Source organism: Nocardia arthritidis NBRC 100137 (assembly GCF_001612765.1).
GTDB classification, from domain to species: domain Bacteria; phylum Actinomycetota; class Actinomycetes; order Mycobacteriales; family Mycobacteriaceae; genus Nocardia; species Nocardia arthritidis.
In genome coordinates this window covers 1-57007 of the sequence record NZ_BDBB01000032.1, presented here as the reverse complement: position 1 = coordinate 57007, position 57007 = coordinate 1, and the positions used below count along the sequence as shown (strand labels likewise).

The window sequence follows — 57007 nt, the reverse complement described above, 5'->3', positions numbered from 1 at the left end:
GCAAGCCTGGGAACGTCGACTTCGAGGACGTCACCGTCGCAGGCCGTCCGGGGCGGCAATTCAGAGTGGAGGGCGCGTCCAAGGATCTCGATTGCGATGTTTTGTTCCCGGCATCCCAGGGGGTCGTGCAATTGAGGGTTCAGGGCCGGGCAAGTCGAGACGATCTCGAGAATCCGTGCACGGTCTTGCATCGCGTCGGCGAGTCGATTGTGCCCACACTACCGCGTTGATCAGGGAGGGAACGCATGAGTGAGGACAATGCATCGGTTTGGAGTCGGCTTGCTGGCCAAGCCAAAGCCGGAGAATTGTACCTAGACGACGAGAACGCCGCATTTCTCTGTGCAAAAGCGTGTGATTCGCGGATCGCTGAACTCGAATCGTTACGTAGCTTGGCTGGTAATGCTCAAAACGTTTCCGGCTTCGGGGATTTCGAGATGGCTTCCAACCTGGTCAAGAAGTTCCTGAAGCAGGCGGTGGGTGACCCCAACTCGATCGACCAGATCGTCCTCGAACACATCGAGACTGTGAAGAACATGCGCGAAGTCATGGCGATGTCGTTCAAGCGCATCACCGGGCAGGACATCGAGAACGCGGCGCAGATCGCGAGTACAACTGAGCAGGTGCGCTGATGGGTAATCCGTACAGTGGTATGCCGCAATTTCAGCTCGATCAAGGGCTGGGCTCGGCTATGTGGCGCAGCGTCACCGATTGGATTGCGGGTGAGGAGTTACAGCCCAAGGTCGACGCGGCCGGGGTGCAAGGCAGGTACAACCAGCAGCGCGATGGCGTCCGCAGCAAGGCCGCCGATGTCGGGTTCCAGGGCGAATTCCGGCCGAGGGAAGTTCTGGACGCGGACGAGTTCGAGCGGCACGACGTCGCCACGCTTCGTCAGAAGGTCGATCAGATCGATTTGAAGGCGGTCAGTGATCTGGTAACCGCTTGGAACACCATCGCCGACCGGCACGAGGCCTCGTTGAAGACCTTCACGACGGCGATGGAGCGGGCCACCGACGACAGTGTGTGGCGTGGGGAGGCGCGCAATGCGGCGGCGAGCGCGGTCGGTGACTATGCCGCCCAGGGGGCGCAGGTCTCGAACGCGGCCCGGCTGACCGGCAACAAGCTGGCCGAACTGCAGACCGGGCTGGAGCCGACGAAGCAATTGGTCCCGCACGCGCCGGAACATCGCAGCGGATGGGACAATCTCCGTGGATTCGTGGTCGGGCGAGATTGGCGCAATGACGACGTCGCCGAGCACAACGCGAAAACCGAGGCGTTGCGGGTGCTTCGAACTGTTTACGCGCCGGTCGTCATGGAGTCCGATACGAACGTGCCCGTGATTCCCCGTCCGGCGTCGACTGCGAATCCGAACGGCACCGGCGATGGTAGCAACCCACGGGGCACGAACAATGGCAGCGGAAGCCCCTCGGGGACATCCTCGCCCAGCTCGAATCCTTCCGATACGAACTCCACCGATGATCCGTCGACTCCATCGAGCGCCGAGCCATCGGACACCACCTCTGAAACACCGGAGTCGACCAGCACCGACCCCGCCTCCACGACGGAGAATTCGACCACACCGGCTTCCACAACACCGACGACGACACCTGCCTCGACGACGCCCGCGCCGAGCACTTCGCCCACCACTCCTGGCACTCCGCACCCGAGTACGCCGGGCAGTCCGGGAAGTCCTTCCCATCCGGGTAAGCCGGGTGTCTCCGTGCCATCCAAAGGCGCACCGAACAACCCCAACGCGGTCCCGGCCGCCGCGCGGACCGGTGCGTCGCCAGGTCGCGCCGGTACGAGCGGTATGGGTGGAATGGCCCCCGGTGCGCGGGGTGGCAAATCCGATGAGGAGTCGACTAAGGGCATTCCGGACTACCTGATCACTCAGGAACACGGCAATGAGCTGATGGGGCTCGACGAGCTGCCCAGGACGGTGCCGCCGGTTATCGGTGACAACCCACGGTAAGGACGTCATCGATGCCTGAGGTGCCGAGCTGGCGGTTCACCGCGCTCGAATTCCGGACGCTGTGGGAGTCCACCGGCCGGGACGTGCTGCCGTATCCCTTGCAGCACCAGTACACGACGGAATTCCGGTCGGAGAGTTTGCGATTGCGGCAGGCGGCGGCGCAGTCGCTGCGCCCGCGCATCGATGACGACCTGCTGCGCGCGATCGAAGTGCTGCTGGCGCCGGAGGCCCGGGTGGAAGTGGCCGGATTCGCCGGCAAGCGCAAGGACCGCAGGCTGCGGGCGCATGCGGGAGTGCACTACGAGCACGGCGCGATCGCGGTGCAGGAACCGGGGCCGGACGTCGAGCACGGCGGCGATGTGGTGTTGACGTTGCTGTCCGCCGGTGCGGTGGCGCGGGCCGTGGTCGACGTGTTCCCCGCCTGCGGGCCGGGGCAGGGTAAGCAGTTGCAGGCTTCCGCGGAGGAACTGGCGCGGCCGCGTCCGCCGGTGCGCGACGCGTGGCGACCGACGCCGCGGGAGGAGTTCGAGCGGTTCTTCACCCGGGCGATGACCTTGATCGGTCATGTCGGCGTCTACGCGATGGGAAGTGTGGACAATCGGCACGTCGACGGGCGCAAGGATTTCCAGCTCAACGATGTCGAGAAGGACGGCCGGTACGTCACTTTCGGCGACGACCTGGTGACGATCAAACCCACCACTTCCGAACGCATCGCCGCCACCCTGCAACAGATGATTGCCAGAACCGTCAAGGACGTGCGCGACGGGGTGCACTTACCGTACTGACCTCGCGAGCGGCGAGGCGTTCCGCCGCCGTCGGCAGTAGCCGCCACCACGTTCGCCCCTACCCGCCGCGCGTCACCGCAGGCCCGGCTCAGGGTGTGCCCCTGCCTCCGGCAGGTCACGACACTCGCGATACACGCCACCGGCCCCGACTCAGCAGAAGCAGTGCGGCCGACATGTCGAGAACGCCACGGCGGCTCCGTCCCAGGAGTAGACGGCCAACCCGTCCGCATGGGCACGCACCGCCAGGCCCATGCCCAACGACAATGAGACCTCTAGAGCACACGTGCCTACCTGTCGAGATCGGCGCGACAGCTCCGTTCCAGCCCGAAACATAAGGAGTAGACGTCATGCCCATCAAGTTGGAGAATGTCGCCATCGCGGTCCGCGACCTCGAAGCGACGATCGCCTTTTTCACCGACCTCGGTCTGACCGTCATCGGCCGGGACACGGTCAGCGGCGAGTGGACCGACACCGCCGTCGGCCTCGACGGCAACCACGCCAAGATCGCGATGCTTCAGACACCGGACGGCAACGGTCGGCTCGAGCTCTTCGAGTACATTCACCCCAACGCGATCGAGACGAGCCCGACCCGGCCCAACGAGATCGGGATGCACCGCGTCGCGTTCTCGGTGGACGACATCGACGAGGCCCTCGAAATCGCGGCGAGGCACGGCTGCCACCCGCTGCGTGGCGTGGCGACCTACCGGGACGTCTACAAGCTCACCTATGTCCGCGGCCCTAGCGGCATCATCGTGATGCTTGCCGAAGAGCTGAACAAGAGCTGACCGCGCCCCGGCGCACACCTCGCGATACCGGCGCGCATCAGCGCTGCGAGCTGGAGCGAGCAAAGCGCCGATCAGGCACGTTCTCTCGGAACGGCGAAACCGAACGCCCGCTCATCGTCCCGGTGCAGACCGGAACCCGTTGCGGACCCGGGGTTCACCCGGGTGATGAGCGGACGTCCGGTTGGGCGGCTCCGCCGGAGGGGAACGGCGGTGGCGACGCCCGTGTCCCGCGGTGTCCGGGCCGCGGGACCGGCTGGGGCGGTCAGACGTTCGCGTAGGCCAGCGAGGGAACGCGCTGGATGGCGAACGAGGACCGCAGGTAGAACCACCAGGTGACGGCGGCCATCACCAGGAAGGCCCCGGCGTAGGCCCAGAACGCGGGAGCCATGCTGTGCAGGTGGGTGTTGGACAGCCGCAGGGCCTGCTGCAACAGCCAGCCGCCGGAGGCGCCGACCGCGCCGATGACGCCGATCGCCGCGCCCGCCTGGCGTTTCGCCGAAGCGGCGGCCTCGGCCGCGTCGAGGCCGTGCTCGGAGGCGTACTTCTTGGACTCCGCGCTGAAGATGGTCGGGATCATCCGGTAGGTCGAGCCGTTGCCGATGCCGGTGAGCACGAACAACAGCAGGAACGCGATGAGGTAGATCGGGAAGCTCTTCAGTTCCAGCCCCGCCATGATCAGCGCGACCGCGATCGCCATGCTGCCGAAGACGTACAGGGTGATCTTCGCGCCGCCGACCTTGTCGGACACCCAGCCGCCGAACGGCCTGCTGAACGACCCGACGAGTGCGCCGAGGAACGCGAGGTTACCGAGCGTGGTGATCCAGCCGATCTTCGCCAGGTCCGGGAAATTGGCCTTGATCAGCGTCGGGAAGGCGAAGGAGAAGCCGATGAACGAGCCGAAGGTGCCGATGTAGAGGATCGCCATCACCCAGGTGTGCCGGTTGGTGAGCGCGAGCCGGTAGGACTTGCCGTCGGACTTGGCGGTGCTGATGCTGTCCATGTAGCGCAGCGCGCCGAACGCGGCGGCCAGGATGAACGGCACCCAGACCAGGACCGACAGCGTGATGCCGAAGCGATAGCCGCCCGGGTCCTTGGCCGTGAGGTGCGTGCCGAAGGTGATCAGCAGCGGCAGCACCAGCTGGGTCTGGGCGACGCCCAGGTTGCCGCCCGCGGCGTTGATGCCCAGCGCCGCACCCTTCTTGCCCTCGGGGAAGAAGAAGTTGATGTTGGCCATCGAGGAGGAGAAGTTGCCGCCGCCGACGCCCGCGAGCGCCGCCAGCAGCAGGAATACCCACATCGGCGTGCCCGGCTGGTTGACGAACCAGGCCAGGCCGAGCGTCGGAATCAGCAGCATCCCCGCGCTGAACACGGTGAACGCCCGACCGCCGAACCGGGGGATGGCGAAGGTGTACGGGATGCGCAGCGCGGCGCCGACCAGGGTGGGGGTCGAGGTGAGCAGCAGGGCGTTGCTCACCGCGATGGGGTTGCCCTTGCCCAGACCGGCGAGGAAGTCGAATCCGGCGGCGCCCATGCTGGTCACGACGGTGCCCCAGATGACCCAGATGCTGAAGCCGAGATTCTCGGCGAATACGGAGAACATCAAATTCTTGCGCGCGGTTTTCGCGCCACCGGATTCCCAGAACTTCGCGTTGTCCGGATCCCAGTGATCGAGCCAGCGTCCACGTCTCTGGTATTCGAAAGTCGTTGGGTGCGACTGCTGGCCGGTGGCTGCTACGACGGTCATCGGCTTCCTCTCGATTAGGCTCGACCGGCCCTCATCGCGGCTGTGCCGCCGGCGGCTGTCGAGTGCCTGGCTACGGTCGAGATAAAGGTAGGAGCCGCGTGTTGCGTCCCCGTGGCCCTCGATGACGTTCCCGGCAAATCCGACTCACATCGCGCGGCCCCGAATGGTGACCACTCGGTTACCTGCGCCGTTTATCGCGCGTCCGGATATTCCGCGATGAGCGAGTTGAGGAAGCACCGTGTCTCGGAGGCGGCGCGTTCGGGATCACCGTCGATCACCGCGTGCACCAAGGCGGCGTGCTCCTCGGTGTAGGAGTCGTCGGACTTCGATGTCCGTGCGCGGATGACCTGTTCGATGATGGGCAGCAGCGAATCGTAGAACTCGAGGTACACCGCGTTGTGGCTCGCGACGACGATCGCGCGGTGCAACTGGACGTCCGCCTCGATCGCGGCGGCGGAGTCCTCGTCCCACTTCTTGTCGCGTTCGGCCAGCAGGCGCAGCAGATTCGCGATATCGGTGTCGTCGCGGCGGCGCGCGGCCAGGCCCGCGGCGGTGACGTCCAGCGCGAGGCGCAGTTCCAGGACGTCGCGTTCCTCGGCGTCGGCGAAATACTTGCCCAGGGTTCCGCCGAGGTCCGACGCCGCGATCACGTAGGTGCCGGAACCTTGGCGACGCTCCAGCATGCCGGCGTGCACGAGGGCCTGGACGGCCTCGCGCACCGTGTTGCGGCCGGTGCCGGTGAGCTCGGTGAGCTCCGGCTCGGTCGGGATGCGGGAGCCGATCGGCCAACGGCCGGAACGAATTTCGGCACGCAGCTGGTCGGTCACCTGGGCGATGAGGCTGGTGCGCCGGACGGGTTGCACCTCGACAGAGTACCGCCCATCACAAATCGTTGCCGATCATCATCCGGTCATCCTATGATTTCTCGGTGACTGCGACCCTTCCCGAAACCGAGGCGCGCCAGGAATCCGTCCTGGTCGAGCGCCGTCGACGTGCGCTGACCGAGGGTCGCCTGCTGGTGCTCACCGCCATCGTGATGTCGGCGCTCACGCTGCGGGTCGCCGTCACCGCGTACAGCCCGCTGGCCGAGCGGATCGGCGCCGAGATCGGTTACGGGGCCGCCGTTGTCGGCGTCTTCGGCATGATCCCCACCGCCATGTTCGCGCTGTCCGGGCTGCTCACCCCGGTCCTGGCGGTCCGGCTCGGGCTGGAGCGCACCGCGCTGACCGCCATGCTGATGGCAGGCGCGGGCATGGTGCTGCGGGTGCTGATGTCGGGCACCGCCGAACTGCTGGTCTTCTCGGCCCTCGCCCTTGCGGGCATGGGCATCGGCAACGTGGTGATCCCACCGCTGGTGAAGCGGTACTTCCCGGATCGCCTCGCCGTGATCAGCTCGCTGTACATCGTGATGGTGCAACTCGGCACGGTCGTGCCCGCGATCACCGCGGTCCCGGTCGCGGACGCGCACGGCTGGCGCGTGTCGCTCGGGGTGTGGGGTGTGCTCGGCTTCGCCGCGGCGGTGCCGTGGCTGGCGGTGCTGCGCGGCAGGCGCGGACACGACGGCGCGGACCGGACGGCCGTGCCGGAGCAGCCGCCCGCCGGGCGCGTGTGGCGCTCGCCGATCGCCTGGGGAATGGCGGGCATGTTCGGCATGACCTCGCTCACCACCTACGCGATGTTCACCTGGTTGCCGAAGATCCTGAGCGAGGCGGGCGCGAGCGCCGCGTACGGCGGGGCCATGGTCGGTCTGTTCGCCGTGGTCGGCCTGGTGGCCGCGCTCACCGCGCCGACCGTGGTCGCCCGGTTCCGCAATCCGTTCCCGGTGGTGGTGGGCTGCGCGGTGCTGTTCTTCATCGCGTTCGCCGGGCTGCTCCTCGCGCCGATGGCCGCGCCTATCCTCTGGGTCGTGGTGCTCGGTCTCGGCCCGAGCACCTTCCCGATGGCGCTGACGCTGATCAACCTGCGCACCCGCACCCCTGCCGGGTCGGCCGCGCTGTCCGGGTTCACCCAGGGCGTCGGCTACGCCGTGGCCTGCGTGGGCCCGCTGCTGTTCGGCGTGCTGCACACGGCGACGGGTGGGTGGCTGGTTCCGTTCGCGCTGCTCGGCGCGGCGGTGCTGGTGCTGCTTGCGGGCGCCTGGCAGGCGTGCAAGCCACGGCTGCTCGAAGACACCTGGAATTGAGCCGCGGCGCCATCGGCGCTCGAATCTCACAGCTCCGGTTGCGTGAGTGTGCGAACAGGGTGAGGATGTGCGCATCCGATTTGCGCGACGTAGCGTGCGTCACACCTCACCGCTCGCGGAATTCGAATTCGGTCCTTTTGTGACGCATGGAAACCGTTGTGTCACATGCCTGAAACATTCCCGCGAAACTCACCCCCGATCGCCGGTAATCGTGAGCAACCGTTGATTTGACGGTCATTTCGCGCAGCATTTCGGCAATACCCCTTTCCTACCGTGGAGCCAACCGACATTGGGAGGCCCCGTTGAGCACGCTGACGCGTAACCGTCTGGAAGCGCTGGGACGGACGAAGATCCGCAGGCCGCGCATCGAGCACTGGGATGCGGAGGATGTCGCCGCCTGGGAAGCGGGCGGCAAGGACATCGCCCGGCGCAACCTGATCTGGTCTGTCTTCGCCGAGCACGTCGGCTTCTCCGTGTGGTCGATCTGGTCGGTGATGGTGCTGTTCATGCCGACCGAGAAGTTCGGTATCGACCCGGCGGGCAAGTTCTTCCTGGTCGCCATGCCGACCCTGGTGGGCGCGTTCCTGCGGATTCCCTACACCGTGGCGACCGCGCGATTCGGCGGGCGCAATTGGACCGTGTTCAGCGCGGTGATGCTGCTGATCCCGACGCTGCTCACGCTGTACTTCATCAACCAGCCCGGCACCTCGTACACCACCTTCCTGGTGGTCGCGGGCTTCGCGGGCTTCGGCGGTGGCAACTTCGCCTCCTCGATGACCAACATCAACGCGTTCTACCCCCAGCGGCTCAAGGGTTGGGCGCTCGGCCTGAACGCGGGCGGCGGCAACATCGGCGTTCCGGTGATCCAGCTGATCGGCCTGCTGGTCATCGCGACCATCGGCAACAGTTACGCCTCGCTGATCTGCGCGGTCTACCTCGTCTTCATCGCGATCGCCGGACTGGGCGCGGCGCTGTTCATGGACAACCTGCCCAACCAGAAGGCCGATCTGTCCTACATGCTCACGGCCCTGAAGGTGCCGCAGTCCTGGGCGATCGCGTTCCTCTACATCGGCACCTTCGGCTCGTTCATCGGCTACAGCTTCGCCTTCGGCCAGATCCTGCAGATCAGCTTCCGGGCGGGCGGCGACAGCGTCGCGCAGGCCGCGCTGCACGCCGCGCAGATCGCGTTCCTCGGTCCGCTGCTCGGCTCGCTGGCCCGGCCCTACGGCGGCAAGTGGGCCGACCGCATCGGCGGCAGCCGCGTCACCCTCTACGTCTTCGGCGCCATGATGGTGGCGGCCGTGCTGGTCACCGTGGCCAGCACGATGGCCGACAGTAACGACGGCGTGGCCGGCGGGGCCGTGATGACCGCGCTCGTGGTCGGCTTCATCGCCCTGTTCGTGCTCTCCGGCATCGGCAACGGGTCGGTCACCAAGATCATCCCGTCGGTGTTCGAGGCCAAGTCCAGGAGCCTGGACGCCACGCCCGCCGAACGGTCGGCCTGGTCGCAGAACACCTCCGGCGCGCTGATCGGCTTCGTCGGCGCCATCGGCGCCCTCGGCGGCGTGGGTATCAACCTGGTGCTGCGCTCCTCCTACGCGTCCACCAAGTCGGCCACCACCGCGTTCTGGGTGTTCATGGCCTTCTACGTGCTGTGCGCCCTGGTGGTCTGGGCGGTGTTCCTGCGCCGTCCCAGCTCGCGGGGCCTGCCGGCCGAATCCGATGTCGTGGCCGAGGCGGAGACGTTCGTCCTCGAAGCCGAAGCAGGCCGGTCCCCGTCCCCGTCCCAGTCCCCGTCCGCCGGCTCGTCGGCCCGCGCTTGACACCCGATCCAGTCCAGGAGGACAACAGATGAACCCCACAGTCGCTCGCAAGACCGCGGTGGTCGTCGGCCACGGAATGGTCGGGCACCGGTTCGTCGAGGCGCTGCGCTCGCGCGACACCGAAGGCCGCTGGCAGGTGATCATCCTCAGCGAGGAGAAGCTGCCCGCCTACGACCGAGTCGGCCTCTCCTCCTACGTCGGCGCCTGGGACGCGAGCGCGCTCGCGCTGCCCGGCAACGAGTACGCCGGTGACGAGCTGGTCGAGCTGCGCCTGGGCCAGAGCGCCGAGTCCATCGATCGGGCGGCGCGCAAGGTGACCACCTCCTCGGGCGACATCCTCGCCTACGACGCGCTCGTGCTGGCCACCGGTTCCTACCCGTTCGTGCCGCCGGTGCCCGGCCACGACGACCCCGCCTGCTTCGTCTACCGCACCCTCGACGACCTCGACGGCATCCGCGCGGCCGCCGAAGCCGCCGGTCCCGGCGCGGTGGGCGTGGTGGTCGGCGGCGGCCTGCTCGGCCTGGAGGCCGCGAACGCCCTGCGTCTGCTCGGGCTCACCCCGCACGTGGTCGAGTACAACACCCGGCTGATGCCCGCCCAGGTCGACGAAGGCGGCGGCGCCATCCTGGAGCGCCTGGTCACCGACCTCGGCCTGCACGTGCACACCGGCGTGGGCACCTCCTCGATCGAGGCGGCCGACAAGGGAGTGAAGGTCACCCTGTCCGACGAGACGGTGATCGAAGCCGGGCTCGTGGTGTTTTCCGCCGGTGTCCGCCCGCGCGATCAGATCGCCCGCGACGCGGGAATCGAGGTCGGCCCCCGCGGCGGCATCATCACCGATCTCGGCCTGCAGACCTCCGATCCGAACATCTGGGCCATCGGCGAATGCGCCGCCGTCGAGGGCGTGTGCTACGGCCTGGTCGCGCCGGGCTACAGCACCGCCGAGATCGTGGCCGACCGACTCCTGGGCGGCTCGGGCGAGTTCCCGGGCGCGGACATGTCCACCAAACTCAAGCTGCTGGGTGTGGACGTGGCCAGCTTCGGTGACGCGCACGGCGTCACCGAGGGCGCGCTGTCGGTCGTGCTGCACGACGCGGCCAAGGGCACCTACGCCAAGCTGGTCGTCTCCGACGACGCGAAGACCCTGCTCGGCGGCATCCTGGTCGGCGACGCCACCGCATACTCGGCGCTGCGCCCGCTGGTCGGCCGCCCGCTGCCCGCCGAACCGGCCGCGCTGATCTCGCCCGCGGGCGCCGAGCTGGGCGCCGACGCGCTGCCCGACGACGCGCAGATCTGCTCGTGCAACAACGTGTCGAAGGGCGCGATCTGCGGCGCGATCGCCGACGGCGCCTGCGACGTCCCGGCGATCAAGAGCTGCACCACCGCCGGAACCTCCTGCGGCGGTTGCGTTCCGATGCTCAAGAAGCTGCTCGAGCAGTCCGGCGTGGAGATGTCCAAGGCGCTGTGCGAGCACTTCGAGCAGTCGCGCGCCGAGCTGTTCCAGATCGTCCAGGTCACCGGCATCCGCACCTTCTCCGGCCTGATCAGCAAGTACGGCAAGGGCTCGGGCTGCGACATCTGCAAGCCGACCGTCGCGTCGATCCTCGCCTCCACCTCGAGCGACCACATCCTCGACGGCGAGCAGGCCGCGCTGCAGGACACCAACGACCACTTCCTGGCCAACCTGCAGAAGAACGGCACCTACTCGGTGGTGCCTCGGATGCCCGGCGGCGAGGTCACCGCCGAGCAGCTGATCACCATCGGCGAGGTGGCCAAGGAATTCGGCCTGTACGTGAAGGTCACCGGCGGCCAGCGCATCGACCTGTTCGGCGCGCGCGTCGAACAGTTGCCACTGATCTGGAAGCGGCTGGTCGACGCGGGCATGGAATCCGGTCACGCGTACGGCAAGTCGCTGCGCACCGTGAAGAGCTGCGTCGGCTCCACCTGGTGCCGCTACGGCCAGCAGGACTCGGTCGGCATGGCCGTGCTGCTGGAGAAGCGCTACCGGGGCCTGCGGTCGCCGCACAAGCTGAAGCTGGCGGTCTCCGGCTGCGCCCGCGAATGCGCCGAGGCGCGCGGCAAGGACGTCGGCGTGATCGCCACCGAGAACGGCTGGAACCTCTACGTCGGCGGCAACGGCGGCCTCACCCCGAAGCACGCGGTGCTGCTGGCCGGTGAACTCGACGACGAGACGCTGATCAAGTACATCGACCGGTACCTGATGTTCTACATCCGCACCGCTGATCGTTTGCAGCGCACCGCTCCTTGGCAGGGAGCGCTGGAGGGCGGCATGGATTACCTCAAGCAGGTGATCTGCGAGGACAGCCTCGGCATCGCCGAGGACCTGGAGGCGGCGATGGCCCAGCACGTCGCCGGCTATCGCGACGAGTGGGCCGCGGTGCTGGACGACGAGGAGAAGCTTTCTCGCTTCGTTTCGTTCGTCAACGCCCCGGAGGAAGCCGATCCGACGATTTCCTTCGACGATTCGGGCGAGCGGAAGGTTCCCGTCCTGCTGGGACTGCCCAAAGTTCCGGTCGCCACGCAGGGGAAATGACCGCTTAACCGCTTGGAAACAGAACGTCGGTACCAATGAGTAAGGCGTTTGGAGGATGACACCGATGACCGTGATCGATACCCCCGGCATTGCCACAGCTACCACCACCGGGTGGACACAGGCTTGCCGTCTCGACTACCTGATCCCCGGCCGCGGCGTTGCGGTGTTGCTGAGAGGCGGCCAGCAGGCCGCCCTGTTCCTGCTGGAGAACGGCATGCTGTACGCCGTCGGCAATATCGATCCGATCGGCCGGGCGGCGGTCATGTCGCGCGGGATCGTCGGCGATCGCGGCGGGGCGCCCGTCGTGGCCTCGCCGCTGCTGAAGCAGGCCTTCTCTCTGGTCGACGGGCGTTGCCTGGACGACGAATCGGCGATGCTGCCGGTGTACGCGGTGCGCGTGGACGACGGCATCGTTTCGATTTCCAACGAGCCGGTAACCGCCGCGCTCGCGTCTTCGGATGGATGAAACGCCAATGACAACAGTTGACGTGGGCGAGAGCCTGGCCGGATTCACGGTGGGCATCACGGCGGCCCGGCGGGCGGTGGAATTCGCCACGCTGCTCGAACGCCGGGGCGCGACCATCGTTTCGGCGCCTGCCATCCGGATCATCCCGCTGTCCGACGACAACGAGCTGGAACGGGTGACCCGGCAGCTGGTCGCCGATCCACCGCAGATCACCGTGGCCACCACGGGAATCGGGTTCCGCGGGTGGATGGAGGCGGCCGAAGGCTGGGGCCTGGCCGAGAACCTGCGCGCGACGCTGGGGACCACCCGGATGCTCGCGCGCGGCCCGAAGGCCAAGGGCGCCATCCGCGCCGCGGAATTGCGCGAGGAATGGTCGCCCGCCTCCGAGTCGTCCGCCGAAGTGCTCGATCACCTGCTCGCCGAAGGCGTGGAGGGCGTCCGGATCGCCGTGCAGTTGCACGGCGCCACCACCGAGTGGGAGCCGGTGCCCGACTTCTGCGAGGTCCTGCGGTGCGCGGGCGCGGATGTCGTGCCGGTGCCGGTGTACCGCTGGGTGCCGCCGGACGATCAGGGGCCGATGGATCACCTCATCGAGTCGATCGTCACCTCCGGCATGGACTGCGTCACCTTCACCAGTGCCCCCGCCGTGGCGTCGATGTTGATGCGCGCCAAGGAAACCGGGCTGCTGGAGGGGTTGTTGTACGCGCTGCGCGGCCGGGTGCTGCCCGCCTGCGTCGGCCCGATCACGGCCGCGCCGCTGGAGGAACTGGGGGTGCCGACCTCAATGCCGGGCCGGGCCCGCCTCGGTGCGCTGGCCCGCCACGTCGCCGAGGAACTGCCCCGGCGCGCCAACCGGATTCACGCCGCGGGCCACATCATCAGCGTGCGCGGCGCCTGCGTGGTGGTCGACGGTCAGGTGCGTCAGCTGGCGCCCGCCCCGATGGCCCTGATGCGCTCGCTGGCCCGTCAGCCCGGCCGGGTCGTCTCGCGCGAGGACTTGCTCGCTGCGCTGCCCGGCGGCGGGGACGACACGCACGCGGTGGAGACCGCCATCGCCCGTCTACGCGCCGGACTCGGCACGCCGAAAGCGATTCAAACCGTGGTCAAACGCGGGTACCGGCTCGCGCTGGACCCGGCGGAATGTATCGACAACAACCCACGGCCAACCGCGACAGGAGGCCCGCAGGTGCCCGGCGTCGGAATTCCGACCCGGGCACCTCGGCACATCCAGACTGCGGGGAGCTGGTGACCGCGCCCGCCCTGGTGCTGGTGGCCCACGGGACCCGCAGCACCAAGGGCGTGCAGATGATCGCGGCGCTCGCCGAGGCCGTGACGACCGAACTCGGTGCCGGGATTTCGGGGCCCGGCACCGAGACCGGGGAGCGCCCGTGGGTGCGCACGGCATTCGTGGACGTGCTCGGTCCGTCCCCGTCGGAAGTGCTGCGCGATCTGCTGACCCACACCGGGGAATCCGTGCCCGCCGTGGTGGTTCCGGCGTTCCTGGCCTCGGGTTACCACGTCTACCAGGACGTGCCGCGTGAGGTCGCCGAAAGCGTCCACCCGGCGGTGACGGTCACGCCCGCGATGGGACCCGATCCGGCCCTGGCGCGGATCATGATGATGCGTCTGCGTGCGGCCGGATGGTCCCCTGGCGACGCGGTCGTCTTCGCCGCTGCGGGCTCCTCGGATGCCCGTGCCCGCCAGGATGTCCGGCGTGCGGCCGCACTGCTGGCCGAACACCTCGCCGTTGCTGTCCGCATCGGCTACGTCGCGACCGGCGCGCCGCGCGTGCCGGACGTGGTCGCGGAACTGCGCGCGGCAGGGGCGGGCCGGGTCTTCGTCGCGTCCTACCTGCTCGCGCACGGCCTGTTCCAGCAGCGCCTGCACGAGGCGGGAGCCGACGGCGTCGCCGAGCCCATCGGCGTGCACCCCGCGGTGGTCCGGCTGATCGCCGAGCGCTACCGGGTCGCCGCCGAGGAGCTGGTCCGAGCGCGGGCTCGCTGACCGCGCGGCCGTCGCGCGGCCCCGCCGAATCCCCCGAGCGGATTTCTCGGTGTGGACGGCCCCGGTGACGTGGATTCGAAACCACGCACACGCCCACGCGGTTCCGGCGGCAGCCTGCACCCCGCTCACCGGCGTACGGATCTCTCCTGTGTGCGTATCCATTCCAGGATGCGCACGTCGTGGTCTCGGCGCGCTACGGAACGACCTCACATATCCCGGTCGTTTTCGGCGCAGAATCGGACGACACCACCCGGAGTTCGCCGCCGCACGGTTGAATCGATTGTCGGACAGGGCTTTCGCCGCTGATCTCGTGATGGTTTGATGATGGTCGGTCGAATACCGGAATCTCGACGCTCGGGAGGGGGCGATTCGAATCACGGATGGGGGAGACGCCGGAACGAGGGCCGCCGGACGCCGTACGGCATGGGAACGATACGTCGCGCGAGCGCGTACCGCGCCCGCATCGATCGCCACGACCGGTGGCGTCATCCCGGCCGGGCAGCGCATCAACGCGGTGGGACGCGAGCCCCGGTGATGAGAATGGCCCCATGGCGGCGCACCACGCGTGCGGACACCGGGTACGGCGCTTTCCTGTCCTACAGCGGCGACCGGGACAGGGCGCTCCTCCCGGCGGTGCAGAACGCGATCGAGAAGTTGCCACGACCGTGGTACCGCCCGCCGCGCATGCGTATCTTCCTCGACTACAGCGGCATCTCGATCGGCCCCGAACTGCGGGGCAAAATCGTCGCCGGCCTCTCTCGATCCAAGTGGCTCGTGGTGATCGCCTCGCCCGAGGCGGCCCAGTCGAAATGGGTCGACCGCGAGATCGAGTGGTGGCTGGCGAACCGAAGTCCCGAGACGATACTGCTGGTTCTCAGCGCAGGCTCGTTGGCGTGGGACGAGCGAGCGGGGGATTGGGATCGTGCCCGCTCGACCGCGCTACCACCTCGCCTGTTCGGGGTATACGCGTCCGAGCCGGTGTACAAGACGATCAAGTGGCACACGGACTCCGACGGAGTCGCGCGCCCGGACATCGCCGCCATCGCGGTGGGTATCGCCGCGGTGGTCCGCGGGGTATCGGAGGCGGACCTCAAATCCGAGGGCTATCAGGAGACCAAGCGCAATCTGCGCTGGGCGAAGACGACGATCGCCGCCTTGGTCGTACTACTCGTCTCGGCGTTGATCGCGGCTTTCGTGGCCCGCGTGCAGAGTAGTCGCGCCGAGGAGCAGGCCAGGATCGCCACGGCACGGCTCATGGCTTCCGTCGCCGATACCGAGTCGACCACCGATGTTCGCGCGGCACTCCTCCTGGCCGTCGCGGCTTACCGGCTCGATCCGAGCCCACGCCATCACGCCGCCTTGCTCCGCGCGAATCTGGCGAGTCCCGCGGTCGCTCGTCATGTCGCCGTACCGGCGAGCGTCACCGCCTTGGAGAGCAGCGCCGACGGTGCAACCATCGTCGCCGGACTTGCGGACGGGCAAGTCGTCACGTGGGCGCCCGGCGGTGCGGCGCCGACCTCGGTCGCGCGGTTGCCCGGCGCGATCCGTTCCGTGGCTGTCGCCGCGGACGGCCGGACCGTCCTCGCCACCGATGGCGTCTCGACGACGCTGTGGCGCGACGGTGCGGGCCGACGGGACATCGGCTCGCCCGCCGAGCGCGGCGCCGATGTCGTCGCGGTCTCCGCATCCGGAAAACTCGGTGCTGTTCATCGCCTCCATACCGACGCGGCCGGGACCTCGAGCGGGGCGGTCGACATCATCGATATTTCATCCGGAAACCTCCGCGCATCACATCCGGCCGGCCCGGGGATGAAGAGCATGGTATTCACCGCGGACACGGTCCTGCGTCTGCTCGACCCCATCGGCGGCGTGCGCCAGGTCTCTCTCGGAGATGGTGCAACTGTGGACCTTTCGCCCGTGGATACCGACTATGCCTGCGGGACCAGCCAAAACGTGGGGAACCTGTCGGCCGACGGATCCTCGTTCGTGTGCTCGGTCCTGCCCGGATTGCCGGTACCGGTTTTCCGGCTGCGAAAGGCTCCGGACGATCCTCGCCCGGAGACCCGGTACGTAGGCGTTCCCAAGCCCCGTGGGACGGCGCCCGCGGCGCTCAGCCGTACGGCCCGTGTGGCGGCGGTACCCAGTGAGGACGGCGGGCTGTATGTGGCGCCGGTGACCGATGAGATCACGCCTCGCGAACCGCCCCCACTGATCACCGGTTCCGCTGTCGACTTCGACCGAGCGCTACTGCGGTTCCGTGGAGCCTCGGAAACGCAACTGGTCTCGGCCTCCGGGTCACTGATCACTCTGTGGGACATCGAGCAGCGCGACCGGTTGGCGAAGTCCATCCCGGTGCCGATCGTCAAGGGATGCAATAGTTGTCCCCCCAGCTTGTCCCTGTCGCCGGACGGGCGCACCGCCGTGATCACGGGCAAGTACAAGGATCCGGACGAGTTCCCGTTGAACGGCGACGTCGTGATCATTCAGCAGCTCGGACCGGACTCGTCCCGGCGACATGTCATACCAGGCCTGGACGGCATGCCCGTATGGCGTCCGGACGGCACCCTACTGGCGATCGCCGCGAATCCCGACTCCGGCTACGACCGCCGCGTATCCGCCGACCGGCCCCGGACGGAAATGCCGTTCGAGGTGGCGGTTCTGTCCTCTCCGCCCCCGCAGGTGCAGGTCCGGGCGGCGGCAGTGCCGGAATCCTCGGGCACCGCGGTGTCTTTGGACGGGAGCGGGAGGGCCTACCTGCACAATCTGGCGACGGGCGGCATCGACTCGGAATTCATTCCGCTGGGCGGTGCGGTCGACTCCAGCAAGATTTGGGAAGCGGCGATCGACGCGAACGGTGAGATGCTGGTCATGCGCGATGACGACCACGTCTCGGTTCTGGACCTGTCCGGACAGCAGCACACGCGCGACATGGACGGCAAGGACGTGCGAGCGATGGCGTTCGCCGGGCGGCATCTGCTGATCGGCCGGGAAGAGAACATCGAGATATGGGACCGCACCGGCTCCCGCCGTGAGCGGACCATTCCCTTCCACAGCACGCGGGGAGCGACCGCGCAGGTGACCTCCGCCGAGGACGCGTCAGTGGTCATCGCGAGAGACCAGGCGAACTATATGACTCTCTTCGCGGCCGACGGTACGAATCTCGGAGAACTGAAGCCGGACGCCGTCTGGCATGTGACGCCCGCTGTCGCGTTGTCCGCTGATGGACGGTACCTCGTGACGATGAACCCCGGTCCCGCGTTCTCCGGTGGCGTCGACGGAACGCTGATCGAACGCGACATCTCACCGGCGGGCCTGATTCACGCCGCTTGTGCTCACGCCGGCGCCGATCTCACCGACTCCGAATGGGACGCCCTGATCGGGATCGCGCGTCCCGCGCAAGCCCGCTGCCCCCAGGACGCACCCGAGTATCGCTAGTCATATGCCGGTCACCGGCCCCCGCGGATCGTTTCCCCGTCCGAGTTCGGGTGGGCCGGCGCGCGGGTGAACGACGCGCGGTAGCTGCTCGGTGGCACCCCGACGTGCCGGATCATGTGCTGGCGCAACGATTCCGCGGAGCCGATGCCGCTGTGCCTGGCCACCTGGTCCATCGGCAGCGTGGTGGATTCCAGCAGTTCTCTGGCGCGGTGCAAGCGCTGGTGCAGCAGCCATCTCTGCGGGCTGAGACCGGTCTCCTCGTGGAAGCGGCGAGTCAGCGTGCGAACGCTGGTGCGCGCGTGAGCGGCCAAGTCGTCCAGCGACAGCGGCGAGTCCAGCCGTTGCAGCGCCCAAGCGCGGGTGTCGGCGAGCGTCAGGCCGTTCTCCGCGGGCAGCGGCGCGTCTACGAATTGCGCTTGCCCGCCGGGCCGGACGGGCGTGACGACGGCGGCACGAGCGGCGGCGTTCGCCACCGTCGCCCCGTAGTCGGCGCGGATGAGGTGCAGACACAGATCTATTCCGGCCGCCGCGCCGGCGGCCGTGGTGATCGGCCCGTCCTCGATGAACAGCGCGTCGCTGCGGACCGACACGTCCGGATGGTTCGCCGCCAGTTCCTCGGCCAGGGCCCAGTGCGTGGTGGCGGTGCGGCCGGACAGCAGGCCGGCTTGCGCGAGGACGAAGGCGCCGCTGCAGATCGAGGTGACGCGTGTGCCCGCAGCCACCGCGCGCCGCAAGGCGGCGAGCGTGGCAGCGTCGGCGTCCGCACGGCTGCCCGTGCTCGGCACGATGACGATGTCCGCTTCCTCGATCGCCTCCAACCCCCGGGAGACGACCACGTCGAAGCCGCCCAGTCCCGAGGGGACTATGCCGGGCACGGCGGTGCACACCAGAATTCGGTAACCGGGCTCGCCATCCACCATCGCCGCGCCGAGCACCGTTTCCGGCATGGCCAGATCGAAAGCCTTCACCGGGGGAACCGCGACAACGGCGACAGTCTGCATGGCCTGATCCTTGGGATAAATGGCAATCCGGCCAGTATTGTATCCGCCCGCGCCACGGCAGGCTGAGTAGCACACGATCGGCCAACCGCACGGCGAGTGCACCGGTCGTGCGAAGGATGTTGTCGCAGAGAGGAATACACGTGCCATCGCATGTCATCGTCGGACGTGGCGCCACCGCTTCGGCCACCGCGGCGCTACTGGCCGAGTCCGGCGACCGGGTACATATGGTCAGCCGCAGTGGCGCCGGTCCCGACCACCCGAATATCGAACGAATCGCTCTGGACGCGCTGGATACCGCCGCGCTGACCACGGTCGCGGCGGGCGCCGACACCGTGTTCAACATGGCCATGCCCGCGTATCACACCTGGCCGGAGGCGATTCCGCCGCTGTTCGGATCCATTCGCGCCGTCGCCGAGCGGGTCGGGGCGAACTACGTGATGCTCGGCAATCTGTACGGCTACGGTCCCGTCGACGGCCCGGTCACCGAGCAGTCGCCGCTCGCGGCCACCGGGCCGAAAGGGAAGGTGCGCGCCCGGATGTGGCGCGAAGCCGAAGAGGCGCACCGCGCGGGGCGAGTGCGCGTCACCGAGGTCAGAGCAGGGCAATTCGTCGGCCCTGGTGCGTTCTCGCTGTTCTCGCTGCTCGCCCAGCCGAAGATCCTGGCCGGACAGTTGGCGCTGCTGCCGCAGGAACTCGACCTGCCGCACGCCTACACCGCGGTCGGTGACGCGGCGGCGGCAGCGGTCGCCGTCGCTCGCGACGAGCGCGCGTGGGGCCGTCCGTGGCATGCGCCGGTCATCACCGCGACCGCGCGGGAGCTGGCCGGACGGTTCGCCGCGGCCGCCGGGGCGCCCGAGCCGCGGCTGGCGGTCATGAGTGATCGGGAACTGACGCTGCTCGGTCTGACCGATCCCTTCTGGGCCGAGCTGTTCGAGACCTATCACATGTCGCATGCGGCGTTCGCGGTCGACGACTCGGCCATCCGTCACACCTTCGGCCTGAAGGCATCCGACCTGGACGAGGTCTTGGCGCAGGTGGTGCGCGCGGGCTGAGCGGGGGCGCGGCGGTTCGTCGGCCCCGCCGCGCGGCCACGTAGCAGCGCTTCTTCGTCGGTCCGTCGCGGAATGGTCATCCCAGCGCCGTGGAGCGCTGTGGTGTGGGCCGCATTGCCCGTAATACCCCCGTGGGTATAGTAGGCCGGGACAATACCCCCGGGGGTATAGCGGCAGGGCCCATGGCGCTGCGTTCCCTGCGACAAGGAAAGGAAGCACCGATGCGGCCGACGACTATCAACGGGCGAAAAGGTGTCGACGCTGGTGACCAAGTGCGGTCCGGAGGCATGCTGGCCCGATGGGGCGCGGTAATGGCCGGGCGCGGCCGGGTCGTGTTCGGCGTGTGGCTGGTGGCGCTGCTGGCGCTGGGAGCCGCCGCGCCCAGCGTGTTCACCTCGCTGGCCGGCGCCGGATGGCAGGCCGATGGCTCGGAGTCGGTCCGGGTCCGCGAGCTTGCCCAGCAGCATTTCGGGGGGAATTCGTCGGCGGCGGTGCAGGTGGTGGTGCATTCCGACACCGAGACGGTTGCAGACCCGGCGATGCGGCAGACTGTGGGCCGGGTGTCGGCGATCTTCGCGAGCGACTCCCGCTTCGGGGCGGTCGTCCCGCCGCAGCCGGGCATGACGATCAGCCCCGACGGCCATACCGGCATCGTGATCGCGGGCGCGAACGCCTCCACCGATGACATGGTGAAGGCCGTCGATGAGCACAAGGCGGCGCTGACGGCGCTGTCCGGTGCCGGAATCGAGGTCTATCCCACCGGTGCGTCGGCATTGTGGAGCGATTTCAACAAAGCCAACCACGACGCGATGATCAAGGCCGAGCTGTTCTCCTGGCCGGTCACGCTGGCGATCATGGTCCTCGCGTTCGGGTCGCTGGTCGCGGCCGGGCTTCCGCTGTTGCTGACGGTGGCCGGACTGGTCGCTTCGGCCGGTGGCCTGGTGCTGCTGAACCACCTCACGCCGATCTCGGTGTGGGCGATGAACTTCGCCATGATGTTCGCTCTCGCGTTGGGCATCGACTACGCGCTGTTCCTGGTCGCGCGCTTCCGCGACGCGCTCACCAGATCCGCTGATTCCCGTTCGGCGGTGGCCGAGACCATGGCCACCGCGGGCAAGGCTGTCGTGCTCTCGGGTTCGACGGTGCTGGTCAGCCTGTCGGCGGTGCTGCTGGTCCCGGCTCCCGCGGTGCGCACCATGGCCGTGGGCATCATGCTCGCGGTGGTGTTCGTGCTGGCCGCCACGCTGACGCTACTGCCCGCGGCGCTGGGCGCGCTGGGCGAGCGGATCAATGCCGCGGCTCTGCCTCATGCCACTCGTCAGCAACATCGGTCACCGCGCTTCGCCAGATGGGGACATCTGTTGCACGACCATCCGTGGCCGTTCGCGGTCGCCGCACTCGGTGTACTGGTGGCGCTGGCCTTGCCCGCTACGGGTTTGCAGGTCGCGATGCCCTCGATCCAGGTCGTGCCCGACGACGCGCCCGTGCGACAAGGCTACGAGCTGGTCCAGCGTCAGTTCGGCGATGGCGCGCCCGGCGCGCTGCAAATCATCGTTCCCGCGGCTGATGCCGCCCGCAGTGCCGAGTCGGCCGGTGCGACCGACGGCATCGCCATGGTCACTCCACTCGTGCGGACCGCCGACGACTCCGGGCTGGTCATGATGCAGGCGCTGCCTGCCGTCGACCCCTCCGATCACCGGCTGGGCGGAATCCTGGACGATCTGCGTGAGCGGCTGCCGGCCGATGCCCTGGTCGGTGGCGCACCGGCGGAGAACCTCGACTTGCAGCGGGCGCTCGACGACTACCTGCCGATCGTGGTCGGGGTGATCCTCATCCTGGGTTTCGTTCTGCTGCTGGTGGCGTTGCAGGCGCCCGTCATCGCCGCGCTGGGCACCCTGGTGAGCCTCTTGTCGACCGCGGCCGCGTTCGGTGTGGCGAAGTTGGTCTTCCAGGACGGCCACGGCGCGGGCCTGCTCGGCTTCACTCCGCAGGGATTCCTCGACGGTTGGGGGCCGGTGTTCTTCTTCGCGATGATCTTCGCCATCGCCATGGACTACACCGTTTTCCTCTTGGCCACGGCCAAGGAGCACTACGAACACTCGAAAGACCCCCGTGCGGCGGGCGTCGAAGGTCTGGCCCACTCCGGCCGGGTCATCTTCGCCGCAGCCGCGGTGATGGTCGCGGTGTTCTTCACCTTCGCGCTCGCCGATCCGCTTCCGCCGAAGGAAATGGGCATCATCCTCGGTGTGGCGGTGCTGCTCGACGCGGTGGTCGTGCGCTTGGTGCTGTTGCCGGTCGCGCTGCGCTTGACCGGCCGGGCCGCCTGGTGGTCGCCGGGTTGGCTGCGCCGGGTCCTGCCCCCCATCAGTTTCGCCCACCACTAGATCCGGTGGTCGAGGTCACGCACGAACCGGCATTGCAGGCGGATGGCCGCCGACGCCGCCATCCGCCTGCGCGCGCCCATCGATGCCTTCGGCGGCCGATGGATCATCGGTCGCGCGCGTAAGCCGGGGGTCCACGCCACCAGGTCTCGGCGCTGATCGTTCGGGCTCCGGTGGCCCTGGGTGGCGGTGCGTCCCCGAACTGAGCTTGCCCGCCGGCGCAGCACGGGGTGACGATGTTCGGTACGAACGGGTGCGTGTTAGCTAAAAATTCGCTCTGATGATCATCTCTGGAATGTGGATCCTGGTTTATAGCATTTGAGCAGCAATTCTATTTGCATAGAAGAACGTGCTCAAAGAATGCTATCCGCGTAGGGGTGGCGTGGTAGAGACTCGTCTCATGTACCGGCTCCTGCGATGCCTGGTTCCACTTCTCGCGGTGTGCGCCGCCTTCGTCCCGGCCACGACTGCCGCCGCCGATCCCGGCGCGAGCATTCTCGATGTGCGCCCGCTGGGTGGGCGGGAGTTCGAAGTCGTCGTCCACTCCGCGGCGATGGATCGGCCCATCACGCTGTGGATGTCGCATCCGGGTTCCGGCGCACCCGCGCTGTACCTGCTGAACGCCGTGGACGGGGGTGAGGACGGCGGTCCGTGGACCCGGCGCACCGACGTGGCGGCGTTCTTCGCGGACAAACCGGTCAACGTGATCGTGCCGTTGAGCGGGCGCGCCAGCTACTACACCGATTGGCTGCGCGATGACCCTGTGCTCGGCCGCAACATGTGGACGACGTTCCTGACCAGGGAACTGCCGCCGCTGCTGGGGACCAGGTTCGGGATGAACGGCCGCAACGCCGTCGCGGGACTTTCCATGTCGGCGACTTCCGCGTTGGATCTCGCGATCGGTGCGCCCGGCCTGTATCAGGCGGTCGGCGCCTACAGCGGGTGTCCGCGCACCAGCGATCCGATGGGCCAGGCGATCGTCCGATCGCAACTGGGAGTGTTCGGCGCGGACCCGGCCAATATGTGGGGCCCGCCCGGCGATCCGGCCTGGGCCGAGCACGACCCCATGGTGCAGGCCGAGCGGTTGCGCGGTGTGGCGCTCTACATCTCGGCGAGCACCGGCGCACCGGGATCGCACGAGACGCTCAGCGATCCCGGCATCGACGGCAACCCCTTCCGGCTGGTGGATCGGTTGCTGGTGGGCGGAGGCATGGAGACGGTGATCAACGGTTGCACTCGGGCGTTCGTGGACCGGCTGAACGCTCTCGGCATCCCCTTCACGGCGAATCTCCGCCCCGCGGGCACGCATGCCTGGACATATTGGCAGGACGACCTGCACGAGTCCTGGCTGCTGTTCGCGGGTGCGCTGGGCGTCTGATCGGGACGACCCGGCGGTTGGGCCGGGTTCGACCGGGTCGCCCGCTCGCTACGGATTCCAGGGGTCGAGCCCACCCTCGGGATCCAGGTGGTCGAGGTTGGCGACGCGCCTGGCCGATCGCATCAAGGCTTCCCGGTTGATGTCGTTCGGATTCTCGTAGTAAGTCCGGGCCGCCTGCTGGTGTAAGGTCGCGACTCGGTGCCCGATCGCCCATCGGGTGTCACGCCCCGCGCCGTCCCACTCGTCCGGCGTGATCGCCGCCCGCAGGGCCCGGTCCGAATGCCAATTCTGCTCGACCCGCTGCACGAACCCGTGATCGATGGTGGCCCCGGGGGCCGGTGCGTTGCTGTGCCGGACGAAGCTGTCCGCCGCGATGACCGCCTGAGCGGCGAAGGCGTCGTGCGCTTCGTGGTCGACATGGTTGTCCACCGCCCACGCCGCCGCGATCGCCTTCTGCAACGGTGCGAAGCTGTACGGATTCTGCGAGGCCGTCGATTCCTGGACGGAGTACGCCGTGAACGCGTTGGTCACCCGCTCGTGGGACGCGCCGGAGGAGAGCAGAACGGCATGGATCCGGGAATCGGGAACCTTGTTGTCCCGAAGCACTTTCAAGGCGCGGGAGACGCCCAGCTGGGTGCGCATGCCCCCCATCGGCGCGGCCGCGTCGACCGCCACACCCCGCCAGTTCGTGCGGGACAGTTGGTGCTCGATGTATCCCTCTTCGCGGCTGGCCAGAATTCTCCTGGTGGAGCGTTCGATCCTCCTTCGTGTGCTCGACAGCGGGTTCAACGGATTGACCCTTCCTCCGGCGAGCCATGCCGTCACCGGCGAGGAGTTGATGGCATTGAGCGTGGTGAGGGTGCTCACCAAACCCATTCCGGGCGCGGACTTTCCAGCGCCGCCACCGCCCATCCCGAGGGCGGTGCCGCTGCCGCCGCTCGCGGACTTGCCCTGACCCTGGATCGCGAGGCCGAACCGGTTGGCGATCCAGTCGTTGCCGCGACTGAGGCCGCTGCTGAGGCGTCTGAGCTGGAACACGGCGACGATCTCGACGGTGCCCGCGATGATGATCACCGCCATGACCTGGCCGCGAGCCTGCGCGAAAAGGTTGCCCATGAACAGGATGTAGACCCCGAGAAAGATGGTGTACGCCGTCATGCGCGCCGCCGCGACGAAGCTGTCCACGATATTGCGAACCAGGAACGTCTGCGTCGGGCCGTACACGAATCCGCCTGCGGCGAAGCCGAATATCGACATGAACCCGTGATAGATCGTGTCCAGCGCGGCCTTGATCACCTTGAGTCCGAGGTACATCGCGAAGACCAGCAAGATTCCGCCGCAGGTCAGCAGCATGAGCCCGGTGGCGACCTGCCCCATGGAGGGGTTCTCGGCCTTCGCGTGCGCTGCGGCGTCGCCGCACGACTTCAAGCCGCTGATCACCCGGGCGTCGTCGCCTGCCGCCACCCCGGCCGACCACGCCGACCGGCAGGCGGGCCGCTGGTCGACCGTATGGCCGAAATTCCACACCTGCAGCGGCTGCCGGGCGAAATTGTCGGCGAGATCGCTCTGCATCGTCGCCACCAGCTGGCTCGGATTCGGATCGGCGTCGCCGTTCAAGCCCGCGGCCACCGAGATGCCGAGATCGCGGCCCTGCGCCAGTAACCCGTGCGAGGACAGCACGTCCGCCAAGGGCTCGGCCAGGAACAACGGACCCAGTAGCGCCACGCCCACCATCGTCACCACCTGCATGGTGGCCTTCGCGTGGTAGCCGCGCGCGATGAACCACCCGACGCAGACCGCGCCGATGCTCGCCGCCGTGACCAGCATGATCGGGGTCGCGATCTGTGCCGTCATGGCCTCGGCCACGCCGTGCAGGGCCGCACTGAACATGTCCAGCCACCGGAAGCTCAGTGCGTAGCCGATCAACCAGATCGCCGTCGTGACGATGGCTATGTAACCGATGAACTCGAAACCCAGCACGGCCCACAGAATGGTGGCGCGCGGCTTGAACAGGCTTTCGTCGCCGGTGGCGAACCGGTAGTCCGACAGCGCGATACCCGACGAGTCGTGGATGTTCATCCAGCTGAGGCCGTCGATCTGGGAGGTTCCGGCCGTGCCGCCCGCGGCGTCCTGTGCGGCGGCCAGTGCGCCGACGAAGCCGGGGAAGACGAAGAGCGTGAAGATGATCAGTGCCATCCAGACGGCCCGGCGCCGCCAACGACCTGTTGCGAAACGCGGCCACCGGCTCGGCACACCGCCGCGCGACGCGCGCCCTGCCGTGCGGAATGTGTCCCGGACCGGAATCGAATGCCGCCTGGATGACTTACGGCGGACAGCGCGTGATCGCACCGCTGGGGAGCAGATGTGCACGGAAGAGTCCTTCGTCCCGTCTCTGGGGGCGCAGCCGACTGCGAAAAGTGAAACGGATTGCGCGCTAGAGCCAATGACAATGCGTGGCACCGTCTCACGCCTGTATTACAGAGGGGTACGGAAACATCCGCTTGAACGTCCAATGACATCCAGGCGGCTCGGGAGTGTACGTACGTACTGCGTCCGCATACCTAGGATTGCGATCAAAAACACTGTGGTGCAGTAATTTTCAGTATCGACCACCGCAGCCGGATGCGTGCCGCGTCATCGAGATGTGCGGTGCCGGGCCGCCGAGGACCCGGGAGAGGACACGCGGGCGTTCTCGACCGGTGGAACGCCGAGTTGTCGGATACCGGGTGAACAATGCCGCTATGGCATACGACGAGGAACTGGCCGAGCGGATCCGGGAACTGATCGTGCCCGGCCCCGAACTCACCGAGCAAAAGATGTTCGGCGGACTCGCCTTCTTGATCGGCGGCAATATGGCGGTCGCCGCCAGCGGGCAGGGCGGTCTGCTCGTGCGGGTGGATCCTGAGGAAGGCGAGCGGCTCCTGGGTGACGCCGTGCAGCCCATGGTCATGGGCGGTCGCGAGATGGTCGGCTGGTTGCGGGTCACCGCCACCGACGACGACGAAGTCCTGCGGGAATGGGTCGAGCGCGGCATCGCCTACGCCCGGACCCTTCCGCCGAAGAAGAAATAGAACCCGCCCGGCTCAGGACCGGACCTGCCGCCGGAACAGCACACGGTCGAACTCGCGGCCGTACTCGTCGACCGCGACCACGTCCATCTCGCTGGCGAATACGCCCGGCCGGACGTCGACGCGCAGGAAGGAGTAATTCCGGAAGCGGACCCGTGACCATGGCGCGGCTTCGTCCTGCTTGCCGCCGCCCGGGGTCCACACGTAGCTGTTCGGCACCCCGGTATCGGACAATTCGTTGCCGCGGAAGGTCTCTTGTGAGCCCGGCTGGAATTCGTAGCGCGGGCGTCCACCGCCGCCCACGGTGTAGTACACGGTCCCGTCGGTTTCCGGGTAGACGATCGAATTGTCGCCGGCGACCTTCGTCGCCTGTCCGCCGCGGATCGGGTCGGTGCGCTCGTAGACGTGGTTGTGGCCTTGCAACACCAGATCCACCTGGAATCGGTCGAACAGGCCCACCCACGCGTCCCGCACGCCGCCGTCGCTGGCGTGCGATTCGGTGGTCGAGTACGCGCAGTGGTGGAAGAAGCAGACGATGAAATCGATGTCGGGGTCGGCGCGGTAGGCGGCCAGGGTGCGCTCCACCCAGCTCGTCTGGGCGCCACCGGAGTAGCCGCTGTTCGCGCGGATCTCGTAGGAGACGTCGTTGGCGTCCAGCGATACCACCGCGACGTTGCCGTAGGTGAACGAGTACGCCGACGGGCAGCCCGCCGGACCGTTGCCGGGGAAGTCCAGGCGCGCCAGGTGCCCGCCGTAGCCGTGCTCGCCGTAGGTGCCTTCCATGTCGTGATTGCCGGTGGTGAACATCCACGGAGTCTGGGCGGCGCTGGACTCGATGGCGTTGAAGTAGACGTCCCAGACGTAGGGGTTGTACTTGTCGAACCCGCTCGCCGGTCGCGCTCCGTGCGCGGCGAACTGTCCCGGCTTGCCCGCGCCGGAAGGGTCGGCGTAGGCGATGTCGCCGGCGAGGATGTGGAAATCGGGCCGTGCGGCGGCGATCTGGCGCAGCACGTTGCTCGCGTGCGGCGCGGCGGGATCGTTGTCGGCCTTGTAGTACTTGTCGTCGTAGTCGCCGGGAGCGACGCCTTCGGGCAGCGCCGGGGTCTCGTCGGTGCCCTGGTCGCCCATCATGGTGAAGCGGAACGGAAGGACCGCCGGGCGTGCGCTGGGCATCGCGGGTGCGGCGGTGCGGATGTCGCCGGCGAATCCGTCGGAGGTCCGCCAGCGGTAGAAGTGAGGCACCCGGCCGGGCAGGCCGTCCACCGGGGCGTGGACGTAGAACTGTTCGGCCGCGAGCACGCCGCCGTCGGCGGTGGGCACCTGGGTGAGCAGGTTGCGCACTTCGGCTTCGACCGTAGCGCCCAAAGCCGGCGTCGGTCCGTGGTCGAGGTACACCGTGGCGCCCGCCGGACGCCGTGACAGCTGCGCCGCGAAACGCAACTGGCTTGCCGCGTCCGGGCCGAAAGCGACGTGTCGTCCACCCACCGCCAGCTGGGCCTCCTCGGCGTAGGCACGCCTGCCGAACGGCGCCGTGCCGATCGCGGCCACGGCGGCGGCCGCCGCGGCGCCGCGCAGGATATTGCGCCGCGACACCGGATGACGGCGCAGGTGGGAACGGTGCCATTCGTGCTGCTCGGTCATGGTCATGTGAGCGGCGAGATGGCCGGGGATTCCGGTGTCGGGAACGTCGCCTGCTGGATTCAGCGGTGTGGACGGCATACCGCAGATGCTGTACCGGCCGGGCGCGCCGAGCAACTCGACACCGCACCGCAGGCGGGAATACCCCGTGAACGACCGGGTTCGGCGCGTGCGATATGTGGCATATGCCGGAAATGCGCAAATGGGTGGTACCGGAACGCATTTCATCGATGGAACTGCTCATGCCGCGTCTTCGTGGGGCGTCGCGCGGACGGGTCGAACCGGTCTACGCCGGTGGCTGGTCAGACGGGTTCGGCGACTGCTCTCGGTCGGTGGGGGGATCGGGGTGGAACGGCGAGACGAGCGAATCGCTCCACGCGAAGCTCCGCGCACCCGGTCGCGCGCGCCCGGCGGCAGCTGCCGGTGGTTCGTTGTTCCCGGTCAGCCTCAGGACGGTCCGCTCGAGGGCGGGCAAGATCTGGGTGATGTCGAGATCGGCGTTCGCGAAGCGGCCGATCAGCGCGTAGGTCATATGGGTCAGCACGAGCGCGATGTCCGCGACGTAGTCGGGCTCGGCATCGGCGAAAAGACATGCGATGGCGGGCAGCACGGCGTCGAAGCCTTGGGCGTCCAGTCGCCGGCCGCCGGGCCCGGATCGTGCGCGATAGTAGGCTTCGAGCATCCGGGGATTTCGTTCCCAGGGTTCGAATATGTACCGCAACAACCGGATCAGGCCATCGCGAAGCGTCTCGCCTTCGATCTGCGGTGCCGGGGTGGCGTAGGTATTGGTCGCCATCCATCGCTCGACCGCGGCGAGCATCAGATCGTCACGAGTGGGGTACCGCTTGTAGACCGTGGCGAGGGAGACGTGCGCGTTCCGCGCGACCGCCCGCAGCTGGACCGCGTCGTAACCGTCCGACTCGAGCATCGACAACACGGTGTCGATGATCTTCGCCGCCGAATCCTCTTCGTCTGTCCGGGCCACGTAAGTACGGTAATCCAGTGGTCTTGTCGTGGATACTCGCCACCACAGCGGCGTCGCTCGGCGGGATTCCGATTCTCCCGCATCGTCACCGAACGAGGTTCCGGTGCGACACCCCCGTGACTAGGCTGCGGGGATGACGCTCTTTCTCCGCGTCGCCGTGGTACCGGTGGTACTCGCCGCCGCCCTGGTGAGTGCGGCGCATGCCGACGCGACGCCCGGTAGCGACATCACCGCCGTCACCCTCGGTGAGGCCCGGATCCCCGCGGGGCTCCTACCGTTCGTCGCGGGCACCGATCTGGTCGTCCGCGAGATCACGATCGGCCCCGGCGGCTCCACCGGCTGGCATTACCATGTCGGCCCGGTCTTCGGCTTCGTCCGATCCGGAACGCTCACCCACCCCGGTCCCGAATGTGACGCACCGGTCTATCGCACCGGCGAGTTCATCTACGAGCCCGCGGGCGAATGGAACGTCCACGTCGGTCTGAATCGCGGCAGCGAACCGCTCGTCCTCGACGTCGTCTACGCCCCACCGACAGGCGAGCCGCTGTTCATCGACGCACCCGCCCCGCCCTGCGCATAGCGCCCTCCTATCCCCTGGTCGTGAGGTCTCGGCGCGTGCGAACGATGAAGCATGCTTCGGCTGTGCCGGTCTCCGGTCGGTGTGTGCGAACTCGGACAACGCGGACCGTGTAGCAAGCTGTGCGGTGATCGTCCGCGGCGGGCGATCCGCGGTGCGTCGACTTCCGGATGGAGACCAGACATGTCGATGATTCCTGCTGAATTGAAGTACACCGATGCGCACATGTGGGCGCGGCTGGAGCGTGACGGCACGCTGGCGGTCGGACTCACCGACCATGCGCAACAGAACTTGGGCACGATCGTGTTCGTCACCACGCCCGGCGTTGGCACGTTCGTCGGGACCGGCGAGGCCGTCGGCGCCGTGGAGGCGGCCTCGGCCATCGCGGAGATGTACAGCCCGGCCCGCGGCGTAGTCGTCCAGGTCAACCCGGCGATCGCGGATGCCCCCGAGCAGGTGAACAACGACCCGTACGCGGCCTGGCTGTTCAAGATCAGGCAGGCGGAAGGCGTCTCGGACGACGAGCTGCTCGACGCCGACGCCTACCGCCGGTTGCTCGAGGAACTCGGCGCGTAACCGCGGAACGCCGCCCCGGCCGCAGGCGAGGGCTTCAGTCGTCCGGGTCGCGGTCCGGCACTGTTTCGCGACGTGCGTCCCGACCGCGCCAACTCCGGTAGCCGCGATGTGCGGCGAAAGCTCCGATGATCGCGGTGACGCACCATACCGCGATCGCGGTGTAGGCCAGAGGGGCCGAGAGGTCACCGATCGATGCGCCGAGCGCGGTGTAGACGAAGGCCCGTGGCGCCGATCCGATCAACGCGCCGACGGCCATCTGCCACAACGGAATTCCGAAAGCGCCGAAGACATATGACGCCAGCGCATCCGAGATACCCGGGACGAAGCGCTGACCGACGACGGCCCACATGCCGCGCCGTTCGATCCGGGCGTCGATGCGCTGGGCGCGCTCGGCGCCGAGCAAACCGCACGCGCTCTCGCGGCCGGCCCGCCGCCCGAGAAAGCTCGTGATGGTCGCCGTGCCCACCGCCGAACCCAGCGTCACGAACGTCCCCGCCAGCGGCCCGAACAGCAGACCGCTCCCGGCTGCCAGCAGTGGCCCGGGAACGAAGACGGCGCCGAGCACAGCCGACACCACCAGGTAGGCGAATGGCGCCGCAGCCCCCGTCGCCGCGACCATGCCGCGCACCCCCTCGACATCGATCACCCGCGCGACGGCGACGAGATAGAACATCACCGCCAGGCCCGCGGCGAACAGCGCGAGCCGTGCGAGGTGCAGCCGCCGGCTGCCGGGAGAGAGCTCATCGTCGCCGGTCATGGTGAGCCCAATCCTGCCGCACGCGCGACCACACCTCGACTCGTGGTTTCAGGGTGGGTCGCGGGGGAGGAGGGTGCCTAGGGGGCCGAGGTCGATGTTGAGGTCTTCGGGGGTGAGGCCGAAGTGGTCGCGGAGTTCCTCCATGCGTTGTTCCAGCAGCATGAGGGTGGTGCCGATGCGTTCGATCTGGGTGTCGGTGAGGTCGCCCGCGTCGACTCGGCGGAGTGCTTGGCGCTCCATGAGTTGGCGGAGGAGTTCGACCAGGGTGAGGACGAGGCTGACCAGTCCGCGTTCGACCGATTCGGGTTCGGTGTCGATGCGCGGGGGGATACCGCCGAATTCAGTCATCGGGCGGTTCCAGCGCGCCGTGCGTCGCGGGTCCGAGTGACGTGGACAGCGTGCTGATCGAGGAGATGAGGGCTCGCAGCGAGATCTGGACCAGGTCGACGTCCGCGATGGCGAGCTTGATGTCGCCGGTGATCACCACGCCGCCCGCCAGCACCCGATCCAGCAGGTCGACCAGCGCGACGCGGCGCTCGTCGTCGACCTCGCGGCCGGCCCTGCTCATGCCGGCTCTCGTTCCACGCCGGCGAAGGAATACGGTGGCCACGGGCCGGTGAGTTCGAGCCGGATGCCGGGGAATTCGTCGCCGAGCGCGGTGACGGTGGCGGCGAAGTCGTCGGCGTGATCGTCGTCCACGAGATAGGTCCCGTTGAGCACCATCCAGTCCCGGCGGCCACTGAGTGTCGGATCGGTCACCGCCTGACGCCGGCCCGCCGCGGCGTGGCGGACCAAGCGCGCATGGATTTGCTCGGCTCGCTGCGCCGCATCGCGTTCCACGGTTTCCTGTGCGGACAGTTGCGCGCGCCGCCGGGCCAGATACGCGGCGCCCGCGCCTTTCCCGCTGCCTTCGCTCGCACGGGCCTCGGCCACGGCGGCGGTCAGAGCGGCGCGGTCACCGTACGCCTTCACGCCCCACTCGGTGCGCGCGCTCACCAGCGCGAGCGCCGCGGCGAAGTCCGTTCGCCGCTCGTCGAGCAGGTCGCGCACCCGGTCGTCGTCGAGGAACACGGTGGCCAGCCGGAGCGGGACGGTCGGACCGCGGCGCACCGAGGCCGACACGACGGCGTCATGTGCCCGAGCCGTCCCCTCCAGCCAATCCAGATCCTCCAGATAACGTCGCAGTGGCTCCTCCCCGAACACCTCCAGCGGCACGGAGCCGACGAGGGCCGTCAGATCGCCGGAGACCACCGCGCGCACCGGCTCACCCGCGACGCCGCTCAACTTGCCGAGGTCCGTCGAGTCGCCTCGGCTGGACGTCACCGCGTACAGCCAGACTCCGAGCCCGTCGGTCACGATCGCTCGTCCCTCGGCTCGCGACGGCGCTCGATGGGTTGCCGTCGTTGGCTTCCGGCCTCCAATTCGGCGATCCGGTCGCGCAGTTGCCGATTCTCGAGTTCGAGATCGTGATCCTGCCGCTCCAGCGTGCGGGCTTTGCTGTTGAGCCACGGGTCGGTCTCCCACCAGTCGATGCCCACCGACTTGGCCGTTTCCAAGGACGCGATCACCAATCGCAGCTTGATCGTGAGCAGTTCGATGTCGAGCAGGTTCACCTGGATGTCGCCTGCGATCACCAGGCCCTTGTCGAGCACCCGCTCGAGGATGTCGGCGAGGTTCGTCGACGAATGGCCGCCGCCTCCGTACGGCTGCGGTGCGGACGATCCGCCGCCGACCACCGTCATTGCCGAGCCCTTCCGATGTCGGTGCTGCCGCGGGCGTAGCGTCTGGCTCGGCGGTAGGCCAGCAGGTTCCCGTCCAGATCGATCTCGACCTCGTAGAGCGCGAGAATGTCCGCCGACGAGGGGATGCGGCGGTCCTCGAGCACTTCGATCTCCACCTGCCAGCCGTCCTCGGTCGGTTCCATCGAGGTGACGCCCTGCACCTGTTTCGAGGTCAGTTCCACGAAGAGTTGCACCGCCACCGCGACGGCCTGCGCCGTGGTGAGGGGAGGTGGTTCGTCGGAAGCCGACTGCACGTCCTCGGAGGCTTCGGAGGTGGTCTTGCGTGCCACGCCAGTCACTCCTTCCGGTCGATCGTGATCATGCTTGCCGACCGGTCATGCGATCCAGGACCGCCTGCTGCGCTTGTTTCCGCTCCTCTTCGGACAGCTGACCGGCTGCCGCGGCCGCATCGATCTCCTCGAGTTGCCGCCGCATGGTGGCGGGGTCGTGCATCTTCTGGTCCACCTGGTCCTGGATCACTTCGCCCAACCAGATGACGCCGCGGACCGGTGCGATGGGCAACGACAGGATCGTCGACAGCAGACCCATGCCTCACCCCTCGGGTGTGCGCTTGGTGACGAAATCGTAGGCCGCCATCGGGCCGAGCAGGTTCAACTCCACGCGGCCGTCCCATTCCTCGCCGAGGCGGCGAAGCGTGTCCTCCAGTTCTTTCTGCCGGGCCAGTTCGACCAGCACCGCGATGTGGACGGCGTCCTCCTCGTGGGTGGGTTCGCGCTGGTTGACCAGTGGCTCGAACTCCTCGAGCTCGGCGACCACCTTGCGGGTGTCCTCGGCTCGCTTGGCCTCGATCGCCTGATTGATCAGCTCGCCCAGCGCGATCCGGGAATTGCGGGTGGCGTCCTCCGGTTTGTCGCGGATCTCGTCGCGCAGCCGGGCGGCCTCGGCGTTCTCCTCGAGCAACTCCCGCAGGATGGTGTCCTCGACGTAGCGCCCTTTGACCACGAATTGTGCACGGCCTTCGAGCTGCTCGAGCGCGGAGCGGAATTCGTCCTCGTTCGCGCCGAGCAATTCGTTCTCCACCGCCTCCGCGTCGCTCATAACCGCGCCGAACCGCAGCGGCAGCACCGGGGCGACGGCCGCCGAGCCGTCCAGCAGCTCGGCATGCGCGGTGAGGTCGTCGGGTGTGCCCAGCGGACGCTCCGATTGCATCGTGCTGACCAGCGCGGCGATCTCGCCGTGCCGCACCACCGCGACCTCGCCCGGAGGATCGCCCACTCCGGTGGCGTGTGGCTCGGGCTCCACGTCGGCGGGCACGATGCCGTAGACGTACAGGGCGGCTTGGTCGGTTGCCATCACCCCTCCTTGCGCCTGGGCCGGCTCGCGGTCTGACGCTTGTCCTGTACATCGCCGAGAAAGTCCATGACCTTCTCTCCCGCTGCCTCGAGCGCACCGCTCGTCTTGTGCTTCGCCGCGCCCTGGGTGACATCGCCGACGATGTCGGTCAGACCTTTCGGTTCGCTGGTGGAGATCTCCAGCCGGTTGACGGCCTCGGCGAAACGCAGATACGTGTCGACACTGGCCACCACGATGCGGGCATCGATGGTCACCAGTTCGATGCCGACCAGCGACACGCGTGCGAACGCGTCTATGACCAGTCCTTTGTCGAGAATCGTGTCGATCACGTCGGCCAGGCTGGAGGAGTTCGGGCGCGCCATCGTGCCTGCTCCGCCACCGCCGCCTCCGCCTGCGGGTTCGATGGTCATGTGTGTGCTCCTCGCCTCTCGCGCGACCGGCGGGTCACGGTGGTACGGCGAGCGGCCGGGCGACGGCGGGGCGGCTCGGATTCGTCCTCCTCCTCCTCCTCGTCCTCGCTCTCGTCTCGCTCGTCGGATTCTTGCTCGTCGGTCTCGTCTTCTTCGTCCGGCTCCTCGTCGGGTTCTTCGTCCGGTTCTTCGTCCGCGGACGCCTCGTCTCGGTCTTCCTCGGTGTTCTCTTCCTCCTCCTCGCGTCGTGCGGTCTCGTCGTCCTTGACGACCTCGCTGTCGCGGATCTCGCCGTGCCAGCCGACGATGTCGTCGGGATGCAACACGGCCTCGGTCATGATGTGCCGCTGGAAGTGCTTGAGTTCCAAGCGGCACCGGCGACCGGCCGCGCGCCACATGTTGGCGGTCTTCTCGAAGAAACCTTTGGGGTGGTATTCCAGCACCACGAGGATGCGGGTATAGCTCGGTGTGATCTCGTGGAAGGTGACCGCGCCATCGATGTAGCCCTTGGCGCCCTTGGAACGCCAGACGATCCGCTCGAACGGCACCTGCTCGAGAATCGTGGATTCCCAGGTGCGCCTGGACCAGAACACTTTGCCGGTCCAGCTGAGCTTCTCGTCGGCCATCTGCTCGACTTGCTCGAGCTTCTTGGTGAACTTCGGGAAGTCCGCGAACTGGGTCCACTGGTCGTAGGCCAGGTCGAGGGGAACGCCGACGTCGATGTGCTCGACGATATTGGTCAGCTTGATCTTCTTGCCGCCACCTTTGCCCTTGCCGCCGGTCAGCGACTCCTTCGCAGATTCGAACCCTTGGCGCAGCGTGTGGCCGATCTTGCTCTTGCCCATGCTCATGGCCGCCTGCAACGGCGAGGCGCCGCCGGCGAGCTTCTCCACGCCGGTCACCGCCGACAGCAGATTGCCGCTACCGCCTTCGGCGTACTCGGTCAACCGGCCTGCGGTCTTCGACACCTTGTTCGTCAGCCCGGACACCGCCCGGTCGGCCAGGGTCCCGGCGAGGTTCTGCATCGACTCCTGCAGAAGGCCGGTCGGCTTGGCCGGTGGGGCCTTCTTCCCGGCGCTCGCTCCCGCTTGCTTCTTGGCGGTCGAACCCGCTCGGGTCGCGGTTTTGGTGGCCCGGCCCGCCGTGTCGGTGGCCAGTTTGCCGACTCCGGCAGTCGCGTCGCGCAACGTCTTCGCCATCGGGCTCATCTCCTCGTGCGACGCACGGGCGGCGCGTCGTCGGTATCGGAGCGACTACGGCGTCCACGGGTTCCGGTCGGCTTGCGAGCCGCGGAGCCGGACGTACGGTCCGCGGTCCGGGAGCCCGCTCCGCGCCTGGCGGAGGCGCCCGACCCACGGGCGCGCGGCCGCGCGGCGGGTCGCTCGGCCTCGGCCTCGTCCTCGTCCGCGGGCTGGTCGGTGTCGTCCTCGTCTTCCTCGTACTCGTCCTCGAGATCCTGATCCTCATCGGAGGACGTCTGCTCCTCGTCCTCGGCGGACGCTTGTTCGTCGTCGTACTCGCCCTCGCCGGAATCCGTCTCCCGGGAGCCGCCTCGATCCTCGTCCGCGAGCAGCGTCGAACCCTCCTGCAACCGGGCGTTCAGCGCATCGAGCCGGTTGCTTGCCGCGGCGACCGCGGCGGACCGCGCCGCGCCGAGCAACTCGCCGCGCACGGTGTCGGTGATCTTGGACAACTCGGGCGACGATTTGAGCAGCGACGTCCCGCGCTCGAGCAGGTCTCCGGTCGTTCCTCCGGACCGCTTGGCCATCGCGGCGCCCGCCAGCGACAACGCGAAGCGCATCTTGCGCGTGCGGCCCAGCAGGTATCCGACGCCCACCCCTAGCGCGATTCTTCCTCCACCCTCCATTGCTCACTCCTTGCTCGCCTCGACGGCCACTGCACCGGCGGAGCCGGGGCGCCGAGACTTTGACGTCTTCAGAAGTGGGGTAGACCACACTGCAGCGGCCAAACATCAGCGTATGCCTGGTTACCTGATGGGTCGATGGTTCTGCCTGCGAGAAGCTGGCAAGCGGGGGTTATCGCAGCACTATCAGCGATCGCTCGGCCAGAGCACTGGACGCTGCCGGAAAAGAATTTCGGGAAAGTTCGCGAACTATGTCGAAGACGAACCGGCGACTCCGACCAGTAGGTGACAGCAGGTCATACCACAGCACAGGAGCACATCATGTCCGTCAACACCTTCTTCTGGTTCGACAACGCCGCCGAGGAAGCCGCCGCCTTGTACGTCTCGGTGATTCCGAACTCGCGGGTGGTCGAGGTCTCCCGCAACTCCGATGGCTCGGCGTTCATCGTCTCGCTGGATCTCGACGGTCACCCGGTCACGCTGATGAACGGCGGGCCGGACCACCCGCTCACCGATGCCGCGTCACTGCAGGTGGTCGTGGACACTCAGGACGAGATCGATCGCCTGTGGGACGCCCTCACCGCCGGCGGCGGCGAGCCAGGGCCGTGCGGCTGGTTGACCGACCGCTACGGCCTGTCCTGGCAGGTCGTGCCCGCCGCGCTGCCGAAGCTGATGGGCGGCGAGGATCCCGCCAAGACCATCGCCGTCGGCACCGCCCTGCGGTCGATGTCCAAGCTCGACGTCAAGGTGCTGCAAGACGCCTACGACAACGCCTGATCCTTCGGGATACCGCACCGCCGACCGGTCGAGTGCCGCCGCAACGCCCGCCCGACGCGGAAGACCCCGCCCGGACGCCATTGTCCGGACGGGGTCTTCATGCGCGGCGTCTCTAACGCCAGCGTTCGGGAGTGACGGGCGCGTCCCACGCTCGGGCGTAACGGCGCTTGTCGGGAGCGTCGTATTCCTTGCTGCGGTAGATCACATACGGCCGCATCAAGTAGCCGACGGGCGCACTGAACATGTGCACCAACCGGGTGTAGGGCCACAGCCCGATCAGCGCGAGCACGACCAAACCGTGCAGCTGGAAGGTCCACGGCGTGTCCACCATGAGTTCGGGCTCAGGGGCGAGAGTGAACAGGCTGCGGAACCAGGGCGAGACCGTTTCGCGGTAGTTGTAGGTGCCCCACAGCAGATTGCTGCCCCACGTGTTGAGCAGGCCGGTCACCAGCGCGGCGGCCAGCAGCGCGTACATCAGCTTGTCGTTGCCGGTCGTCGCCTTGCGGACGGCGGGCACCGTGAAACGCCGGTAGAGCAGGATGCCCACGCCCGCCAGCACGGCGAGACCGGCCACCGAGCCCGCCGCGACGGCGATCACGTGGTAGAGGTGCTCGGAGATCCCCACGGCCGAGGTCCACGATTCCGGGATCAGCACGCCGAGCACGTGCCCGCCGAACACCCCGAGCATGCCGAAGTGGAACAGCGGGCTGCCCAGGCGCAGCAGGCGGCTCTCATAGATCTGTGAAGAGCGAGTGGTCCAGCCGAACTGGTCGTTGCGGTAGCGCCACAGATGCCCGAGCACGAACGAGGTGAACGCGACGTACGGCAGGATCAGCCACAGCGCGATCGGCAGGTTCGGCGTTGCGTTCATCGTCGGCCTTCCGATCCGTCGAACAGGGAGGGGTCCATCGCGAAGGGTTCCAATCCGACTTCCTCTTCGGGCGGCCCCTGGGCGGCGAGTTCGGCGATGCGCCTGCGATCCGCGGTGGTCGGCGGCGGCAGCGTCGCCCCGATCGCCGCGAGCACTCCGGCATAGGGGGAGCCGTTGTCCGACAGCGAAAGCCGCAGCAACTCCAGCACCGGAACATGCTCGCCGAGCAGCCGTTCGCCGCCGATCGGATCGACGGTGGCGGCGAACTCCAGCAGCACGGGCAGGTGGTCGGGCAGCTCTTCGTCACCGAGTTCGACACCGGCGTGCCGGTAGGCGTGCTTGAACCGCAGCAGCGCCATCCCGCGCTTGCGGGTGTCGCCGTAGGCGTAGAAGGTCAGGTGCAGGCTGGCGCGGCGGCGCATGTCGAAGGTCGCGACGTAGTCCGCGGCGAGTTCCAGCGGCGGAGTCGTCCGCAGGTAGTCGAGGCATTCGTCCAGGTGGGCGCGCACTTCGTCCGGTAGGGCGGCCGCGGCCGTCGCCAACTGGCCGACCATGGCAAGCGTCTGCTCGCCCGGATAGTCAAGCAGCAGCGCGGCGATCCGCCAGACCAACTGACGGTCGCGCTGGGCCAGTTCGACCGCCGGTTCCGGGCGGCGCCGCAGTTTCAGCAGGCTCATCGCCCTGCTCCGGTCGGAGTCGAGGTCGGATCACCGGCGCGCCCATTGTTCGCGCCGCTGGCGTGCCCGTTGCTCGCGCCGTCGGCGTGCCCATTGCCGGAGCCGTCGCCGTTGGTGTCGCCGTTGGCATGCCCGTTGCCGTTGACAGCGCCATTGCTCGGCAGCAAACCGTCGGTGCTCTTGCCGTCCCAGTTCAGCAGATTGATCCGGGACGACTTCTCCTGCGGCGCGGCGCCATTGGTGTCGGTGAGGTGGAACTTCTCCACCATCTGGTCGAACGCCGTCATGCCCGGTCCGCCGTCGGTGTCCAGGCTGCATCCGGTGGCGAGCGAATCCAGTTCGTGCGCGCGGGCTCCCGCGCCGGTCGGGATGACGTAGCGGTGCTCGTACTTGGCGATGGCCAGCAGCCGGTACATCGCCTCGATCTCTTCCGGCTCCAGCCGCACCGAGGGCGCGATCGAGGGATCGGGCTCCTCCCCGAGGTTCACCGACCGCATGAACGAGCGCATCGCCGCCAAGCGCTGCAACGACGCGCGCACCGGGCCCACGTCACCCGCGGTGAACAGCTCGGCCAGGTACTCCACCGGAATGCGCAGCGCGTCGATGGCGCCGAACAGGTTCGAGGCGTTCTCGCCGTCGTGACCGGTCTCGGTGAGCACGTCCACCACCGGCGACAGCGGCGGCACGTACCAGACCATCGGCATGGTGCGGTACTCCGGATGCAGCGGCAACGCGATCTGGTAGTCCACGATCAGCTTGTAGACCGGCGAATCCTGGGCGGCCTGAATCCATTCCGGCGAGATCCCGGCGCGCTCGGCCTCGGCGATGACGCGCGGATCATGGGGATTGAGGAACACACCGAGCTGGGACGGGTAGAGATCGGCGTCCTCGGTGACCGACGCGGCCTCCAGCACGGCGTCGGCGTCGTAGAGCATCACACCGATGTAGCGCAATCGCCCGACGCAGGTCTCCGAGCACACCGTCGGGATGCCGACCTCCACGCGCGGGTAGCAGAAGGTGCACTTCTCCGCCTTGCCCGTCTTGTGGTTGAAGTAGATCTTCTTGTACGGGCAGCCGGACACGCACTGCCGCCAGCCGCGGCACTTGTCCTGGTCCACCAGCACGATGCCGTCCTCGGCGCGCTTGTAGATCGCGCCGGAGGGGCACGACGCCGCGCACGACGGATTGAGGCAGTGCTCGCAGATCCGCGGCAGGTAGAACATGAAGGTCTCTTCGAACTCCAGTTTCACCTGATCGGACAGCTTCGCCAGCAGCGGGTCCTTGCCGACCTGCTCGGGACCCGAGCCGAGGTCGTCATCCCAGTTGGCGCCCCAGGTGACCTTCGTGTCCTCACCGGTGATCAGCGATTTGGGCCGCGCGACCGGCGTGGTGTCGATCTGCGGCGAGGACAGCAGGTTGTCGTAGTCATAGCTCCACGGCTCGTAGTAGTCCTCGACCGTGGGCAGATCCGGGTTGGCGAAGATGTTCAGCAGCCGCTTGAGCCGGGAGCCGGACTTCAGGGTGAGCTTGCCGCGCTTGTTCAGCGTCCAGCCGCCCTTCCACTTCTCCTGATCCTGGTATTGCCGCGGATAGCCCTGTCCGGGCCGGGTCTCCACGTTGTTGAACCAGACGTACTCGGTGCCGCCGCGATTGGTCCAGGCCTGCTTGCAGGTGACCGAGCAGGTGTGGCAGCCGATGCACTTGTCCAGGTTCATCACCATGGCCAGCTGTGCCATGACTCGCATGTCAGTACCGCTTTCCTGCGTCGGTAGGTGCGTGGTGGGTCCGCGTGTCGCCCTCGCCCATGTCAGTACCGCTTTCCTGCGTCGGTAGGTGCGTGGTGGGTCCGCGTGTCGCCCTCGCCCATGTCAGTACTCCACTTCCTGCGACCGTTTGCGGATCGTCGTGACCTCGTCACGCTGATTCCCGGTGGGGCCGTGGTAGTTCAGTGCGAAGGACTGCTGCGCGTAGCCGCCGATGAGATGGGAGGGCTTGATCATGATGCGGGTGAGCGCGTTGTGGATGCCACCGCGCTTGCCTCGGCCCTTGGTGTCCTCACCGATGCCCTCGATACGCGGCACGTCCACCGCGCGGTCCTGGGCGTGGTACATGAACACGGTGCCCTCGGGCATCCGGTGGCTGACGATGGCGCGGGCCACCACGATGCCGTTGCGGTTGATCGCCTCGATCCAGTCGTTGTCGGCCACACCGATCTTCGCCGCGTCGCGGTCGGACATCCAGATCGTCTGCCCGCCGCGCGAGAGCGTCAGCATGTGCAGGTTGTCCTGGTAGGCGGAGTGGATCGACCACTTCGAATGCGGGGTCAGGTAGCGCACGGTGACGCCCTTGTCGCCGACGTCGCCGATCGAGGGCTCGTGGAACAGCGCGGTCATGTCCAGCGGCGGGCGGAAGATCGGCAGCTGCTCGCCGAGCTCGATCATCCAGTCGTGATCGAGGTAGAAGTGCTGGCGCCCACTGAGCGTGTGCCAGGGCTTGAGCCGCTCGGTGTTGATGGTGAACGGCGAGTAGCGGCGTCCGCCGGTCTCGCTGCCCGACCACTCCGGCGAGGTGATCACCGGCACCGGACGGGCCTGGGTGTCGGCGAAGGTGATCCGCTTGCCCTCGTGCTCGGCGGCCAGGTCGGCCAGCTTGGTGCCGGTGCGGCGTTCCAGCGCGTGGAAACCCTCCACGGCCAGACGGCCGTTCGTGGTGCCCGACAGCGCGAGGATCGCCTCGGCCGCGTGGGTGTCCTTGGCCAGCAACGGGCGGCCCTGCGCCACACCGGACACGACCGTGCCGTTCACCCCGGCGAGGTACTCGACCTCCTGGTCGGGATAGGTGGTGACGCCCTTGGTGGTGACGCCCAGCGTGTCGATCAGCGGCCCGAGCGCGGCCATCTTCTCCGCCAGCTTCGGGTAGTCGCGTTCGACCACGACCAGTTTCGGCATGGTCTTGCCCGGAATCGGTTCGCACTCACCGGCTTTCCAGTCCAGCACGCGACCGCCCGCCTGGGCCGTCGCGTCCGGCGAGTCGTGCTGCAACGGCACCGCGACGATGTCCTTGCGCTTGCCCAGGTGCTTCTCGGCCATCCAGGAGAACCCGCGCGCGATCCGGTGGAAGGCGTCGAAGTCGGTCTTGGCCTCCCAGGGCGGCGAGATGGCCGGGGAGAAGGCGTGCACGAACGGGTGCATGTCGGTGGAGGACAGGTCGTGCTTTTCGTACCAGGTGGCGGCGGGCAGCACGATGTCGGAGAACAGCGTGGTGCTGGTCATCCGGAAGTCCAGCGACAGCAGCAGATCCAGCTTGCCGGTGGCCGCGGTCTCCCGCCAGGTCAGCTCCTGCGGCCGCACGCCGGTGGCGTCGGTGGTCTGCAGATTGGAGTCGGCGCCCAGCAGATGACGCTGGAAGTACTCGTTGCCCTTGCCGGAGGAGCCGAGCAGGTTCGCTCGCCACACGGTCAGGCACCGGGGAAAGTTCTCCGGCGCGTCCGGGTCCTCGCAGGCGAACCGCAGGTCGCCGGACTTCAGCCCGTCCACCACGTGCTCGGGCGCGGTCTTGCCCGCGGCCTCGGCCTCGTCCGCCAGATCGAGCGGATTGCGGTCGAAGGTCGGGTAACTCGGCATCCAGCCCAGCCGGGTGGCCAGAGCGATGTTGTCGGCGGCGGTGCGGCCGGCGAACTTGCCGGTGCCAAGGGGGGAGGCGAACGGCTCGGCGGTGAACGGGTCGTAGCGCCATTGGTCGTTGGTCAGATACCAGAACACCGTGCCTTGCATCTGCCGCGGCGGGCGCTGCCAGTCCAGGCCGAAGGCCAGGGTGGACCAGCCGGTCACCGGGCGGCACTTCTCCTGCCCGACGTAATGCGCCCAGCCGCCGCCGTTCACGCCCTGGCAGCCGGTCAGCAGGGTCAAGGTGAAGAACGCGCGGTAGATCTGGTCGGAGTGGAACCAGTGGTTGGTGCCCGCGCCCATCAGGATCATCGAGCGGCCGCCGGAACGCTCGGCGTTGTCGGCGAACTCGCGCGCGATGCGCTGGGCCTGCACGGCGGGCACGCCGGTGATTGCTTCCTGCCAGGCCGGGGTGTAGGGCTCGGCCGCGTCGTCGTAGCCGCTGGGCCACGTGCCGGGCAGGCCGTCGCGGCCGACGCCGTATTGCGCGAGCAGCAGGTCGAAGACCGTGGTGACGCGCCTGCCCGCGACGGTCGTGGTCGGCACGCCGCGGGTGAGCACGCCGGGAGTGTCGCTGTCGAAGCGGGGAATCTGTACAGCCGCAGCGTCGTCGGTGCGGCCGTACAGACTCAGCAGGGGATCGACGTCCCCGAGATCGAGGTTCCAGCGCCCGGCTCCCTCGTCGCCGAAACGATGGCCGAGCGAGCCGTTCGGCACCACCGGCTGCGCCTGCGCGTCCAGCAGGACCGTCTGGAACTGCACGCCCTCGCCGGTACGGCCCAGGTCGGCGGCGGTGAGGAACTTGCCGGGGACGTAGGCGCCGTCGCGCTCGTCGAGAGTGATGAGGAACGGCAGGTCGGTGAAGCGCTTGATGTAGTCGAGGAAGCGCGGCGTGGTCTTCTCGACGAAGAACTCCTTCAGCACCACGTGGCCCATCGCCATGGCGAGGGCCGCGTCGGTGCCGGGACGCGCGGGCACCCACTCGTCGGCGAACTTGGTGTTGTCGGCGTAGTCGGGGGAGACCACGACGACCTTCTGGCCCCGGTAGCGGGCCTCGGTCATGTAGTGCGCGTCCGGTGTCCGGGTGACCGGCACGTTCGAGCCCCACATGATGAGGTAACCGGCGTCGAACCAGTCCGCCGACTCGGGCACGTCGGTCTGGTCGCCGAACACCTGCGGCGAGGCCACCGGCAGGTCGGCGTACCAGTCGTAGAACGACAGCATGGAGCCGCCGAGCAGCGAGATGAACCGGGCGCCGACGGCATGGCTGACCATGGACATGGCCGGAATCGGCGAGAACCCGGCCACCCGGTCCGGGCCGTACTGCTTGATCGTGTAGACGTGCGCGGCGGCGGCGATCTCGGCCGCCTCCCACCACTCGGCGCGCACGAATCCGCCCTTGCCGCGGGCGGCTTTGTAGCTGCGCGCCTTCTCCGGGTCTTCGACGACATCCGCCCAGGCCAGCACCGGGTCCTTGAGCCGGGACTTGGCTTCCCGGTACAGCTCCAGCAACGTGCCGCGCACGTAGGGGTAGCGCACCCGGGCGGGCGAGTAGGTGTACCAGGAGAACGACGCGCCGCGGGGACAGCCGCGCGGCTCGTACTCCGGCTTGTCGGCGCCCACCGACGGGTAGTCGGTCTGCTGCGACTCCCAGGTGATCACACCATCTTTCACGTAGATCTTCCACGAGCACGAGCCGGTGCAGTTCACGCCGTGCGTGGAGCGCACCACCTTGTCGTGGGACCAGCGATCGCGGTAGAACTCGTCGGCGCTGCGCCCGCCGACCTTGTGCAGCGTCCGGTTATCGGACGACACCTCGCCCCGGTGGAAGTATTTCCCCAGCCGCAGGAGCGCGTCCCCGGCGTCGGTGGCCGGGGCGGAGGGTGCGTGACCCTGGGTGCGGGAATTAACCACGACGTCCCCTTCGAGCTGTGCGATCGGGTGGATGTTCCGACTGTAAAGAGGCGCGCACGGCTGGCCAAACCTCTTTCTCACAGCCCATTCGGAAGCATGGTGAGTTGTGAGATCGGCGCAACCTCCCGGTCACGGTAGTGCGCGCCTCCCCGGCGTGGTCCGGCGGGTCGACCAGGGCGAACCCGCTCTGAACTGGACGGAATCGGAGCGGAGTAGTCCACTCACGCCCGCGTCGGTGATGCTTTGGAAACGGCTGGTTCTCCAGTGCTTTACATTTGTTAACACAATGGAGCGGCTGTCGGGGGTGCCCCGCTTATCCGTTCCGGAGTGTTTCGGCCGAGGTTTCCTGGCAGCGTATTGTAAGCCCAATCACAATTCGCTGAGAATTCGCCCGACACGGCGAGAAATTGTCGTTCCGCGCGTGGTGCGGAATCGCCGTCCACGAATTCGTCTGGCCCCGAGCGGTCCACGCCGCGGACCGTGTCCTGGAGCTCACCGACACCGCGGTGGTCGGTTGCGGCACCGCGGTAGGCCGATTCCTGGCCGTGGGCGCGGGCGGGGCGATCGTGAACATGGGGCGCGTCGCGACCGGTGACGAGATCGCCGCCGCTGTCGCATTCCTGCTCTCCACCGACGGCGGCTTCGTCGACGGAGCCGCCCTGCCCGTCGCCGGCCGCCGCTCTGTCCTGACCGTCGATCCGGAATCTCGCTGGGACGCAGCCGATCACGGTTCGTCGCCACCGGGCTGCGCGGGTGGCCGGTGCCGCGTCACCTGGAAGGCCCGTCGAGGCAGGGATCGAAAGTGGTTGCGGCATCGGCGGATGAACGCGTCTGCCGTCGCCTCAGGCCGGGGCGGCGGGGTCGACATCGGCGAACGTGCCGACCCAGCGGTGCGGCGGCCGAGGCGGATTGGGCTCGCCGGGCCGGGCGAGCCCGACGACTCGCCACCCCGCGGCGACAGCGGCATCGAGTTCGTCCGGATGATCGGACAGGAACAGGATGCGTTCGGCGGGCGCGCCGATCGAGCCCGCGATCTTGTCGTAGGAGGACGACTCGCGCTTGCCGCCCGCCGTCGACAGATCGAAGTACCCGCTGATCAGGTCGGACAGGCTGCCCCCGCGCGCGAAGGCGAACCAATCCCGCTGATTGCGTACCGATCCCGAGGAGTAGACGTACAGCGCCAGGCCCGCGGCGTGCCACGCGGCGAGCGCCGGTGGCACGTCCGGGAAGAACTCGCCGTGCAGTGCGCCGCCGCGGAAGCCCTCCGCGCAGATCAGGCCCTGCGCGGTCTTGAGCGGCTCGGCCTTGACGTCGGTGTCGAGCCACTCGCGCAAGATCGCGGCGACTTCCTCCGGGCCCGCGTCCGGGCGTCCGGCCAGCTCCCTGGTCGCGGCCAGCACGGGAGCCGCGTCCGTGGAGCCGTTCTCGGCCAGCCACTCCGGGAGCCGTTGCCGGGTATAGCCGTACAGGTCTTCGCGGACCGCGGCGGTGGGGCTGGTGGTGCCCTCGATGTCGACGACGACGGCCTCGATCACGGCGCGGTCAGCAGCTCGTCGAGAGTGGGGAAGCCCGCGCTGATCTTGTCGCCGGTGAAGTCGCCGACCCAGCCGTCCGCTTCCTCGAAGAAGCGGATGGCGATGAAATCCGGGCGCTCGCCCATGTCGAACCAGTGCAGCGTGCCCGCGGGTACCGAGAGCAGGTCGCCGCCCTCGCACACCACCGCGAAGACCTCCTCGCCCAGGTGCAGATAGAAGCAGCCGCGTCCGGCGGCGAAGAAGCGTACCTCGTCCTCGCCGTGCCGGTGCTCGTCGAGGAACTTCCCGCGCGCGCCCTCGGCGATCTCCGGCCACTTCGGGTCGGCGTCGTCGGGGTGGATGCGGGCGATGTCGATGTGCTTGTAGCGCCCGGAGTCGTTCAGTTCCGCGACGTTCGTCGCGTAGTGCGCGAGCAGATCCTCGGAAGACACCGACGCGGCGTTCTCGATCACCGGCCAGTGGCCGAAGGTTACGCCGTGCTTCGCCAGTTCGGTGCCGATCACCTCGTCGTCGCTGGTGCGTACGCGCACGTCGGCCGCGTCGCCCGCGGCCATCACCTGCAAGAGGGTCATGTCAGTCCAATCTCGAGAAAGTCGTCGCGCGGGGCGAACGCCGCCGGACTGCCGGTGCGGGACACCAGCTCACACAATGCTTCCAGGCATTCGGCGCGATCGCGCGCCTGGGCGAGATCATCGCCCCAGGCGGTGATTCCGTGACCGGCGATGACCAGGACGGGCAGCGCCCCGGGATGGTCGAGGAGGTAGCGCTCGATGTCCGCGCCGATGCGCGGCACCTCGGGCCAGTTCGGGAAGACCGGGATCTCCGCGACGGCCGGATCGCCGCCGCCGAGCCCCTTGATCAGCTCGTAGTCGGTGATCCGCAGGGTGGCGAGCGTGCCGGGGGACGCAGATCGGGTGGCCAGTGCGGTGGCGAACGGCGGATGGATGTGCACGACCGCCTGGGCCGGGCGGGTCCGGTAGACGGCGGTGTGGATCGTCGTCTCGGCGGAGGGTTTGCGTCCGTGACCTGCCACGGGCGCGGAGTCCGCTACCCGCACGGTGACCATGTCGCGCTCGGTGAGTTCGCCTTTGGACAACCCGCTTCCGGTGACGAGGGCGGTGGCGCCGGTGCGCACCGAGATGTTGCCCGCCGTGCCCGGCATCCAACCGCGCCGGTAGAGCTCGCCTGCGATGTCCGCGATGGCCGCGCCGTGCGATTGTTCGGATCGGTGCACCACGCCGTGCTCGGTGACCACCGCCGTCACCAATTCGGCCGGCGTCACGTCGAAGGCCGGGTTGAAGACCTCGGTGTGCTCGGGAGCCGTTGCCGTGCCGCCGAATCCGGTCACCTCGGTTGCCGCGCGTTCCTCCACGACGATCTCCCGGCCGGTGGCCATCGACAGGTCGCGGGTCGACTCCGGGGCGACCACGACGAACGGGATGCCGTGGTGGCGAGCCGCGAGCGCGAGACCGTAGGTGCCGATCTTGTTGGCGACGTCGCCGTTGGCGGTGACCCGATCGGCGCCGACCAGCACGCAGTCGACCTGTCCGGTCGCCATCGCCCAAGCCGCGGCGGAATCGATGGTGAGCCGGTGCGGGATGCCCGCTTCGGCGAGCTCCCAGGTGGTCAGCCGGGCGCCCTGCAGCAGCGGACGGGTCTCGTCCACCAGCACCTGTTCGATCGCGCCGCGTTCGGACAGCACCCGCAGCGTGCCGATGGCGGTGCCGAACGCGCTGGTCGCCAGCCGCCCGGTGTTGCAGTGGGTGAGCACACGCAGCGGCCGGTCCGCACACAGGCGCTGCACCAGGTCGGCGGCGTGTGTGGCGGCGGCCCGGTTGACCCGGCCGTCCTCGGCGAGCATGTCGAGCGTCTCGGCGAGCACCGCGCCTGCGCCCTGCCCCACCTTCGCGCTGACCCGCCGCACCGCCCAGGCCAGGTTCACCGCGGTCGGCCGTGCGGCGGCGATCCGGTCCGCCTCGGCCTGCACCGCAGCCTCGTCGATCACGCCGTCCACGGTGTGCGCGGCGGTGGCGATGACGACGCCGAACGCGCCCGCGATGCCGATGGCGGGCGCGCCGCGGATGGCCAGCGTCTTGATCGCGTCGATGACCTGGTCGACGGTGCTCAGCCGCAGTTCACGCACCTCGTGCGGCAGGCCGCGCTGGTCGATGGTGACGAGCACGCCGTCGTCCCAGACCAGAGAGCTGTCGTCCATCAGGCGCATCCTTCTCGCGTCGAACCGTGTCGTGCCTGGTCAACGGTATCGGACGGGGGACGGCGCGCCGAAATCGCGTCAGGCGGCCGGGGTGCGCAGTTTCGCGGCGCGTTCGCGTGGGTCGTAGTCCGGGCCGACGCCCTCGATCAGCAGCAGGTCGCCGTCGATGTGATCGGCGCGCAGCGGCAGGATTTCCTGATAGGCGGGCGAGTGGTACCACTCCCGCGCCTCGGTCATCCCGGGGAACTCGATCAGCACCATGCTGCCGGGCCAGTTGCCTTCCACGACCTCGGCCGGGGGCCCGTGGATGACGAAGCGGCCGCCGAACGGGTCCAAGGTGGCCTGGATGCGCTCCAGGTATTCGAGGATGTCGGGATGGGCCCTGCGACTGCGGAGGTGGGCGAAGCCATAGGCGGACATGGCGTTTGGCCTTCCTTCGTTCGATCACGCCGGAGATGGCGTCGCACCGACGGTAGGTCCGCCGCGTGCGGTGCGGCAATTACCTGCGGGGTAAGCGCACGGGTCTCGAACGACCGCGGCCGCCGGTCCCGGGAGGAGTTGGGGCCGGCGGCGCGGGTGGCGCAGATCAACTAGCGGCGGCGCTCCTGCTCGCCGCGCCGGTCGGGCATCTCGCTCCTGGTGCCCCGACGGCCTTCCATGTCCGCGCCCTCGCGCATGTCCTGCTCTTGGCGCTGTTGCTGCTGCTGCCTCGGCATCTGCTTCGGCATTTTCTTAGGCGTTTTCTTCGACTTTTCAGTCATCTCCACACGGTCCTTTCCGGGGGATTGATATTCGCCTAACGAACACACGATAGCGAGCGGATATGGCGTCCGGAAGGGGAAATGAAAAATATGCCCCTTAGCGGCAGATTCGTCATGTTTGTGCAGGTAGAAGCATTATTCACGTTGATTTAGATAACAAATTCGGCCGAGGTGTGCCTCTGGTTGACTTTCCCCTGCTCAGCGCGCCGGAGGGTTGGGGCAAGGGTGAACCAGAGCAAGTGGTGACGCGTGCGCGAGTGCCTCGGTGTTTATCGTGGTGAATTCGATTCCGCTGTCGTAAGGGAGCGTGCGGATCATTCGAGTGGTCGCTGCCGCTCCCGCTGATTCGTCTGTAAGGCAACCGACTTCGGATCGGTGGCGGCGCGTTGTCGGCGTCGTGTGCGCACTCGTTGTCTTGGAAGAACTGCGCTGCAAGCACTTCCGTGCCCGGAAGCGACGAACCCGGAGCGCGACGCGTTGCTCAGCGGCGCAGCGGCAGGAACTCGACGATCACTCCGTCTCCGGCATCGGGTGGGACGACGACCAGGCCGTCGCGGTCGACGAGGCCACCGAGGTGCGCCGTGCGGATGGTCGGGTCACCGATCCAGCCGCCTTCCCCGGCGGCGCGGGCCGGAACGACGCGTGGCGTCGCTCCGGTGATCTCTGCGGCGTTGTGCAGCGGTCCGCGCAGCGGGCGCGCGGGAGCGGCGCCGGTGCGGCCCTCGACGATCGCGGGCGCGAGCGCCATGAGCGACGCCACGGCGGCGAACGGGTTGCCGGGCAGGCCGAGCACCGTGGTGCCGGAGGCGAGCTGGGCCACGACGGTGGAACCGCCCGGCCGCAGCCGCAGCCGCGGCACCAGGATCTCGGCTCCGGCGCGGGCGAGGGCACCGCGGAGCTGGTCGGCGGCTCCGCCGCCGGTCGCCCCGACGATCACCAGCAGGTCACACTCCGGCGCGACGGTCATGACCTCGTCGAAGCCGTGCGGAGTATCGCGCAGATGCACCCGATCGGCGGTGCGAATACCGTTCCAGGACAACAGATCCGGCAGGACGGGACCGATCGAGTCGCGGGTCTGCCCCGCCTGCAGCGGCCCCTCGCTGCGGATCTCGTCCCCGGTCATCACGATGCGCGCGCGGACCGGGCCGCGCACCGGCGCCACGGTGACTTCGACGCTCGCGGCCGCGGAGACCAGCGCCGCGGTGACCGGCGTGCCCTCCGGCGCGACCGGATCACCGGCCGCGCGGTCCTCTCCTCGGCGGCGGATGTCGTCGCGAAGCGGGGTGTCCGGCAGGCGATACAGCGTCTCATCGGCGATGTGCGCGAATTCGTCGCGCAGCACACCCGTGGTGCCGTCCGGGACGTGCGCCCCCGTGGCGATCCGCACCGCCTCGCCCGGCAGCAGTCCCACCGGTCGCCGCCCGCCCGCGAAGCCGATATCGCGGCGCAGGCGCCACGGGCCGTCACCCGCCACCGCGTAGCCGTCCATCGCCGAGACGTCGAAGCGGGGCAGCGGCCCGGCCGCCGTCAGCGGGCTCGCGAGCGCCGCCCCGAGCACCGAATGCAGATCGGCTTCATATGTGGTGAGCCGGGGCAGGCTGCCGCGCAGGATGTCTCGTGCCTCGTCGAGGTCGAGCGGGGATTGCTGCCGTGGTGCGTCGACCACCGCCCTGGCCTGCCGCACCTGTTCGTCGGTGTCGCAGTCACCGACGCCGGAGAGCGGGATGATCGCGGCGGCGGCGGGCACCAGCGCTTTCATCGGCTGATTGATCAGCGCGTCGAGCCCGTCCAGCGCGGCGGCCAGCGCGGAGCGCCGCCACACCCCGATCAGATATTGCGGGCGCCCCGACTCGTCGGCGGCGAACACCGCGTCCGCGCCGGATTCGGTGGCGTGCCGGAGGAGCTCGGCGATCGCCCACGGCGACAGGAACGGCAGGTCGGCGGCCAGCACCACCACCAGCGGGGCGGCGGAGCCGAGGGCGCGCAGCCCCGTGTCGATCGCCGGCACCGGACCCGACCCGGGCGGCACCTCGCGCACCTGGACGATCTCCGGCGCCAGCTCGGGCCGATGCGGTCCGACGACCACCGTGTGCGCGCACGAGGCGACGGCGGCGAGCGCCACCTCGAGCATGGAACGGCCGCCGATGACGATGGCCGGTTTGTCCACGCCGCCCATCCGGCTGGCCCGGCCGCCCGCGAGCACGATCGCGTCGGCGGCGATCACACGCCACGACCTCGAGCTAGGTACACCATGGCGGCCATGCTAATTCGTCACCGCCGGGAAGCCCGGGAGCGGACGGCCCGGATCAGGCGTTCGACCAGAAGCGAGCCGGGGGCAGCAGCCGGAACTCGTTGAGTTCCGGGTCGGCGAGCACGAGATCGGTGTCCCGGGCGGGCGCCGGGGAGCCCCGGTCGATCGTCGTGGCGCCCGCCGCGTGCAGCCGGGCCACCTCCGCGGCCCGGTCGTCGGCCGGAAACGAGGTGAGATCCAGGCGCAGCCTGGTCCGGCCGGACCCCGCGTCGGGGCTGCGCACGAACTCCAGCCAGGAGCCGACCCCGGTCGGTGAACGCAGCCCGGTCAGCCGCTCGCCGCGATGCGTGGACGGCCAGCCCGTGGCGGCCGACCAGAATTCGGCGAGGCGTCGCGGGTCGCGCGTGTCGACCACGATCGCCGCGACGGATCCGGTGTCCACGTACTCCTCCCTGGGTTCGAGCACGCAGAACTCGTTGCCCTCCGGGTCGGCGAGCACGGCCCAGGGCACCGCGCCTTGGCCGATGTCGACCGATCGCGCGCCCAATGCCAGCGCCCGGTCCACCTGGGTGCGCTGGTGGTCCAGCGAGCGGGTGGCCAGATCGAGATGTAAGCGGTTCTTGCCGACCTTGGCCCGCATCGCGGGCAGGAAGGTGAGCGCCAAGTCGCCACCGTCGGCGTCGGGGGCCGCGACGTTCACTTCGTCGGGGCGGTCGAGGGTCACGCTCCATCCGAGCAGTTCGGCCCAGAAATCCGCGACCGGACGCGGTCGGTCGGCATCGAAGGCGACGCATGCCAGGCGGGTGGGCATGGATCAACGGTACTGTCCGCCATTCGGGCACGGAGGCATTTCGGAAAGCGGTGCTCAGTCGCGCGGGAGATCGGGCAGGGGGAAACGCGCGGCTCGCAGGTCGACGCGCCCGTCGTGGATCGGCACGCCCTCCTCGGCGAGCAGGCGCAGCTGGCGATGGGCCAGGTGCGCGGCGGGCTTGCCGCTCGCCCCGAGCACGCGATGCCAGGGCAGGTCGGCCGAGTCGGTGCGCATGATCCAGCCCACCGTGCGCGGCGTGGACAGACCGGCGGCCGCCGCGATGTCGCCGTAGGTGGCGACCCGTCCGGGCGGGATCGCCGACACCAGCGCGCGCACCTGCTCGACCTGGGCGTCGGTGGTCGGCATCGGCTCAGAGCACCGAGCGCACGAGTTCGCCGGTCTGGGCGGGATACGCCTGGGCGACCATGTGATCGCAGTTCCATTCGAGCACGGTCAGGCGGGCGCCCATGTGCTCGGTGAGCGCCGCGCGGAACTCCGGCGTCACGAACGGCGGGTGCACCTTCATCGCCTGCACCAGCACGGTGGGCAGGTCGGCGGGCGGCAGCACCCAGTGGCGGGCCAACTGGCCCCAGTAGGAGTTGACGGCGGGCAGGCTCATCCGCCAGCCGAAGCGTCCGTCCGCGGTGGGCATCAGGTGTTCGTCGAGTTCGGCTTCCAGCAACCGCGGCTCGACGTCGCCCCAGCCGGTGTCCAATTTGTCCTGGCGCGCGTGCTCGACGCTGTCGTAGTCGGCCGAGACCAGGGTGGACAGCGCGATCTCGTTGAGCCATTCCGGTTCCAGCGCGATGGCCGGATCGAGCAGCACCAGCTTGCGCACCAGTTCGGGGTGCCGATGCGCCAGGTGCAGCGCGCACGCGCCGCCGAAGGAGTGCGCGACCACCACCACCGGGCGGTCCGCCTCCGTGGTGACCAACCCGACCAGATCCTCGACGATGGTCTCGAAGTTCCACGGCGGCAGCGAGGTCGAGCGACCGTGCCCGCGCAGGTCGGGCGCGAGCACGCGGACATCGGGCAGATGCCGGGTGGCCAGGTCTTCCCAGCGTTTGCCGTGGCCGGTCACGCCGTGCAGGGCCAGCACCACCGGTCCCGTCGTCGGACCGAACCGATGAACATTCAAAACAGACACCGGTCCATTTTGACCTGCGCCGCAGTCGCGTGCACCGGCGGTCGGGCGGAGGCGTGTACCGGCGTGTCGGTCGTGTCTGTTGCAATAGCCCGCGTGGTGCGATCGGATGGCGCGGTGCGACTGGTTCGCCGGACTGTGGTGGCGCCCCGGCCGCGAGACTGGGGCGCCGATGTTCGCGCGCTGCTTGACGCCGCCGAGGCCGGTCCGGCGCGCCCGGGGTGGCGGCCCTGGCAGGTACTCGGCGGCCCGGGCACGGGCAAGACCGCTCTGCTGGTCGATCTCGCCGCCGGGCGCATCGCCGCCGGAGCCGATCCCGGATCGGTCCTGGTGCTGACCCATTCGAAACAAGCGGCAGGCGCCGTGCGCGACGCCATCACCACGCGGCTGAGCGGACCCGAGCCCGGCGCCGAGGGCGGTGTGCCCGGGGCCACACGAGAACCCTTGGTGCGCACCCTGCACTCGTACGCCTTCTCCGTGCTGCGCAGGCACGCGCTGGCGCACGGCAACCCGCCGCCGCGTCTGCTCACCGGCGCCGAACAGGACGCCGTGGTGCGCGAGATGCTGCGCGGCGATCTGGCCGACATGGCCGAAGGCGCGAGCGGATTGTGGCCGGAGCGACTGCGGCCCGCGCTCGCGCTCGGCGGGTTCGCCGAGCAATTGCGCGATCTCATGCTCCGGGCCACCGAACGCGGTCTCGGACCGGAAGACCTGGTGCGTCTCGGCCGCGAGCACGCCAAGCCCGAATGGGTGGCGGCGGGCAGGTTCGCCATCCGCTACGAGCAGACGATGCTGCTGCGCTGGTCGGTCGGGGTCGAGGCGCCGGAGGCGACCGCGCCCGCGCTGGACGCCGCCGAACTGGTCGGCGCGGCGCTGGACGCGCTGGCCGCCGACGCGAACCTGCTCGCCACCGAACGCGCCAGGATCGGATACCTGCTGGTCGACGACGCGCAGCACCTGGACCCACAGGCGGCCGTCCTGGTCCGGGCGATCGGGCACAGCGCACGGACCACGGTGATCGCGGGCGATCCCGATCAGGCCGTCTTCGCCTTCCGCGGCGCGGACGCGCGGTTCGTCGCCGAACTCGACGTGCCGCCCGAGCGGCGCATCGTGCTGCGCGGCAGCCATCGCTGCGGCGGTCAGGTGGAGCTGGCGGTCGCGCGGATCGCCGCACGCCTGCCGGGCAGTGCGCCACAGCGCATTCCGGTGCCCGAAGGCGCGGGACCGCGGGAGGACGGCACCGAGGTGCGGGTCCGCGTGCTGGCCACCCCCGCGAAGGAGGCCGCGCTCATCGCCGACCACTTGCGCCGGGCGCATCTCACCGGTGGCGTGCCGTGGTCGCGGATGGCGGTGATCGTGCGTTCGGTGCCGCTGTCACTGGCGCCGCTGCGCCGTGCCCTGCTCGCCGCCGGCGTGCCCGTGCAGCAGCCCGCATTGGACACACCCCTGGCGCGCAGGCGCGGCGCGGCCTGGATGCTGCTGTCGCTGCGCGCGATCCTGGCGGGCGAGGCGGCGCAGCGGGGCGCGGAACCGGCATTCGAACCGGAGGACGCCCTCGACCTGCTGTCCGGCCCGCTGGGCGGCGCCGACCAGATCGCCTTGCGCCGGCTGCGGCGGGGCATCCGGCGCGCTGTGCTGGAATCGGTGCGCGCCGGGGCGAAAACCCCGGACACGGCCGACGATCCGCCGCCGGACCGCGACACGGATATCGACCGCCCCTCCGCGCAGGTGCTGCGCGACCTGTTGATCGGGACCGGCGATCCGGCGATCCTGGACCGGCTCACCGAGGTCGAGGCCGCGCCGCTGCGCCGGGTACTGGACGCGCTACGCCGCGCACGGAAGGCGCGCGGGCGCGGCGCGAGCCTGGAGGACGTGCTGTGGGCGCTGTGGACCGGTTCCCGGCTGGAACGGCGCTGGGTGGCCCAGTCGGAGCGCGGCGGCGCGGTCGGCATGCAAGCCGATCGCGATCTGGACGCCGCGGTCGGGTTGTTCGACGCGGCCGCCGCCTACGTCGACCGGTTGCCGCGCGCGAGCATCGAAGGGTTCGTCGAATACCTGTCCCAACAGGAGATTCCGCAGGACGCGGCGCCGCGCACGGCGCCGGGCGAGGCAGTGGCGCTGCTGAGCGCGCACGCCGCGGCCGGACGGGAATGGGATGTTGTCGCCGTCGCCGCCGTCCAGGAGGGGATCTGGCCCAACCCGCGCGCCCGCGGCACCCTGCTGCACACCGAGGATCTCGTCGATCTCACCGCCGGGGTGTCCGGCGCGGGGGAACGGGTGAGCCGCGCGGCGCCGATCCTCGCCGAGGAGCGCAGGCTGCTGCTCGTCGCGTGCAGCCGGGCCCGGCGCTCGCTGCTGGTCACCGCCGTGGAATCGGTCGCGGGCGAACGTGATCTGGTGCCCTCGCGTTTTCTCGCGGAACTGCTCGGGCACGACGACGACGGTGAGCCCGGTGCGCTGCCGGTGGTCGATCCCGGACGCGCCCTGGTGATGCACTCCCTGGTCGCCGAATTGCGCGGCGTGGTCTGCGATCCCGAGGCAGACCCGGAGCGCAGGCGCCGCGCCGCTCATCAGCTCGCGCGGCTGGCGGACGCGGGCGTGCGGGGCACCCACCCCGAGGACTGGTACGGCACCGCCGAGCTCAGCTCGCGGCGACCGCTGTGGATCGAGGACGACGGCGCGGTAGCGCTGTCGCCCTCCACCGTCGAATTGCTGCGCACCTGCCCGCTGCGCTGGGCGCTGGAACGCCACGGCGGCACCGACGGCGACAATCCGCACGCCGTCAAGGGCAACCTGGTCCACACGCTGGTGCAGGCGCTCGCGGGCAAAGTACCCCCGGACCAGGTGCGCGAAGCGCTGGATCGCGCCTGGCGGGCGGTGGATCCCGGGACCGGCTGGCATTCCCGGCAAGAACTGCGCCGCACCGAGGCGATGCTGGAGACCTTCTCGGCCTGGGTCCGCAACACCCGCGGCGAGCTCACTCAGGCCGGCGTCGAGGTGCCGGTGGATTGCGTGTTGCCCGCGCGCACGGAAGAAGAACGCGCCGTGCGGATCCGGGGCCGCGTCGACCGGCTGGAGCGCGATGCGCAGGGGCGGTTCGTGATCGTCGATGTGAAGACCGGCAAGTCGCCCGTCACCAAGCAGGCCGCCGTCGATCACGCGCAACTGGCGACCTATCAGGTGGCGGCCGCCATGGGCGCTCTCGACACGCCGGCGGAATCCGGCTCCGCCGATGCGGACACCGGGACCGTTCCGTCCGGCGAACCCGGTGGGGCCCGGCTGGTGTACGTCGCGAAGCCGAGCAAGGCGGAGGGCGCGACTCAGCGCATGCAGCCCCCGCTGGACGCCGAGGCGCTCGAGCACTGGCGGGACACCATTCACCAGGCCGCCGCGTCCACGCAGGGGCCCGGCTACCTCGCCATGCGCAACGACGGATGCCGCCACTGCGCGGTAGCGGGCAGCTGCCCCGTGCAGGACAGCGGAAGGCAGGTGACCGACGAGTGAGCGCGCCCTCGGCCTCGCCGCGGCCGGCTGCCGGGGCGCTGCCGTGACCGGCCGGGTGACGCCGCATCAGCTGGCTCAGGCGCTGGGCCTGCCGCCGCCGACCGACGAACAGGCCGCCGTGATCGCCGCGCCGCCGGGCCCGACCCTCGTGGTCGCGGGCGCGGGTGCGGGCAAGACCGAGACCATGGCCGCCCGCGTGGTGTGGATGGTCGCGAACGGGCTCGTGCTGCCCGACGAAGTGCTCGGACTGACGTTCACCCGCAAAGCCGCCCAGCAGCTGACCGCCCGCATCCGGACCCGGCTGGCCCGGCTGGCCGGCGCGCCGCTGCTGCGCGAACTCGACCCGAGCGGCC

At 68.8% G+C, this 57007-nt stretch carries 51 protein-coding genes (1 of these 51 cut by a window edge); 21 read left to right on the top strand and 30 right to left on the bottom strand.

All coding sequences use genetic code 11. From position 1 onward, the window contains the following. The 5 genes from NA8_RS22110 to NA8_RS22090 all read left to right on the top strand — a co-directional run. On the top strand, positions 1-230 hold the final stretch of the coding sequence (locus tag NA8_RS22110) for a DUF3558 domain-containing protein (protein ID WP_084466996.1). 298 nt of this gene lie to the left of the window's left edge; only the last 230 of its 528 coding nucleotides appear in the window; the start codon falls outside the window, past its left edge; it ends in the stop codon at positions 228-230. A 15-nt stretch (positions 231-245) separates the two neighbouring features. Further along, positions 246-629 carry a hypothetical protein gene (locus NA8_RS33930; protein WP_157106837.1) on the top strand — a complete coding sequence of 128 codons (384 nt, stop codon included), beginning with the start codon at positions 246-248 and terminating at the stop codon, positions 627-629. Continuing rightward, positions 629-1969 (top strand): hypothetical protein, encoded by a 1341-nt coding sequence (locus NA8_RS22100; RefSeq protein ID WP_157106836.1) that lies wholly within the window; start codon positions 629-631, stop codon positions 1967-1969. The genes NA8_RS33930 and NA8_RS22100 overlap by 1 nt, the downstream gene beginning before the upstream one ends. Positions 1970-1980: 11 nt before the next feature. Continuing rightward, positions 1981-2754 carry an ESX secretion-associated protein EspG gene (locus NA8_RS22095; protein WP_063052255.1) on the top strand — a complete coding sequence of 258 codons (774 nt, stop codon included), beginning with the start codon at positions 1981-1983 and terminating at the stop codon, positions 2752-2754. A 347-nt stretch (positions 2755-3101) separates the two neighbouring features. Continuing rightward, a complete protein-coding gene (locus tag NA8_RS22090; protein WP_063052254.1) occupies positions 3102-3539 on the top strand; it encodes a VOC family protein in 438 nt (145 codons plus the stop codon). Positions 3540-3801: 262 nt separating this feature from the next. Here the strand turns inward: NA8_RS22090 and NA8_RS22085 are convergent, their stop codons facing one another. Together NA8_RS22085 and NA8_RS22080 are read right to left on the bottom strand one after the other, a co-directional pair. Further along, positions 3802-5283 (bottom strand): MFS transporter, encoded by a 1482-nt coding sequence (locus NA8_RS22085; protein ID WP_063052253.1) that lies wholly within the window; start codon positions 5281-5283, stop codon positions 3802-3804. Positions 5284-5474: 191 nt separating this feature from the next. Beyond that, complete coding sequence (locus NA8_RS22080; protein WP_063052252.1) at positions 5475-6146, bottom strand: FadR/GntR family transcriptional regulator; 672 nt, start codon at positions 6144-6146, stop codon at positions 5475-5477. 65 nt (positions 6147-6211) lie between these two features. On the opposite strand from NA8_RS22080, the gene NA8_RS22075 reads away from it, so the two are divergent. From NA8_RS22075 to NA8_RS22045, 7 genes are all read left to right on the top strand, one after another. Continuing rightward, the gene (locus tag NA8_RS22075; RefSeq protein WP_084466995.1) at positions 6212-7465 is read left to right on the top strand and encodes an MFS transporter; all 1254 of its coding nucleotides are present in this window, start codon (positions 6212-6214) and stop codon (positions 7463-7465) included. A gap of 311 nt (positions 7466-7776) precedes the next feature. Next, positions 7777-9288, top strand: coding sequence for a nitrate/nitrite transporter (locus tag NA8_RS22070; protein WP_063052272.1), 1512 nt, complete (start codon positions 7777-7779; stop codon positions 9286-9288). 28 nt (positions 9289-9316) lie between these two features. Then, positions 9317-11842 carry a nitrite reductase large subunit NirB gene (gene nirB, locus NA8_RS22065; RefSeq protein WP_063052251.1) on the top strand — a complete coding sequence of 842 codons (2526 nt, stop codon included), beginning with the start codon at positions 9317-9319 and terminating at the stop codon, positions 11840-11842. Positions 11843-11906: 64 nt separating this feature from the next. Further along, a complete protein-coding gene (nirD, locus tag NA8_RS22060) occupies positions 11907-12308 on the top strand; it encodes a nitrite reductase small subunit NirD (RefSeq protein ID WP_063052271.1) in 402 nt (133 codons plus the stop codon). 7 nt (positions 12309-12315) lie between these two features. Continuing rightward, positions 12316-13557, top strand: a complete 1242-nt coding sequence (locus NA8_RS22055) for a uroporphyrinogen-III synthase (RefSeq protein ID WP_063052250.1) — start codon at positions 12316-12318, stop codon at positions 13555-13557. Further along, positions 13554-14312, top strand: a complete 759-nt coding sequence (locus NA8_RS22050; RefSeq protein WP_063052249.1) for a sirohydrochlorin chelatase — start codon at positions 13554-13556, stop codon at positions 14310-14312. Before NA8_RS22055 ends, NA8_RS22050 begins: the two co-directional genes overlap by 4 nt. A gap of 540 nt (positions 14313-14852) precedes the next feature. Further along, positions 14853-17747 carry a TIR domain-containing protein gene (locus tag NA8_RS22045; protein ID WP_063052248.1) on the top strand — a complete coding sequence of 965 codons (2895 nt, stop codon included), beginning with the start codon at positions 14853-14855 and terminating at the stop codon, positions 17745-17747. Positions 17748-17758: 11 nt separating this feature from the next. Here the strand turns inward: NA8_RS22045 and NA8_RS22040 are convergent, their stop codons facing one another. Continuing rightward, a complete protein-coding gene (locus NA8_RS22040) occupies positions 17759-18748 on the bottom strand; it encodes a GlxA family transcriptional regulator (protein ID WP_063052247.1) in 990 nt (329 codons plus the stop codon). Positions 18749-18888: 140 nt separating this feature from the next. Here NA8_RS22040 and NA8_RS22035 point away from each other — a divergent pair, with 140 nt between their 5' ends. The 3 genes from NA8_RS22035 to NA8_RS22025 all read left to right on the top strand — a co-directional run bounded on the left by NA8_RS22035 (position 18889) and on the right by NA8_RS22025 (position 23559). Continuing rightward, a complete protein-coding gene (locus tag NA8_RS22035; RefSeq protein ID WP_157106835.1) occupies positions 18889-19800 on the top strand; it encodes an NAD-dependent epimerase/dehydratase family protein in 912 nt (303 codons plus the stop codon). 221 nt (positions 19801-20021) lie between these two features. Further along, positions 20022-22184: an MMPL family transporter gene (locus tag NA8_RS22030; RefSeq protein ID WP_439957408.1), complete on the top strand. Its 2163-nt coding sequence runs from the start codon at positions 20022-20024 to the stop codon at positions 22182-22184. Between the two features lie 397 nt (positions 22185-22581). Continuing rightward, entirely contained in the window at positions 22582-23559 is a 978-nt protein-coding gene (locus tag NA8_RS22025; protein ID WP_063052244.1) for an alpha/beta hydrolase, read from the top strand. A 48-nt stretch (positions 23560-23607) separates the two neighbouring features. On the opposite strand, the gene NA8_RS22020 is transcribed toward NA8_RS22025, so the two are convergent. Next, on the bottom strand, positions 23608-25755 hold the full coding sequence (locus NA8_RS22020; protein ID WP_063052243.1) for a hypothetical protein: 2148 nt from the start codon (positions 25753-25755) through the stop codon (positions 23608-23610). Positions 25756-26300: 545 nt separating this feature from the next. On the opposite strand from NA8_RS22020, the gene NA8_RS22015 reads away from it, so the two are divergent. Continuing rightward, positions 26301-26630 (top strand): TfoX/Sxy family protein, encoded by a 330-nt coding sequence (locus NA8_RS22015; protein WP_063052242.1) that lies wholly within the window; start codon positions 26301-26303, stop codon positions 26628-26630. 12 nt (positions 26631-26642) lie between these two features. Here NA8_RS22015 and NA8_RS22010 read toward each other — a convergent pair whose 3' ends face one another. After that, positions 26643-28346, bottom strand: a complete 1704-nt coding sequence (locus NA8_RS22010) for a metallophosphoesterase (protein WP_063052270.1) — start codon at positions 28344-28346, stop codon at positions 26643-26645. Between the two features lie 205 nt (positions 28347-28551). After that, positions 28552-29250, bottom strand: coding sequence for a TetR/AcrR family transcriptional regulator (locus NA8_RS22005; RefSeq protein ID WP_084466986.1), 699 nt, complete (start codon positions 29248-29250; stop codon positions 28552-28554). 133 nt (positions 29251-29383) lie between these two features. On the opposite strand from NA8_RS22005, the gene NA8_RS22000 reads away from it, so the two are divergent. Both NA8_RS22000 and gcvH read left to right on the top strand, forming a co-directional pair. Beyond that, a complete protein-coding gene (locus NA8_RS22000) occupies positions 29384-29830 on the top strand; it encodes a cupin domain-containing protein (protein ID WP_063052241.1) in 447 nt (148 codons plus the stop codon). A gap of 180 nt (positions 29831-30010) precedes the next feature. Beyond that, positions 30011-30403: a glycine cleavage system protein GcvH gene (gcvH, locus tag NA8_RS21995; protein ID WP_063052240.1), complete on the top strand. Its 393-nt coding sequence runs from the start codon at positions 30011-30013 to the stop codon at positions 30401-30403. Positions 30404-30437: 34 nt separating this feature from the next. Here the strand turns inward: gcvH and NA8_RS21990 are convergent, their stop codons facing one another. The 11 genes from NA8_RS21990 to NA8_RS21940 are packed head-to-tail and all read right to left on the bottom strand — an operon-like array spanning position 30438 to position 36532. After that, a complete protein-coding gene (locus NA8_RS21990) occupies positions 30438-31160 on the bottom strand; it encodes a TVP38/TMEM64 family protein (RefSeq protein ID WP_063052239.1) in 723 nt (240 codons plus the stop codon). A 48-nt stretch (positions 31161-31208) separates the two neighbouring features. Further along, on the bottom strand, positions 31209-31508 hold the full coding sequence (locus tag NA8_RS21985) for a gas vesicle protein K (RefSeq protein WP_063052238.1): 300 nt from the start codon (positions 31506-31508) through the stop codon (positions 31209-31211). Next, on the bottom strand, positions 31501-31728 hold the full coding sequence (locus NA8_RS21980) for a gas vesicle protein (protein ID WP_063052237.1): 228 nt from the start codon (positions 31726-31728) through the stop codon (positions 31501-31503). Before NA8_RS21980 ends, NA8_RS21985 begins: the two co-directional genes overlap by 8 nt. Beyond that, positions 31725-32516, bottom strand: coding sequence for a GvpL/GvpF family gas vesicle protein (locus tag NA8_RS21975; protein WP_063052236.1), 792 nt, complete (start codon positions 32514-32516; stop codon positions 31725-31727). Before NA8_RS21975 ends, NA8_RS21980 begins: the two co-directional genes overlap by 4 nt. Further along, the gene (gene gvpJ, locus NA8_RS21970; RefSeq protein WP_063052235.1) at positions 32513-32902 is read right to left on the bottom strand and encodes a gas vesicle protein GvpJ; all 390 of its coding nucleotides are present in this window, start codon (positions 32900-32902) and stop codon (positions 32513-32515) included. The genes NA8_RS21975 and gvpJ (NA8_RS21970) overlap by 4 nt, the downstream gene beginning before the upstream one ends. Beyond that, the gene (gvpO, locus tag NA8_RS21965; RefSeq protein ID WP_063052234.1) at positions 32899-33231 is read right to left on the bottom strand and encodes a gas vesicle protein GvpO; all 333 of its coding nucleotides are present in this window, start codon (positions 33229-33231) and stop codon (positions 32899-32901) included. Before gvpO ends, gvpJ (NA8_RS21970) begins: the two co-directional genes overlap by 4 nt. A gap of 28 nt (positions 33232-33259) precedes the next feature. Then, positions 33260-33490 (bottom strand): gas vesicle protein GvpG, encoded by a 231-nt coding sequence (locus NA8_RS21960; protein ID WP_063052233.1) that lies wholly within the window; start codon positions 33488-33490, stop codon positions 33260-33262. Between the two features lie 3 nt (positions 33491-33493). Then, positions 33494-34255, bottom strand: a complete 762-nt coding sequence (locus NA8_RS21955) for a GvpL/GvpF family gas vesicle protein (RefSeq protein WP_063052232.1) — start codon at positions 34253-34255, stop codon at positions 33494-33496. After that, positions 34255-34665 (bottom strand): gas vesicle protein GvpJ, encoded by a 411-nt coding sequence (gene gvpJ, locus NA8_RS21950; protein WP_157106834.1) that lies wholly within the window; start codon positions 34663-34665, stop codon positions 34255-34257. Before gvpJ (NA8_RS21950) ends, NA8_RS21955 begins: the two co-directional genes overlap by 1 nt. Further along, positions 34662-35864, bottom strand: coding sequence for an SRPBCC family protein (locus NA8_RS21945; protein WP_063052269.1), 1203 nt, complete (start codon positions 35862-35864; stop codon positions 34662-34664). Before NA8_RS21945 ends, gvpJ (NA8_RS21950) begins: the two co-directional genes overlap by 4 nt. A 5-nt stretch (positions 35865-35869) precedes the next feature. After that, positions 35870-36532, bottom strand: a complete 663-nt coding sequence (locus NA8_RS21940; RefSeq protein ID WP_157106833.1) for a hypothetical protein — start codon at positions 36530-36532, stop codon at positions 35870-35872. A 318-nt stretch (positions 36533-36850) separates the two neighbouring features. Here NA8_RS21940 and NA8_RS21935 point away from each other — a divergent pair, with 318 nt between their 5' ends. After that, complete coding sequence (locus NA8_RS21935; RefSeq protein ID WP_063052267.1) at positions 36851-37306, top strand: VOC family protein; 456 nt, start codon at positions 36851-36853, stop codon at positions 37304-37306. 112 nt (positions 37307-37418) lie between these two features. Here the strand turns inward: NA8_RS21935 and narI are convergent, their stop codons facing one another. The 13 genes from narI to NA8_RS21870 form a co-directional block, all read right to left on the bottom strand. Further along, entirely contained in the window at positions 37419-38177 is a 759-nt protein-coding gene (gene narI, locus NA8_RS21930; RefSeq protein WP_063052230.1) for a respiratory nitrate reductase subunit gamma, read from the bottom strand. After that, positions 38174-38854, bottom strand: coding sequence for a nitrate reductase molybdenum cofactor assembly chaperone (gene narJ, locus NA8_RS21925; protein WP_063052229.1), 681 nt, complete (start codon positions 38852-38854; stop codon positions 38174-38176). Before narJ ends, narI begins: the two co-directional genes overlap by 4 nt. After that, positions 38851-40590: a nitrate reductase subunit beta gene (narH, locus tag NA8_RS21920; protein WP_245663946.1), complete on the bottom strand. Its 1740-nt coding sequence runs from the start codon at positions 40588-40590 to the stop codon at positions 38851-38853. The genes narJ and narH overlap by 4 nt, the downstream gene beginning before the upstream one ends. 132 nt (positions 40591-40722) lie before the next feature. Beyond that, positions 40723-44433: a nitrate reductase subunit alpha gene (locus tag NA8_RS21915; RefSeq protein WP_063052228.1), complete on the bottom strand. Its 3711-nt coding sequence runs from the start codon at positions 44431-44433 to the stop codon at positions 40723-40725. 842 nt (positions 44434-45275) lie between these two features. Continuing rightward, complete coding sequence (gene mtnC, locus NA8_RS21905) at positions 45276-45968, bottom strand: acireductone synthase (protein WP_063052226.1); 693 nt, start codon at positions 45966-45968, stop codon at positions 45276-45278. Next, positions 45965-46540: a 1,2-dihydroxy-3-keto-5-methylthiopentene dioxygenase gene (locus tag NA8_RS21900; RefSeq protein WP_063052225.1), complete on the bottom strand. Its 576-nt coding sequence runs from the start codon at positions 46538-46540 to the stop codon at positions 45965-45967. Before NA8_RS21900 ends, mtnC begins: the two co-directional genes overlap by 4 nt. Then, positions 46537-48183 (bottom strand): S-methyl-5-thioribose-1-phosphate isomerase, encoded by a 1647-nt coding sequence (mtnA, locus tag NA8_RS21895; protein ID WP_084466985.1) that lies wholly within the window; start codon positions 48181-48183, stop codon positions 46537-46539. Before mtnA ends, NA8_RS21900 begins: the two co-directional genes overlap by 4 nt. 78 nt (positions 48184-48261) lie before the next feature. Beyond that, entirely contained in the window at positions 48262-48603 is a 342-nt protein-coding gene (locus tag NA8_RS21890) for a DUF1330 domain-containing protein (RefSeq protein ID WP_063052223.1), read from the bottom strand. Between the two features lie 170 nt (positions 48604-48773). Next, the gene (locus NA8_RS33925) at positions 48774-48944 is read right to left on the bottom strand and encodes a hypothetical protein (RefSeq protein WP_157106832.1); all 171 of its coding nucleotides are present in this window, start codon (positions 48942-48944) and stop codon (positions 48774-48776) included. Positions 48945-49425: 481 nt separating this feature from the next. Then, the gene (locus NA8_RS21885) at positions 49426-51168 is read right to left on the bottom strand and encodes an NTP transferase domain-containing protein (RefSeq protein ID WP_084466984.1); all 1743 of its coding nucleotides are present in this window, start codon (positions 51166-51168) and stop codon (positions 49426-49428) included. An 82-nt stretch (positions 51169-51250) separates the two neighbouring features. Further along, entirely contained in the window at positions 51251-52006 is a 756-nt protein-coding gene (locus NA8_RS21880) for a VOC family protein (protein ID WP_063052222.1), read from the bottom strand. A 54-nt stretch (positions 52007-52060) separates the two neighbouring features. Continuing rightward, positions 52061-52372: an MGMT family protein gene (locus NA8_RS21875; RefSeq protein ID WP_063052221.1), complete on the bottom strand. Its 312-nt coding sequence runs from the start codon at positions 52370-52372 to the stop codon at positions 52061-52063. A 4-nt stretch (positions 52373-52376) separates the two neighbouring features. Then, on the bottom strand, positions 52377-53153 hold the full coding sequence (locus tag NA8_RS21870; protein WP_063052220.1) for an alpha/beta fold hydrolase: 777 nt from the start codon (positions 53151-53153) through the stop codon (positions 52377-52379). 72 nt (positions 53154-53225) lie between these two features. Between NA8_RS21870 and NA8_RS21865 the strand changes: the two genes are divergently transcribed. Beyond that, entirely contained in the window at positions 53226-56654 is a 3429-nt protein-coding gene (locus NA8_RS21865; protein WP_063052265.1) for an ATP-dependent helicase, read from the top strand. 43 nt (positions 56655-56697) lie between these two features. Continuing rightward, on the top strand, positions 56698-57007 hold a 310-nt coding region (locus tag NA8_RS21860; RefSeq protein WP_157106830.1), incomplete at its 3' end, for a UvrD-helicase domain-containing protein.

What these genes read in the sequence shown, in the direction of transcription:
- NA8_RS33930 (WP_157106837.1), top strand. Translation starts at nt 246, where the DNA reads ATGAGTGAGGACAATGCATCGGTTTGGAGTCGGCTTGCTGGCCAAGCC.
- NA8_RS22100 (WP_157106836.1), top strand. Translation starts at nt 629, where the DNA reads ATGGGTAATCCGTACAGTGGTATGCCGCAATTTCAGCTCGATCAAGGG.
- NA8_RS22095 (WP_063052255.1), top strand. Translation starts at nt 1,981, where the DNA reads ATGCCTGAGGTGCCGAGCTGGCGGTTCACCGCGCTCGAATTCCGGACG.
- NA8_RS22090 (WP_063052254.1), top strand. Translation starts at nt 3,102, where the DNA reads ATGCCCATCAAGTTGGAGAATGTCGCCATCGCGGTCCGCGACCTCGAA.
- NA8_RS22085 (WP_063052253.1), bottom strand. Translation starts at nt 5,283, where the DNA reads ATGACCGTCGTAGCAGCCACCGGCCAGCAGTCGCACCCAACGACTTTC.
- nirB (WP_063052251.1), top strand. Translation starts at nt 9,317, where the DNA reads ATGAACCCCACAGTCGCTCGCAAGACCGCGGTGGTCGTCGGCCACGGA.
- nirD (WP_063052271.1), top strand. Translation starts at nt 11,907, where the DNA reads ATGACCGTGATCGATACCCCCGGCATTGCCACAGCTACCACCACCGGG.
- NA8_RS22055 (WP_063052250.1), top strand. Translation starts at nt 12,316, where the DNA reads ATGACAACAGTTGACGTGGGCGAGAGCCTGGCCGGATTCACGGTGGGC.
- NA8_RS22045 (WP_063052248.1), top strand. Translation starts at nt 14,853, where the DNA reads ATGGCCCCATGGCGGCGCACCACGCGTGCGGACACCGGGTACGGCGCT.
- NA8_RS22040 (WP_063052247.1), bottom strand. Translation starts at nt 18,748, where the DNA reads ATGCAGACTGTCGCCGTTGTCGCGGTTCCCCCGGTGAAGGCTTTCGAT.
- NA8_RS22030 (WP_439957408.1), top strand. Translation starts at nt 20,022, where the DNA reads ATGCGGCCGACGACTATCAACGGGCGAAAAGGTGTCGACGCTGGTGAC.
- NA8_RS22025 (WP_063052244.1), top strand. Translation starts at nt 22,582, where the DNA reads ATGTACCGGCTCCTGCGATGCCTGGTTCCACTTCTCGCGGTGTGCGCC.
- NA8_RS22020 (WP_063052243.1), bottom strand. Translation starts at nt 25,755, where the DNA reads ATGGCACTGATCATCTTCACGCTCTTCGTCTTCCCCGGCTTCGTCGGC.
- NA8_RS22015 (WP_063052242.1), top strand. Translation starts at nt 26,301, where the DNA reads ATGGCATACGACGAGGAACTGGCCGAGCGGATCCGGGAACTGATCGTG.
- NA8_RS22010 (WP_063052270.1), bottom strand. Translation starts at nt 28,346, where the DNA reads ATGCCGTCCACACCGCTGAATCCAGCAGGCGACGTTCCCGACACCGGA.
- NA8_RS22000 (WP_063052241.1), top strand. Translation starts at nt 29,384, where the DNA reads ATGACGCTCTTTCTCCGCGTCGCCGTGGTACCGGTGGTACTCGCCGCC.
- gcvH (WP_063052240.1), top strand. Translation starts at nt 30,011, where the DNA reads ATGTCGATGATTCCTGCTGAATTGAAGTACACCGATGCGCACATGTGG.
- NA8_RS21990 (WP_063052239.1), bottom strand. Translation starts at nt 31,160, where the DNA reads ATGACCGGCGACGATGAGCTCTCTCCCGGCAGCCGGCGGCTGCACCTC.
- NA8_RS21985 (WP_063052238.1), bottom strand. Translation starts at nt 31,508, where the DNA reads ATGACTGAATTCGGCGGTATCCCCCCGCGCATCGACACCGAACCCGAA.
- NA8_RS21980 (WP_063052237.1), bottom strand. Translation starts at nt 31,728, where the DNA reads ATGAGCAGGGCCGGCCGCGAGGTCGACGACGAGCGCCGCGTCGCGCTG.
- gvpJ (WP_063052235.1), bottom strand. Translation starts at nt 32,902, where the DNA reads ATGACGGTGGTCGGCGGCGGATCGTCCGCACCGCAGCCGTACGGAGGC.
- NA8_RS21960 (WP_063052233.1), bottom strand. Translation starts at nt 33,490, where the DNA reads ATGGGTCTGCTGTCGACGATCCTGTCGTTGCCCATCGCACCGGTCCGC.
- NA8_RS21955 (WP_063052232.1), bottom strand. Translation starts at nt 34,255, where the DNA reads ATGGCAACCGACCAAGCCGCCCTGTACGTCTACGGCATCGTGCCCGCC.
- gvpJ (WP_157106834.1), bottom strand. Translation starts at nt 34,665, where the DNA reads ATGACCATCGAACCCGCAGGCGGAGGCGGCGGTGGCGGAGCAGGCACG.
- NA8_RS21945 (WP_063052269.1), bottom strand. Translation starts at nt 35,864, where the DNA reads ATGGCGAAGACGTTGCGCGACGCGACTGCCGGAGTCGGCAAACTGGCC.
- NA8_RS21940 (WP_157106833.1), bottom strand. Translation starts at nt 36,532, where the DNA reads ATGGAGGGTGGAGGAAGAATCGCGCTAGGGGTGGGCGTCGGATACCTG.
- NA8_RS21935 (WP_063052267.1), top strand. Translation starts at nt 36,851, where the DNA reads ATGTCCGTCAACACCTTCTTCTGGTTCGACAACGCCGCCGAGGAAGCC.
- narI (WP_063052230.1), bottom strand. Translation starts at nt 38,177, where the DNA reads ATGAACGCAACGCCGAACCTGCCGATCGCGCTGTGGCTGATCCTGCCG.
- narJ (WP_063052229.1), bottom strand. Translation starts at nt 38,854, where the DNA reads ATGAGCCTGCTGAAACTGCGGCGCCGCCCGGAACCGGCGGTCGAACTG.
- narH (WP_245663946.1), bottom strand. Translation starts at nt 40,590, where the DNA reads ATGGCACAGCTGGCCATGGTGATGAACCTGGACAAGTGCATCGGCTGC.
- NA8_RS21900 (WP_063052225.1), bottom strand. Translation starts at nt 46,540, where the DNA reads ATGACCCTCTTGCAGGTGATGGCCGCGGGCGACGCGGCCGACGTGCGC.
- mtnA (WP_084466985.1), bottom strand. Translation starts at nt 48,183, where the DNA reads ATGGACGACAGCTCTCTGGTCTGGGACGACGGCGTGCTCGTCACCATC.
- NA8_RS21890 (WP_063052223.1), bottom strand. Translation starts at nt 48,603, where the DNA reads ATGTCCGCCTATGGCTTCGCCCACCTCCGCAGTCGCAGGGCCCATCCC.
- NA8_RS33925 (WP_157106832.1), bottom strand. Translation starts at nt 48,944, where the DNA reads ATGACTGAAAAGTCGAAGAAAACGCCTAAGAAAATGCCGAAGCAGATG.
- NA8_RS21880 (WP_063052222.1), bottom strand. Translation starts at nt 52,006, where the DNA reads ATGCCCACCCGCCTGGCATGCGTCGCCTTCGATGCCGACCGACCGCGT.
- NA8_RS21875 (WP_063052221.1), bottom strand. Translation starts at nt 52,372, where the DNA reads ATGCCGACCACCGACGCCCAGGTCGAGCAGGTGCGCGCGCTGGTGTCG.